This window comes from Pseudomonas mendocina (assembly GCF_900636545.1).
Classification (GTDB): Bacteria; Pseudomonadota; Gammaproteobacteria; order Pseudomonadales; family Pseudomonadaceae; genus Aquipseudomonas; species Aquipseudomonas mendocina.
This window is the reverse complement of sequence record NZ_LR134290.1, coordinates 859,798-917,468: the sequence shown is the minus strand read 5'-3', so window position 1 is coordinate 917,468 and position 57,671 is coordinate 859,798. Positions and strand designations below refer to the sequence as shown.

The 57,671-nt window shown below is 64.1% G+C and carries 51 protein-coding genes and 2 pseudogenes (2 of these 53 only partly in view); 36 read left to right on the top strand and 17 right to left on the bottom strand.

Translation table 11 applies throughout. The features are described from left to right. The 3 genes from pbpC to EL191_RS04155 form a co-directional block, all read right to left on the bottom strand. On the bottom strand, positions 1-45 hold the 5' end (the start) of the coding sequence (pbpC, locus tag EL191_RS04165; protein ID WP_041977161.1) for a peptidoglycan glycosyltransferase PbpC. It extends 2,280 nt beyond the left edge of the window; the window shows 45 of its 2,325 coding nt (coding positions 1-45); its start codon is at positions 43-45; its stop codon lies off the left edge, out of view. Between the two features lie 72 nt (positions 46-117). After that, a complete protein-coding gene (locus tag EL191_RS04160) occupies positions 118-648 on the bottom strand; it encodes an REP-associated tyrosine transposase (RefSeq protein WP_041976704.1) in 531 nt (176 codons plus the stop codon). 82 nt (positions 649-730) lie between these two features. After that, on the bottom strand, positions 731-5,629 hold the full coding sequence (locus EL191_RS04155) for an alpha-2-macroglobulin family protein (protein ID WP_041976701.1): 4,899 nt from the start codon (positions 5,627-5,629) through the stop codon (positions 731-733). Between the two features lie 163 nt (positions 5,630-5,792). On the opposite strand from EL191_RS04155, the gene EL191_RS04150 reads away from it, so the two are divergent. The 3 genes from EL191_RS04150 to EL191_RS04140 are packed head-to-tail and all read left to right on the top strand — an operon-like array spanning position 5,793 to position 8,667. Beyond that, entirely contained in the window at positions 5,793-7,139 is a 1,347-nt protein-coding gene (locus EL191_RS04150) for an MATE family efflux transporter (RefSeq protein WP_017360699.1), read from the top strand. Between the two features lie 14 nt (positions 7,140-7,153). Further along, positions 7,154-8,191: a GGDEF domain-containing protein gene (locus tag EL191_RS04145; RefSeq protein WP_017360698.1), complete on the top strand. Its 1,038-nt coding sequence runs from the start codon at positions 7,154-7,156 to the stop codon at positions 8,189-8,191. An 11-nt stretch (positions 8,192-8,202) separates the two neighbouring features. After that, a complete protein-coding gene (locus EL191_RS04140) occupies positions 8,203-8,667 on the top strand; it encodes a DUF2214 family protein (RefSeq protein ID WP_013713957.1) in 465 nt (154 codons plus the stop codon). Here the strand turns inward: EL191_RS04140 and EL191_RS04135 are convergent, their stop codons facing one another. Genes EL191_RS04135 through EL191_RS04125 form a run of 3 tightly spaced genes read right to left on the bottom strand, consistent with a single transcriptional unit; the run spans position 8,668 to position 10,155 of the window. Further along, a complete protein-coding gene (locus EL191_RS04135; RefSeq protein WP_041976698.1) occupies positions 8,668-9,099 on the bottom strand; it encodes a carboxymuconolactone decarboxylase family protein in 432 nt (143 codons plus the stop codon). Further along, the gene (locus tag EL191_RS04130) at positions 9,096-9,719 is read right to left on the bottom strand and encodes an FMN-dependent NADH-azoreductase (protein ID WP_041976695.1); all 624 of its coding nucleotides are present in this window, start codon (positions 9,717-9,719) and stop codon (positions 9,096-9,098) included. Before EL191_RS04130 ends, EL191_RS04135 begins: the two co-directional genes overlap by 4 nt. A gap of 1 nt (position 9,720) precedes the next feature. Continuing rightward, the gene (locus EL191_RS04125; protein ID WP_013713954.1) at positions 9,721-10,155 is read right to left on the bottom strand and encodes a GNAT family N-acetyltransferase; all 435 of its coding nucleotides are present in this window, start codon (positions 10,153-10,155) and stop codon (positions 9,721-9,723) included. 91 nt (positions 10,156-10,246) lie between these two features. Here EL191_RS04125 and pdxR point away from each other — a divergent pair, with 91 nt between their 5' ends. Beyond that, complete coding sequence (gene pdxR / locus EL191_RS04120) at positions 10,247-11,668, top strand: MocR-like pyridoxine biosynthesis transcription factor PdxR (RefSeq protein ID WP_041976691.1); 1,422 nt, start codon at positions 10,247-10,249, stop codon at positions 11,666-11,668. Here pdxR and speA read toward each other — a convergent pair. The 4 genes from speA to EL191_RS04100 all read right to left on the bottom strand — a co-directional run bounded on the left by speA (position 11,653) and on the right by EL191_RS04100 (position 16,013). Next, on the bottom strand, positions 11,653-13,566 hold the full coding sequence (gene speA, locus EL191_RS04115) for an arginine decarboxylase (protein WP_013713952.1): 1,914 nt from the start codon (positions 13,564-13,566) through the stop codon (positions 11,653-11,655). The genes pdxR and speA overlap by 16 nt on opposite strands. A gap of 121 nt (positions 13,567-13,687) precedes the next feature. Further along, complete coding sequence (locus EL191_RS04110; protein ID WP_024306846.1) at positions 13,688-14,059, bottom strand: translation initiation factor Sui1; 372 nt, start codon at positions 14,057-14,059, stop codon at positions 13,688-13,690. Between the two features lie 353 nt (positions 14,060-14,412). Further along, the gene (locus tag EL191_RS04105) at positions 14,413-14,961 is read right to left on the bottom strand and encodes an NUDIX hydrolase (RefSeq protein WP_013713950.1); all 549 of its coding nucleotides are present in this window, start codon (positions 14,959-14,961) and stop codon (positions 14,413-14,415) included. Then, a complete protein-coding gene (locus EL191_RS04100) occupies positions 14,961-16,013 on the bottom strand; it encodes a DUF2333 family protein (RefSeq protein ID WP_013713949.1) in 1,053 nt (350 codons plus the stop codon). Before EL191_RS04100 ends, EL191_RS04105 begins: the two co-directional genes overlap by 1 nt. A gap of 259 nt (positions 16,014-16,272) precedes the next feature. Here EL191_RS04100 and EL191_RS04095 point away from each other — a divergent pair, with 259 nt between their 5' ends. The 27 genes and pseudogenes from EL191_RS04095 (at position 16,273) to ureC (ending at position 48,353) form a co-directional block, all read left to right on the top strand. Next, positions 16,273-17,886, top strand: a complete 1,614-nt coding sequence (locus tag EL191_RS04095; RefSeq protein WP_013713948.1) for a response regulator — start codon at positions 16,273-16,275, stop codon at positions 17,884-17,886. 108 nt (positions 17,887-17,994) lie between these two features. Then, positions 17,995-19,959, top strand: a complete 1,965-nt coding sequence (locus EL191_RS04090; protein WP_041976684.1) for a methyl-accepting chemotaxis protein — start codon at positions 17,995-17,997, stop codon at positions 19,957-19,959. A 182-nt stretch (positions 19,960-20,141) separates the two neighbouring features. Continuing rightward, positions 20,142-21,926, top strand: coding sequence for a protein-disulfide reductase DsbD (gene dsbD, locus EL191_RS04085; protein ID WP_041976682.1), 1,785 nt, complete (start codon positions 20,142-20,144; stop codon positions 21,924-21,926). Between the two features lie 155 nt (positions 21,927-22,081). Then, a complete protein-coding gene (gene aroQ, locus EL191_RS04080) occupies positions 22,082-22,528 on the top strand; it encodes a type II 3-dehydroquinate dehydratase (RefSeq protein WP_013713945.1) in 447 nt (148 codons plus the stop codon). 50 nt (positions 22,529-22,578) lie between these two features. After that, complete coding sequence (gene accB, locus EL191_RS04075; protein ID WP_013713944.1) at positions 22,579-23,040, top strand: acetyl-CoA carboxylase biotin carboxyl carrier protein; 462 nt, start codon at positions 22,579-22,581, stop codon at positions 23,038-23,040. 17 nt (positions 23,041-23,057) lie between these two features. After that, entirely contained in the window at positions 23,058-24,413 is a 1,356-nt protein-coding gene (gene accC, locus EL191_RS04070) for an acetyl-CoA carboxylase biotin carboxylase subunit (protein WP_013713943.1), read from the top strand. Positions 24,414-24,488: 75 nt separating this feature from the next. Continuing rightward, a complete protein-coding gene (locus EL191_RS04065; RefSeq protein ID WP_041976680.1) occupies positions 24,489-25,160 on the top strand; it encodes a DUF4272 domain-containing protein in 672 nt (223 codons plus the stop codon). Positions 25,161-25,245: 85 nt separating this feature from the next. After that, positions 25,246-26,124, top strand: a complete 879-nt coding sequence (prmA, locus tag EL191_RS04060) for a 50S ribosomal protein L11 methyltransferase (RefSeq protein ID WP_041976677.1) — start codon at positions 25,246-25,248, stop codon at positions 26,122-26,124. A gap of 139 nt (positions 26,125-26,263) precedes the next feature. After that, positions 26,264-27,535: a DUF3426 domain-containing protein gene (locus EL191_RS04055; protein WP_041976675.1), complete on the top strand. Its 1,272-nt coding sequence runs from the start codon at positions 26,264-26,266 to the stop codon at positions 27,533-27,535. 229 nt (positions 27,536-27,764) lie between these two features. Then, a complete protein-coding gene (gene dusB, locus EL191_RS04050) occupies positions 27,765-28,763 on the top strand; it encodes a tRNA dihydrouridine synthase DusB (RefSeq protein WP_041769340.1) in 999 nt (332 codons plus the stop codon). Continuing rightward, complete coding sequence (fis, locus tag EL191_RS04045; RefSeq protein WP_003242613.1) at positions 28,760-29,080, top strand: DNA-binding transcriptional regulator Fis; 321 nt, start codon at positions 28,760-28,762, stop codon at positions 29,078-29,080. Before dusB ends, fis begins: the two co-directional genes overlap by 4 nt. Positions 29,081-29,154: 74 nt before the next feature. Then, positions 29,155-30,762 (top strand): bifunctional phosphoribosylaminoimidazolecarboxamide formyltransferase/IMP cyclohydrolase, encoded by a 1,608-nt coding sequence (gene purH / locus EL191_RS04040; RefSeq protein ID WP_041976671.1) that lies wholly within the window; start codon positions 29,155-29,157, stop codon positions 30,760-30,762. 219 nt (positions 30,763-30,981) lie between these two features. Continuing rightward, entirely contained in the window at positions 30,982-32,271 is a 1,290-nt protein-coding gene (purD, locus tag EL191_RS04035; protein ID WP_041976669.1) for a phosphoribosylamine--glycine ligase, read from the top strand. 109 nt (positions 32,272-32,380) lie between these two features. Continuing rightward, positions 32,381-35,167, top strand: coding sequence for a hybrid sensor histidine kinase/response regulator (locus tag EL191_RS04030; protein ID WP_041976667.1), 2,787 nt, complete (start codon positions 32,381-32,383; stop codon positions 35,165-35,167). Between the two features lie 42 nt (positions 35,168-35,209). After that, positions 35,210-35,806: a MarC family protein gene (locus EL191_RS04025; protein WP_041976665.1), complete on the top strand. Its 597-nt coding sequence runs from the start codon at positions 35,210-35,212 to the stop codon at positions 35,804-35,806. A 226-nt stretch (positions 35,807-36,032) separates the two neighbouring features. Next, positions 36,033-37,833, top strand: a pseudogene (atzF, locus tag EL191_RS04020) (allophanate hydrolase). An 8-nt stretch (positions 37,834-37,841) separates the two neighbouring features. Continuing rightward, positions 37,842-38,570 (top strand): GntR family transcriptional regulator, encoded by a 729-nt coding sequence (locus EL191_RS04015; protein WP_013713931.1) that lies wholly within the window; start codon positions 37,842-37,844, stop codon positions 38,568-38,570. Between the two features lie 50 nt (positions 38,571-38,620). Next, positions 38,621-39,886: an urea ABC transporter substrate-binding protein gene (gene urtA / locus EL191_RS04010; RefSeq protein ID WP_041976661.1), complete on the top strand. Its 1,266-nt coding sequence runs from the start codon at positions 38,621-38,623 to the stop codon at positions 39,884-39,886. Between the two features lie 172 nt (positions 39,887-40,058). Further along, on the top strand, positions 40,059-41,627 hold the full coding sequence (urtB, locus tag EL191_RS04005) for an urea ABC transporter permease subunit UrtB (RefSeq protein ID WP_041976659.1): 1,569 nt from the start codon (positions 40,059-40,061) through the stop codon (positions 41,625-41,627). Continuing rightward, a complete protein-coding gene (urtC, locus tag EL191_RS04000; protein WP_041976657.1) occupies positions 41,627-42,718 on the top strand; it encodes an urea ABC transporter permease subunit UrtC in 1,092 nt (363 codons plus the stop codon). Before urtB ends, urtC begins: the two co-directional genes overlap by 1 nt. Further along, positions 42,715-43,557, top strand: coding sequence for an urea ABC transporter ATP-binding protein UrtD (urtD, locus tag EL191_RS03995; protein ID WP_041976655.1), 843 nt, complete (start codon positions 42,715-42,717; stop codon positions 43,555-43,557). Before urtC ends, urtD begins: the two co-directional genes overlap by 4 nt. A 109-nt stretch (positions 43,558-43,666) precedes the next feature. Beyond that, positions 43,667-44,365: an urea ABC transporter ATP-binding subunit UrtE gene (urtE, locus tag EL191_RS03990; RefSeq protein ID WP_041976653.1), complete on the top strand. Its 699-nt coding sequence runs from the start codon at positions 43,667-43,669 to the stop codon at positions 44,363-44,365. Positions 44,366-44,518: 153 nt separating this feature from the next. Continuing rightward, positions 44,519-45,354: pseudogene (locus EL191_RS03985) on the top strand (urease accessory protein UreD). Between the two features lie 42 nt (positions 45,355-45,396). Beyond that, on the top strand, positions 45,397-45,699 hold the full coding sequence (gene ureA, locus EL191_RS03980) for an urease subunit gamma (protein WP_013713924.1): 303 nt from the start codon (positions 45,397-45,399) through the stop codon (positions 45,697-45,699). A 3-nt stretch (positions 45,700-45,702) separates the two neighbouring features. After that, positions 45,703-46,203 carry a GNAT family N-acetyltransferase gene (locus tag EL191_RS03975; RefSeq protein ID WP_041976649.1) on the top strand — a complete coding sequence of 167 codons (501 nt, stop codon included), beginning with the start codon at positions 45,703-45,705 and terminating at the stop codon, positions 46,201-46,203. 7 nt (positions 46,204-46,210) lie between these two features. Beyond that, positions 46,211-46,519: an urease subunit beta gene (locus EL191_RS03970; RefSeq protein ID WP_041976646.1), complete on the top strand. Its 309-nt coding sequence runs from the start codon at positions 46,211-46,213 to the stop codon at positions 46,517-46,519. A 133-nt stretch (positions 46,520-46,652) separates the two neighbouring features. Then, entirely contained in the window at positions 46,653-48,353 is a 1,701-nt protein-coding gene (gene ureC / locus EL191_RS03965; protein WP_041976644.1) for an urease subunit alpha, read from the top strand. 39 nt (positions 48,354-48,392) lie between these two features. On the opposite strand, the gene EL191_RS03960 is transcribed toward ureC, so the two are convergent. Further along, positions 48,393-48,836, bottom strand: a complete 444-nt coding sequence (locus tag EL191_RS03960; protein WP_017360672.1) for a hemerythrin domain-containing protein — start codon at positions 48,834-48,836, stop codon at positions 48,393-48,395. 296 nt (positions 48,837-49,132) lie between these two features. Between EL191_RS03960 and EL191_RS03955 the strand changes: the two genes are divergently transcribed. Further along, positions 49,133-49,531: a DUF3592 domain-containing protein gene (locus EL191_RS03955; RefSeq protein ID WP_041976642.1), complete on the top strand. Its 399-nt coding sequence runs from the start codon at positions 49,133-49,135 to the stop codon at positions 49,529-49,531. Positions 49,532-49,685: 154 nt separating this feature from the next. Here EL191_RS03955 and EL191_RS03950 read toward each other — a convergent pair whose 3' ends face one another. From EL191_RS03950 to EL191_RS03925, 6 genes are all read right to left on the bottom strand, one after another. Next, positions 49,686-49,952 carry a DksA/TraR family C4-type zinc finger protein gene (locus EL191_RS03950; RefSeq protein ID WP_013713918.1) on the bottom strand — a complete coding sequence of 89 codons (267 nt, stop codon included), beginning with the start codon at positions 49,950-49,952 and terminating at the stop codon, positions 49,686-49,688. 69 nt (positions 49,953-50,021) lie between these two features. Next, on the bottom strand, positions 50,022-50,885 hold the full coding sequence (locus EL191_RS03945; RefSeq protein ID WP_026041874.1) for an isocitrate lyase/PEP mutase family protein: 864 nt from the start codon (positions 50,883-50,885) through the stop codon (positions 50,022-50,024). Positions 50,886-51,022: 137 nt separating this feature from the next. Further along, a complete protein-coding gene (locus EL191_RS03940) occupies positions 51,023-52,024 on the bottom strand; it encodes a type II secretion system F family protein (protein ID WP_041976640.1) in 1,002 nt (333 codons plus the stop codon). A gap of 53 nt (positions 52,025-52,077) precedes the next feature. Further along, complete coding sequence (locus EL191_RS03935; RefSeq protein ID WP_041976638.1) at positions 52,078-52,833, bottom strand: substrate-binding periplasmic protein; 756 nt, start codon at positions 52,831-52,833, stop codon at positions 52,078-52,080. 55 nt (positions 52,834-52,888) lie between these two features. Continuing rightward, positions 52,889-53,662: a substrate-binding periplasmic protein gene (locus tag EL191_RS03930; RefSeq protein ID WP_013713914.1), complete on the bottom strand. Its 774-nt coding sequence runs from the start codon at positions 53,660-53,662 to the stop codon at positions 52,889-52,891. A 78-nt stretch (positions 53,663-53,740) separates the two neighbouring features. Then, positions 53,741-54,664 (bottom strand): substrate-binding domain-containing protein, encoded by a 924-nt coding sequence (locus EL191_RS03925; protein ID WP_041976636.1) that lies wholly within the window; start codon positions 54,662-54,664, stop codon positions 53,741-53,743. Between the two features lie 166 nt (positions 54,665-54,830). Here EL191_RS03925 and EL191_RS03920 point away from each other — a divergent pair, with 166 nt between their 5' ends. The 4 genes from EL191_RS03920 to EL191_RS03905 form a co-directional block, all read left to right on the top strand. Continuing rightward, positions 54,831-55,559: a VC0807 family protein gene (locus EL191_RS03920; RefSeq protein WP_017360666.1), complete on the top strand. Its 729-nt coding sequence runs from the start codon at positions 54,831-54,833 to the stop codon at positions 55,557-55,559. Between the two features lie 33 nt (positions 55,560-55,592). Next, positions 55,593-56,030, top strand: a complete 438-nt coding sequence (locus EL191_RS03915) for a YqaA family protein (RefSeq protein WP_013713911.1) — start codon at positions 55,593-55,595, stop codon at positions 56,028-56,030. A 210-nt stretch (positions 56,031-56,240) separates the two neighbouring features. Beyond that, complete coding sequence (locus EL191_RS03910) at positions 56,241-57,215, top strand: lysylphosphatidylglycerol synthase transmembrane domain-containing protein (protein WP_017360665.1); 975 nt, start codon at positions 56,241-56,243, stop codon at positions 57,213-57,215. 64 nt (positions 57,216-57,279) lie between these two features. Continuing rightward, a protein-coding gene (locus EL191_RS03905; protein ID WP_041976634.1) for an Hsp70 family protein crosses the window boundary here: on the top strand, positions 57,280-57,671 show its 5' portion. Its footprint extends 874 nt past the window's final position; only the first 392 of its 1,266 coding nucleotides appear in the window; the start codon lies at positions 57,280-57,282; its stop codon lies beyond the right edge, outside the window.

The following is a 57,671-nucleotide window of genomic DNA, read 5'->3' as shown; positions in this document are numbered from 1 at the left end:
TACGCAAGCGACGATAAGCCAGCGACGTAGGCGCTTGAGTCGCATGGTCAGCACAAGCTCCCGGATTGCATCCGGGCTACAGATCCCGCGTAGCCCGGATGCAATCCGGGGAACACCTCATTCACCAGCATCTTCGATCTCGACGTCTGCTCCGCCGGCCCAGTCGATGGGTAGCAAACCTTGACGCACATAATGATGAAAGCTGGAAAACGGCCAATCGCGCACGCGAGTGACCAGGCCATGCTTGAGCGGATTGATATGGATGTAGTCCACATGATGGCAGTAATCCTGCTCGTCACGAATCAGATGCTCCCAGAATCGTCGCTGCCAGATGTTGGCCTCACCTTTGGCGTTGGTACGCACTTCGCTGCCAACCTGCTGGCGTAGTGCTCCCACGAACGAGGCCTTGAGCATACGGATTCGCGCAGAGAAATCGGCGTCATCAGGTGGTAGCACCATAAGCATGTGCAGGTGATCTGGCAGCACCACCAACGCAGGTACTCGAAAGTGCAATCGAACCTGCGTGCTCTGCAAACATCGACGTAAAAGCGCCGCGCTTTTGAACAGCAGATCACTACGTCTGTCTTGCAGAGCCAGCGTCAAGAAATAACAGCCGCCGGCTACCTTGGCTCTGCGGTATCTCACCATTCGGCACCTCCTTGTGCTCGAAAATCCCCGGATTGCATCCGGGCTACGCGATCTGTAGCCCGGATGCAATCCGGGGTCGCTTTTAACGCCCCCTAACCACCAACGATGACGGCGCACTACCCAGCGCCTGCCAGCTCGGCCGGTACATGGACTCCACCTGCGGTGGCGGCACCCGGTAGCTGCCAGGCGTCACTGCGCGGGCCAGGTAGAGCAGATGGGTAGTGCCGTAATCATCCACGTCCACCGCTGCCACGTAGCGATCGCCACGGTACTCCTGGTGCTTGATCCGCGCGTTCTGCATCGACTGGCGCCACTCCTTGACGTTGCTACCGGCGTCATCGAGGCTCGCCGCGCTCTGCGCCAGATTCTGGTTCTCCAGCTCCAGGCCGGCCGGCAGCAGGTCCACCACCAGGGCATCCGGTACGCGCTGGCTGGCCCGCACGGCCAGGTGCACCAGCACCAGCTCGCCACTATCGAGGCGCTGCAGATCAAGCGGACGGCCATCCATGCCGAGATACTCGCGCTCGATGCTCAGGTTCTCGCCACCGGCGTGTGGCGCCTGGCTCGGATAACCGGACAGCGTCAGTTGCTGGTACAGCTTGGTGCTGCCGGCGTTGCTAACGCTCAACGGCTCGGCCAGTTCGGCACGCTCCAGCTTGATGCCGGGCTGCTGGTTGCTCAGTTCGAACTGGAAGGCGCCGCTGGCAAGCGCAGCGCTCCACGCCTGCTCCGGCTTGCCGAGAATGCCGCGACCGGCGAGGAACAGCGAGTTGCGCTCCTGGGTCGACAACCAGCGCTGCCCCGCCAGCTCATCAGCCAGGTTGAACAGCCGCTGCTCACGCTGGCCGGCAGCCAGGTCGTGCTCTTCCAGCAAGGCGAGAATCAGCGCCTGATCACGCAGCGGGCTGCCGTAGTCGGCCATCCAGCGCTCGCCATCACGCTGCTGGATCAGCCCCTGGTTCAGCGCCTGCTCGGCACGCGGCGCATCGCCCATCAGTTTCAGCGCGGCGGCCAGTTGCACCAGCGGCAGGCCGGAGCGCGCATCGTTGCGGCGGTCGAACAGGCTGCGCAGCGCGCCCAGCGGCGCCTGCTGGCTGCGTGCCAGAACGTAGCCGGCGTAAGCCTGTACGGCGAAGCGGGTGTGGGCGAAGTCCTGGCTGTAACTGGCCTCGATCAGGCTGCTCTGCTGCAGGTAGCGCAGCAGGCGGTCATTGGCCTTCTTCAGCGCCTCCGGTGGCACGCCGAAACCCTGCTCGCGAGCGCGCAGGAGGAAGTCGGTGACATAAGCTGTGAGCCAGTACTCCTCTTCACTCTCGGCACTCCATAGGCCGAAGCTGCCGTTATGCCGCTGCATGCCGAGCAGGCGCTCGATGCCCAACTCGATGCTCTTGCGTCGCTGCTCGTCCGGCTCACCCTCCAGGCCAAGACGCTTGAGACTCGCAGCATCGGCGTAGAGCGACGGGTACAGGCCACTGGTGGTCTGCTCCAGACAGCCGTAGGGGTACGCCTTGAGGGCACGAACCTGCTCCCCGAGGTTCAGCGGCGGCCGGCTCGACAGCGCCAGCACGGCTTCCAGCCCGGCAGGCTCGAACTGGTTCAAGGTTCCGGCCGGCAGGGTCCAGGGCTCGCCCTCCCCCAGCACTGCACGGAAGTGCTGCAGCTGCGCCGGATAGGCCGGACGGATGCCCAGCGTCCACTCGCGGCTGAAGTCACCCAGCGTCTCGTTCGGCAGCGCCAGCCCCTGCACCTCGACGTGGATACGCCCCTGCCCCAGGCCACCTTCGGCGCGCACCGGAATGCGCAGTGTGGTGCGCTGGCCGTCGTTCAGACGGATCGGCGCCTCACCCTGGTTGAGCAGACGCAGTTGGCCTTCCACACTGACCTGCACGTCGAGCTGCTGCTCGGCACCGGACAGGTTGGTCAGGTCCAGCGCCAGGGTGGTTTCGTCACCACCGGCAAGGAAACGCGGCATCGACAGTTCGGCGATCAGCGGCGCAGCGACCACCGTCTTGGCCTCGGCCATGCCGAAGCGTTCGTCGGTCCAGGCCTGGGCCATCAGTCGCAGCTCGCCGTTGAAGTCGGGAATGTCCAGGCTGACTTCGCCCTCGCCCTTGTCGTTCAGTTTCAGCGCATCGCTCTGCAGGGCGACGATCAGCACACTGGTATCCGGGCGTTTGCCACCGGCGGCAAGGCCGGCATCACCACCGAAGGCCAGGCTGGCGACACGCCCCTGGGCTTCGATCAGTTGGCCGTAGATATCCAGCTGGTCAGCGCCATAGGCCTTGCGCCCGAAGAAGTTGGCGAAAGGATCGGGCGTGGCATAACTGGTGATATTGAGGATGCCCACGTCCACCGCGGCGACCAGTACATGCACCTTGTCAGGGATGCTGCCGTCGGCATTGCGTGCGCTGACCTTGACCTTCAGCGGCTGCTTGGGCCGCATTTTCTCGGGCGCCTCCAGGCTCACCGCCAGCTTGCGCGGGGCACGTTCCAGCGGCAGGTGCAGCAGGCCGACCGCGCGTTTCGGGGTAACCTGCGCCTTGCGCTCACCGGGACGCACCACCAGGGCGCTGAGGTAGAGGTCGTGGCGTGCCCATTTCTTGTCGATGGGTAGCTCGAAGGTCTTGCCTTCGGCCGGCACGCTGATCTCCTCCCACCACAGCGGCCCGTCGCTGGACTCGACCAGCAGGTAGCCATTGCCGGCAGCCGGCGGGGTGACGGTGATCTTGGCCACGTCGCCAGCGGCATAGGCGGGTTTATCCAGCGCCAGCTTGACCTGATCCGGGCGTACTGCACCGCCATCGGCGTTGTCCTGCCAGCGGTAGCCGGCCCAGAAACGCAGGCTGCTGACCAGACCGGTCTGGTTGTCCACCACCTCGACCCGATACGGGCCCCATTCCACCGGGAAGCTGACCTTGGCGGTGCCGCCCGCGGCGACCTTCAGCGGCTCGTCGCTGAGAGTGAGGAATTTCTCGTTGTAGTTGTGACGCCAGCCTTCACCGTCGGAGAAACTCCAGAAGTAGTCGCGGCGTTCGCGCACCAGGCGCACCTTGAGGTTGTCGGCCGCCAGCTTGTTGCCGGCGGCGTCGGCCACCAGTATTTCGAACTCGGCCAGGCTATCGGCGTCGACTTCCTCGCCCTCGAATAGGCCGCGCAGCCCCGGCAAACGCTCGGCGGGCCATACCGGCTGAATGATGCGGCGGGTGATCGGGCGGCCACCGGACTCCTGCAGGCTGGCCTGGAGGATCAGACGCAGCGGCGACTTGGAGTCACCCCAGCGGTTTTCCGGGCGCAGCACGGCGCGCCCCTGGTCATCGAGATTCTGCTCGTCGAGCTCCTGATCCTGGCTCAGGTCGGCTTCGGTGACGTCGCCGAACTGATAGCCCGGCAAGCTCGCCACCGCCTCACGCAGCGGACGCACGTAGAGCTGCCCGGTCAGGCGATTACCGGCCGCTGGCGCGCCGTAGAGGTAACGCCCGGTCACCGCGAATTCGGCGCTGTCGCCCGGCGCGTAGGGCTGGTCCTGGCCTTTGAGCTCCAGGGCCATGCGCTCGGGCAGGAAGTCCTCGACGAGGAACTCATAGAGCTGCGGGCTGCCATCGCCCAGGTCCAGCAACAACTGCCAGCGGCCGGTCGGTGCCTCCTCGGCCAGCGGCAACTGGTACTGGTAGAGACCATCATCACCGGCATTCCAGACGAACTTGCGGCTGATCTGCTCGTCCGGACGGCGCACCTCGACGCTCACCGGCTGAGCCTTGACCGGACTGCCATCGGCATCGCGCAACAAGCCGTTGAGCAATACGGTCTCGCCGGGACGATACAGATCACGCGGACCGAACACGAAGAACTGCAGGGCATGCGCTGTCGGGCCGGTGATGTCGAACTCGGCAAGGTCAAGCGCAGGCGTATTCAGGCGCAGCAGGCTGGTCTGCTCGTCCTGCTTGGCCAGCAGCACCTGGGCCTTGGCCGGCAGCGGCAACTGCGCATGGCCGGCCGAGTCGGTCTTGCCCTCGGCAAGCAGCGCACCGTCGCCGTCGAGCAGTTCCAGCTGCACCCCGGACTGCGCCTTACCGCCTTCCAGCGCCTGGGTGAACACATCCAGGCGGTCACGATAGCGATGGGCGGAGAGGCCGATATCGCTCAGGGAAAACAGCGTTGCCGGCTGCGAATAGCTGTAACTGCCAGCCTCACGCATCACGGCCAGATAGACGCCAGGCTGCTTGAACGGCTCCAGGCCGGCGATGGGCAGCAGCAGGGTCTCGCGGGTGTTGCGCGCCGGGTTGAGGTCGAAGCGACCGCCATAGACCAGCTCGGCCATCGGCAGCAGCTCGCGCGCCTCCCAGGTATCCAGATTGCTGGCGCGGCCCCAGCGCGAGAGAAAGTTCGGCAGCGCCTCGGGCTTGATGCGGAAGAACTCGACGTTGACCTTGTCGACGTTCAGGGCGATCACCGGCAGGCCTTCGGCCAGACGGGTCGGCAGCAGCGAGCCACGGCTGGCGAAACCGACGCTGGCCTGCAGGTCGCGGGTCTCGAAGCGGCTGACATGCTCGGCGGCGAGCTTGCCACCATTGATCGACTTGAGGCCGGCATCGATGGTCAGCACCAGTTTGCGCTGCGGCTCGAGGTGGCGCAGGCGCAGCTCGCTGAGGTTGTCGGTCAGTTCCCAGGCGCCATCGACCTTGCCAGAGACGCTATCGACCAGATGCAGGCGTTCGGCGAAGGGCTGGTCGGGGTCCAGAGGAATGGAGAATGTCACCGACAGCGCACTGGCACCATCGAGCTGCACTTCGGAGACGTCGACCACCTCCAGCTCGCGCCCGGCGTAGCGCTCGGCCAGCGCCTCGCGGTCGACCGCGGGGGCAGGCGCCTGCGGCTGTTGCGCAGCAGGGGTAGCCGGGGTCACCGTGGCAGGGGGTTCAGAGGAATCACAGGCGCTGAGCAGGGTCAGCGCCAAGGCCAGAAGCAGTCCTTTGTTCGGCATTGCGGGCTCCAGAATCAGGGGGCGCAGAGGCCGACAACTATAGCCGAGGCGCCCTCACGGCGACGAGTCATCCCGACGAATTCGCCAAGCCACTCACACTCCAGGGGCAATGTGCGAGCACGCCGGGGCTGTGCCTATAATCGGCGTTTTGCCGGAGCCGCCCATGTCCGCCCTGCTCGATGCCTGGCGCCACACCCCGACCCAACGCAAGGTCTGGGCGCTGGCTGCACCGATGATTCTCTCCAACCTCTCGGTGCCCATGGTGGCGCTGGTCGATACCGCCGTGGTCGGTCACCTGCCGCATGCTCACCAGCTTGCTGCGGTCGCGGTCGGAGGCAGCCTCTATACCCTGCTGACCTGGGCGATGGGGTTTCTGCGCATGGGCAGCACCGGTTTCGCCGCACAGGCCGCCGGCCGCGGGGATGGCGGAGCATTGCGTCAGGTACTGGTGCAGGGGCTCGGCCTGGGCGTATTCCTGGCCTTGCTCCTCGGTTTGCTGGCGTTACCCTTCAGCAGCGCGGCGCTGAGCCTGATGCAGCCATCGGCAGAACTGGACCAATTGGCGCGCCAATACTTCCAGATTCGCCTGTTCGGCCTGCCCGCCAGCCTGGCGACCTATGCACTGATCGGCTGGCTGCTGGGCACGCAAAGCGCTCGTGGCCCTCTGGCCATTCTGCTCACTGCCAATCTGATCAACGTGTCGCTGGACCTGCTGTTCGTGCTCGGTCTGGAATGGGGCGTGGCCGGCGCGGCCTGGGCTTCGGTGATTGCCGAATGGAGCGGCGCCCTGGTCGGCGTGTGGCTGGCCCGTGGCGCGCTGCAGCACTATCCCGGCCACCTCGATCACAGCGCGCTGAAACGCTGGAGCAACTGGCGCCCGTTGCTGGCAGTCAACCGCGACATCTTCATCCGCACCCTGGCGCTGCAGCTGGTGTTCTTCCTGATCACCGTGCAAGGCACGCGCCTGGGTGATGCCACGGTGGCGGCCAATGCCCTGCTGCTCAATGGTCTGACGTTGACAGCCTATGCCCTGGACGGTCTGGCGCATGCCGTCGAAGCCCTGTGCGGCCATGCGCTGGGAGCGCGTGACCGCGATGCGCTGCGCCGCTCGTTATTGGTGGCCGGCACCTGGTCGCTGCTGGCCAGTGCAGGCTTCGCGCTGTTCTTCCTGCTCGGCGGGCACTGGTTCGTCAGCCTGCTCACGAACATTGCCGAAGTCCGCGAACTGGCCCTGAACTTCCTGCCCTACCTGGCGCTGCTGCCTCTGCTGGCAGTGTGGAGCTACCTGCTCGATGGCCTGTTCATCGGCGCAACACGTGCCCGGGAAATGCGCGACGCCATGCTCATCGCCCTGGTGGTGACGCTGCCGCTGGGCTGGTGGCTGCAAAGCCTGGGCAACCACGGGCTGTGGTTGGCATTTCTGGCATTCATGGGGCTGCGCAGCCTGGTATTGGCTGGCTATGCTTGGCAATTGAGCCGTCGCGACCTGTGGTTCCCTTCCCCACCTTAAGGAGAGATCGCCCCATGCTCAGCGTGCCAATCCCGCCGAATGAAGCCGAGCGCCAGCAAGCCCTGGATCGCCTGGAGCTGCTCGACACACCTGCCGACCCCTATCTCGATACCCTGACCCGACTGGCCCATGACCTGTTCCAGGTGAAACTGGCGCTGGTCACGCTGGTCGACCGTGACCGTCAATGGTTCAAGAGTCGCCAGGGGCTGGACGTAGCAGAGACGGCGCGCAGCCTGTCGTACTGCTCACACGTGGTTCTGCATGACGAGCCGCTGATCGTCGAAGACAGCCAGATAGACCAGCGTTTCGCCGGCACCGAGCTGGCACTCAACACCCCTGATGTACGCTTCTATGCCGGCTGGCCGCTACGCGACGTCAACGGCATGCCGCTGGGTACCCTGTGCGTGGCAGACCCGAAGCCGCGCCAGTTCGGCCACCAGGATCGCTTCAAGCTACGCGATCTGGCCTACCTCACTGAAAACTACCTGCACCTGCAGCATTGCTCGCAGCAGGCCAGTGACCTGCGTGATGCCCTCAGCCGTGAACAGCGCAAGGGCATGCTCGATGCGCTGACCCAACTCTGGAACCGCGCCGGGCTGCTGCATTTTCTGCCCCTGGAGCAAGCCGCAGCCGAGCGCCATCAACTGCGCCTGGGCCTGATCTACTGCGACCTGGATCACTTCAAGCAGGTCAACGACACCCACGGCCACGACGGTGGCGACCACGTGCTGTGGGAAAGCGCACGACGCATGAGCGCAGCGGTACGCCCTCAGGATGTGGTCACACGCAACGGCGGCGAGGAGTTCGTCATCCTCTGCCAGGTGCACGATGAGCAGGAGCTGCTGCAGATTGCCGAGCGCATCCGCCTGACCATCGCCAGCCAGCCGATGCAGCTGGAAAATGCCGAACTGCAGCAGACCACCAGCCTCGGCTGTACGCTGCTGGGCCCCGGCGAGAACGCCGTGGACGGGCTCAAACGAGCCGACCAGGCGTTGTACCGAGCCAAGCGTGGCGGTCGCAACCGCAGTGAACTCGCCCCCAGTGCTCACTGAAGGAAAATCACATGACTGCCGCATTCGTCGCTTACCTGCACTACCTGTCGATCTTCGCCCTGTTCGCCCTGCTGAGCATCGAACACGTGCTGTTCAAGGCGCCGCTGGATCTGTCCCGGGCACGCAGCCTGATGACCACCGACCTGGCCTACGGCCTCTGCGCCGGCCTGGTACTGCTCACCGGTATCGCCCGCGTGCTGTGGTTCGGCAAGGGCGCGGCCTACTACATGGGCAACAGCCTGTTCCACGCCAAGCTCGGACTGTTCGTGCTGGTGGGCCTGCTGTCGATCCTGCCCACCGTGGTGTTCATCAAATGGCGTAGCACGGTGAAAGCCGGCCGGGTGCCCGAGCCAAGCGCTCGGCAGGTACGCCTGGTGACCTGGAGCATTCGTATCGAGCTGCTGCTGTTGCTGGTAATCCCGCTGCTGGCCACGCTGATGGCGCGCGGCTACGGGGTGATCGCAGCAACTCCGTGATCAGAGGCGCATGCCGATGGCCAGACGATTGAGCCCGCTCATCAGGGCCACGGCGATGGTCAGATCGGAAATTTCCCTGGGCGAGAAATGCGCCTCCAGCGGCAGATAATCTGTATCGGCAGCGTGGCTGCTGGCGATGTCGCTCAGCGACTCGGCCCAGGCCAACGCCGCCTGCTCGCGGGCATCGAAATGCCGGCTCACTCGCCAACCAGCCAGGCTGTCCAATTTAAGCTGCGGCACGCCCTCCTCACGCAGTGACTGGCTGTGTTTCTCCAGGCAGAACGCGCAACCGTTGATCTGCGACACACGCAGATAGAGCAGCTCCAGCAGCGTCTTGCCCAAAGGGCCGCGCTCCAGCGCCACCTTGGTGGCAAGCAGACCCTGCATCGCCTCGGCGGATAATTCGTAATAGGGCTGACGTAGCGCACTCATGACAACTCTTCCTGTGCAGCGAGATGGGGATTGAAAGCCAGTTGCTCGCGGGCCTGCGCCAGCATCGACTCAGCATGTTCCTGACCGCGTACCAGGCCTTGCAGATGAATGAACTCCAGGTCATGGATACCGATGGTGCTCAGCACATGGCGCAGATAGGGCGTAAGAAAATCCGGCTGGCGTGCCTGCTCACCGCGATAGACACCGCCGGCGCTAACCACCACGAAGGTCGGACGATCCTCCAGCAGGCCCACCTTGCCCGTCTCGGTGGCGGCAAAACTACGGCCGATGCGCAGCACGTGATCGATCCACGACTTGAGCGTCGCCGGTACCGTGAAGTTGTGCATGGGCGTGGAGATTACCAGGCAATCGCTGTTCTCCAGCTCGCCAATCAGCTGCTCGGACAGGCTCAGCGCAGGGTCCTCGTTCGGCGCCCGCGCCACCAATGCCGTGGCATAGCCTGCGTCTGGCGCCGGCAGTGGCGCACGGGCCAGGTCGCGTTCGAGCAACTGTGCCCCGGGATGGCGCCGGCGCAGACGCTCGACCAGTTCCAGGGCCAGGACGCTGCCTCGACTCTGACGGCCATAAGGGCTGCAGTGCAGTAACAGGATTCGTTGCATTTCAAAGTGCCTCGCGAAAGTGCATGCCCAGACCCAGCAAGCCCTGACGGTAGTAGAAACGTTGCCCGCGCGCATTGCCCAGCGCGGTATCCAGCACCAGATTGACGCAGCCCAGGCGCCGGGCCTGGGCACGGACCTCGTGCAGCAGCCGCTCGCCGATGCCCTGGCTGCGCACATCCTCGCGCGTCACCAGATCGTCGACATAGAAGAAACGTCCATGCAGCAGGTTCTCCTGCAAGCGACAACCGGCCAGCCCCACCACCTCGCCAGCGGAACGTGCGGCCAATAGGCGATAGCCCTGCTCGGCCTGGCGCTGCAAACGCTGGACGAAGTCATCGGTATCGCTCAGTTGCGGGCGCAACACGCGCATCAGCTCGTAGCAGGTGCGCCATTGCTCCGGGGTATCGAACCATTCGTAGCGGCAGTCAGGGGTCATGGCGGTTCTCCAGCGAAGACAGCCACCACTTTAGGCAGAACATGGCATAGTCAATAGAGCCAAGAACTTACCAACTGAGTAGGACATAGGAATGCTCGTCCACCTCGCCCCCACGCGCGACCAGGCCGCGCCGATCTATCTGCAGCTTTATCAACGCTTGCGCGAAGCCATCGCCGATGGTCGCGTGCAACCTGGCGAACGCGTACCGTCGGTACGCGCCTTGGCGAGCGAGCTGAATCTGGCGCGCGGCACGGTGGAGGCGGCCTATCAGTTGCTCATCGGTGAAGGCTATCTGCTGCCCCGAGGCCCGGCTGGCACAGTGGTTTCACCGCAGCTGCCACAAACCCCGGCAGGCACCGGTGTGTCGACCAAGCCTCGAACCAGGCCTGCAGCAAGCGAGCGTTCGCCCCGCGAAGCACTGCCCTTCCAGCTCGGTTTACCCGCGCTGGACGCCTTCCCCCGAAAGCTGTGGAGCCGCCTAGGCGTCCGTCATTTGCGCCAGCTGGCATCAACTGACTTGGACTACCCAGACGCGCAGGGTCTGGCCACTCTGCGCCGCAGCCTGGTGCGCTATCTGGGCGTGTCGCGCGGTATTGCCTGCGAGCCACGCCAGGTGTTCATCACCGCCAGCTATCGCAGCAGCCTGCTGTTGATTCGCCAGGCACTACTCAAAACAGGCGATTCCTGCTGGTTCGAAGACCCGGGTTATTTCAAGGCGCGCGAGGCGCTCGAAGGTGCCGATCTACAACTGATTCCAGTGCCGGTGGATGACCAGGGCCTATGCGTGGACGAAGGACGCAGGCTTGCCGTCGATGCCCGCTGCGCACTGGTCACGCCCTCGCACCAGAGCCCGCTCGGCGTCTCCCTGAGCCTGCCGAGGCGCCTGGCGCTGCTGGAGTGGGCACAGGCCAGCCAGGCCTGGATCGTCGAGGACGATTACGACAGCGAATACCGCTACGTCGGCCGTCCGCTACCGGCACTGAAAAGCCTCGATCACCACGGTCGCGTGCTGTATTGCGGCACCTTCAGCAAGGTGCTGTTCCCCGGCCTGCGTCTCGCCTACCTGGTGGTGCCACCGGAGCAGGTGGAGCGCTTCGCGGCCTGCGCGCGCACCTTCGACCACGGCTGCCCGGCATTGCCCCAGGCGATCACCGCGGACTTTCTCGATCAGGGTCACTTCGCCCGTCACCTCAAGCGCATGCGTGCACTCTATGCCGAGCGTCGCGGTTTTCTGGCAACGGCACTGGCGCAGGTATTCGGTTCAGCTTTACGGGTGGAGTTGCAGGCAGGCGGCATTCATCTGCTGGCGCGCCTCGATGCCTCGCAGGATGACGTCGCCCTCGCCGCCCGAGCGCAAGGCGCAGGGTTGGCCGTGATGGCCTTGTCGCAATGGGCTCGGACGTATCCCTGCGGCAGCGGGTTGCTACTGGGCTTTACCAATATCGCCAGCGCCGAGCAGGCATTGCACCTGGCCCGGCGGCTGGCGACGGCGCTCGATCAGGACGCCAGGTAGGACGAGCGGGTCAGCCCCAGACGCAGGGCATCGAGGAACTGGGTGCGCTCACGGGCGCTGATCTTGGCGCTGGCCACCTTGTCGCGGTAGTGGGTCATCAGCTCTTCGGGCGACAGGTGCACGTAACGCAGCATGTCCTCGATGGTGTCATGGGTCTCGATGCCGGCGTGCACCACGCTGCCATCGGCGGCCTGGTAGATGTTCACCGAGTCGGTGTCACCGAACAGGTTGTGCATGTCGCCGAGAATCTCCTGGTACGCACCGACCAGGAAGATGCCCAGCACGTAATCCTCGCCCTCACGCAGTTCATGCACCGGCAGGCTGGTCTCGATGGACTGCTCGTCGACGTACTGACGGATCTTGCCGTCGGAGTCGCAGGTCAGGTCCTGCAATACGGCGCGGCGCAACGGCTCCTCGTCCAGGCGCGACAGCGGCAGGATCGGCAGGATCTGGCCGATGGCCCAGGTGTCCGGCAGGCTCTGGAACACCGAGAAGTTGCAGATGTACTTGTCGGCGAGCTTGTCGTTGAGTTCGTCGAGCACCGCGCGGTGCGAACGCTGACGCGCCTTGAGCTGGTTGTGCAGGCGACGGCAGATGGCGAAGTAGCACTGCTCAGCCAGCGCCTTCTGCGCCAGGCTCAGCTTGCCGGCCGAATACTGCGCGGCCACCTCCTCGATGTAGTGGGTAGCGCGCCAGTAGGTTTCGGCGACCATTTCCGGGTCGCTGTCATCGAGCAGCTCGATCAGCCACTGCAACACTTCTGGCTGCTCGAGACCCGGCTCGATCTCCGGCACCTTGTCGTTGTGTCGCTCGACGTCGGTGACCTGCACCAGCAGCACGGCGTGGTGCGCGGTCATCGCCCGGCCGCTCTCGGAAAAGATGTGCGGATGGGGGATTTCCTGGCGGTCGCAGAACTCCTTGAGCATGTCGACCACGGCATCGGCGTAGTCGCGCATGTCGTAGTTGATCGAGCTGGCGTTGCGCGAGTGGGTGCCGTCGTAGTCCACGCCGAGACCGCCGCCGACGTCGATGTGGTCGACCGGCAGCCCCATGGCGCGCAACTCGCCGTAATAGCGGATGGCCTCGCGGAAGCCCTTGCGGTAGTCGGCGATGTTGGCGATCTGCGAGCCCATATGGAAATGCAAGAGCCGAATGCCCTGATCCAGCCCGGCCGCGCGGAAGCGCTCGACCACCGAGAGAATCTGCGCGGCAGACAGGCCGAACTTGGACTTCTCACCGCCGGTGTCGGCCCACTTGGAAGATGCCAGTGAGGACAGGCGCACGCGCAGGCCGATCTGCGGCGCCACCTTGAGTTCGGCGGCCTCCTCGATCACCAGAGCGACCTCCGACTCCTTCTCGATGACGATGAACACGTTGTGGCCGAGCTTCTGCCCCATCAGCGCCAGGCGGATGAACTCACGGTCCTTGTAGCCGTTGCAGACGATGGTGCCGCCCTTCGGCGCCAGCGCCAGCACCGCCAGCAGCTCGGGCTTGGAGCCGGCCTCGAGGCCGATGGAGACGTTCTGCGTGGCGATGATGTTCTCGATCACCGCTTCCTGCTGGTTGACCTTGATCGGGTACAGCGCGGTGTAGCGGCTCTGGTATTCCAGGCGCTCGATACTGGCGTCGAAGGCGCCGGTCAGGCGGCGCACGCGATCCTGCAGGATGTCAGGGAAACGCACCAGCAAAGGCAGCGACAGGCCACTCTGACGCAGCTCGTCGACCTGCTGATAGAGGTCGATGGGCTGGCTGTCCGGCCCGTTGGGCCGCACTTCGATACGTCCGGCATCGTTGATCGAGAAGTAACCGGCGCCCCAATGGCGAATGCCATAGACACTACGGCTATCGGCTACGGTCCATTGGCTGCCGTCGTCTTTGCGGGTGCGTCGTGCGGACATCGGGTTCTCCCATGAGAAAAGCCTGACCTTGCTGGCGGCCAGTTTAGAAATGATGAAAGCAAGATGACGTTTGCTCGGCGGTTGACCGTAGTAACGTCATCGAAGTTTAGAAAAGGGGGCGTCAGCCGCCGGACTTCTTCGCGGTAAACCCGCGTTTGCTCAGCTCGGCAAGCAGCAGATCGACGTGGTCACCCTGAATCTCGATCACGCCGTCCTTGAGCGCGCCACCGGTGCCGCAGCGCTTCTTCAGCGCACTGGCCAGCTCCTTGAGCGGTTCTTCGGCCAGCGGCACGCCGCTGACGGTGGTGACGGTCTTGCCGCCTCGCCCCTTGGTTTCACGACGTACGCGGGCGATGCCATCGCCCTCGGGAATACGCGTTTGTTTGCAGATGCAGGCATCCACCGGCTGGTTGCAGTCCGGGCAATGGCGACCGCCATCGGTGGAGTAGACGAGACCGCTCAAGGCGGAGAATGAAGAGGCTTTCTTGACCACCGGCTTGTCCTCGTAGGGGTCAGGATAGCGACTGGCTGAACAGGTTCAGCCGCGAAGCCCCACTCAGGCAGGGGCAGCGCAAGCGGACAGACGTCCGCCGAAAAGGCCGCGCAGTGTAACGGCAAAGGCCGGGATTGCTAAGACCAGATTTGCGTCATTGTTCGGTACTTTGGCGACGCTGTTCACCATCGTGCACGGAGCGCTCGGAATCCGCGACGCGGGGTGCGCCGTGCGCGCCGCCTTTACATCTGAGACGGAGCATCGGTGCGCACAGCGCACCCTACGCGCAGGAGCTAACAAAACCACCCTCTCCCGCCCTTCGGGCACCCTCTCCCATCAATGGGAGAGGGTCATCAGCTAGCCGCAAGCGGCCCTTTTATGTAGCGTTCCAGCGCCGCCAACGAGTCCGGGCAGTAAGGTAGGCGGTGGGTTTCCTCCAGCGCCTGCTCGATGCTGATGAAGCGCGCCTCCAACACCTCTTCCGGCTGCAGCACCAGCGGCGCATCGGACACCGCCGAGTAAGCCATGCACCACAAGCGGCTTTCCGGGGCATCGTAGAGAAAGTGCGCATGCTCGACCAACTCGGCATCGACGATACCCAACTCCTCGGCCAGTTCGCGCTCGGCAGAAAGCCGGTAGTCCTCGCCCTCCAGCACCATACCGCCAGCTGCGACATCCCAGTAGCCGGGATACAGCGCCTTGCTCAACGTGCGCCGATGCACGCACAGCAGACCGGCCGAGTTGAACAACAGGATGTAGGTACCACGGCCAATCAGCCGGCGCTCGCGCAGTTCGGCGCGGGAAACGCCGCCCAGTGGCCGGTCGTTCTCGTCGACCCAGGCGACCCGCTCCTGATCCGAAGCGGCGCGATGCGCCGCCTCGGTCGCCGAGATCGCTTCCATCAACCCTGGCTCAGCAGCTGGCGCAGGTCGATCAGGCCAGCGTTGGCGCGGGAGATGTAGTTGGCCATCACCAGGGAGTGGTTGGCGAGAATGCCGTAGCCGCTGCCATTGAGGATCATCGGGCTCCACAGGGTCGCTTGCGCTGCCTCCAGCTCACGGATGATCTGGCGCACGCTGACGGTGGCGTTCTTCTTCGCCAGCACGTCGGCAAAATCGACCTCGATCGCGCGCAGCAGGTGAGCCAGCGCCCACGCCTGACCACGGGCCTCGTAGAACACGTTGTCGATCTGCAGCCAGGGTGTCTCGTATACGCCATCTCGCCCGACCAGGCCGGACTCTTCGGCGTCGTTGCCCACCTGCAGATTCTCGTTCAGGCGCACCTGACCGACGCTGGCCGACAGACGCTGCGACAGTGAGCCGAGACGGGTGCCGGCATCGCCCAGCCAGTTGTTGAGGTTGTCGGCACGGGCATAGAACTGCGCATTCTTCTGGCTCAGGTCGGCCAGGTAGCGGTCCAGCGACTTGATGCCTTCGCGATACTCGGACTCGGACGCCGGCAGCGCCCAGCTCTTGTTGTCGAAGTGAAAGCGCGGCTCGGCGCGGGCCAGGTCCGGGTTCTCCGTGGACTGCGACTGCGAGCGAGCGAAATCCTTGCGCAGTGCGCGGGAGAAATCACGCACCTGCACCAGCACGCCGTATTCCCAGCTCGGCATGTTGTCCAGCCACAGGCCGGGCGGAGCCAGATCGTTGGACAGGTAGCCGCCCGGCTTGTCGAGCAGTGTGGTGGCGACCTGCTTGAGGGTTTCCACCGTGGTGTAGCCGGTGACCATCTGCCGCTGTGCCTGCTGCGCCGCACTCTGCGCGTGCTGCTGTACCTGGAAGGCAGACGGCTCCTGGCTCCAGTACCAGCCAACCACCAGGGCGATCAGCAGATAGACACCGATCAGGCCGCCCAGCGCTCGGGCGATCAGGCTGCCGCCGCTGCGGCTCCCCCCTGAGGCCTTGTCGGCGCCGTCTGGCGAGTTCGTCGCACGATTCTTCCAATCCAGCATGGCAGTGTCCTTTTTCAAGCGAATTCGAGTGTTCGACCACAACCCGGCCAACGGGTTGCGACCTGCTGCGCACTATAAGACAAGCCCACAGCAAAACGCAGGGAACAGAGGCAAACTTACCGTTGGTACGGGAAAACTATATTTCTGTCGCTTATTCGACAGAAATACCGGCGTCAATTGATCGACGGCAATGTCAGCGCCGCCATCAAGTGATAGCATCAAGCCACCACTGACTTAACCACATAATAGAAGTCGGCCCATGACCGAGCACCCGGACCCCAGTCGCGATCGCCTCAAGCATCACTTCGCCCAGCGCGTGATTCACCAGGCGCGCCAGGTGCTGGAAGTCTGGCAGCGCCTGCAACGCAGCGAATGGAACGATGCCGGCATGGCCGAACTGACCGAGGCCAACCTGCGCCTGCTGCGCTATGCCGAGCGCTTCGAACAGATCGAGCACGCGCAACTGGCGCAAAACATCGGTGCCAGTCTGGATGAGGTGGTGGAAAACCGTGGCCGCCTCAACAGTAGCCTGATCGCTCGGCTCAATCAGGCCATGCAACGCCTCTCACGTACCGGCCTGCGCCACAGCGATGCCTTCGAGCAGACCTTCCTGCCACCGCTGCGCAAGCCGGTGTACATCGCCCTGCAGGATGCCCAGCGCGCCGAACGCCTGGCCCAGCAACTGGAGTTCTTCGGCCTGGCCGCGCAGGCACTGAGCGATAAGCGCGCCTTCCGCGCCGCCATCACCGAGCGCCACCCCGCCGCCATCGTCATGGATGTCGACTTCGCCGGCGCCGGGCTGGAGTTGGCAGGCTCGGTGCAGGAAGGCCTGGAGCAGAAGATTCCTCTGCTGTTCTTCAGCCACTGCGACACCGACACCCCGACACGCCTGGCCGCGGTACGCGCCGGCGGGCAGGAGTTCTTCACCGGCTCGCTGGATGCCTCGAGCCTGCTCGAACGTATCGAAGTACTGACTCACGTCTCCCAATACGATCCGTACAAGGTGCTGATCGTCGACGACTCCAAGGCCCAGGCCACGCACACCGAGCGCGTACTGAACAGCGCCGGCATCCTCACCCACACGCTCACCGAACCGATCCTGGCGATGGATGCACTGGCCGAGTTCCAGCCCGACCTGATCATCCTTGACATGTACATGCCCGAGTGCAACGGCACCGAGCTGGCCAAGGTGATTCGCCACAACGACCGCTACGTCAGCGTGCCGATCATCTACCTGTCGGCCGAGGACGACCTCGACAAGCAGCTCGACGCCATGAGTGAGGGCGGCGATGACTTCCTCACCAAACCGATCAAGCCACGCCACCTGATCGCCACCGTACGCAATCGCGCGGCGCGTGCCCGCAACCTCAAGGCACGCATGGTGCGTGACAGCCTCACCGGCCTGTACAACCACACCCACACCCTGCAACTGCTCGACGATGCCTGCTACCGCGCACGCCGCGAACAGCAGCCGCTGGCCTTCGCCATGCTCGACATCGACCACTTCAAGAAGGTCAACGACACCTATGGCCACCCCATGGGCGACCGGGTGATCAAAAGCCTGGCGCTGTTCCTCAAGCAACGCCTGCGCAAGACCGACCACATCGGCCGTTATGGCGGCGAAGAATTCGCCGTGGTGTTGCCCGATACCGACGAGCAATCGGCGCTCAAAGTGCTGGAGGAAATTCGCCAGCGCTTCGCCGAAATCCACTACCCGGCGCAACCGCAGGACCTGTCCTGCACCTTCAGTTGTGGCATCGCCATGCTGCAACCTGGCCTGGACGGCAACGCACTGTCCAAACGCGCCGACGAAGCGCTGTACAAGGCCAAGCACGGCGGGCGCAACCGGGTGGAGCTCTACAGCGGGGATTGAGGTGGCTGCGCCCGACCGCGGAAACGTGATACAGCGCACGCCGTCATGAGCCTGTAACCAAAACGCAATAACCTCGCGAGTATCGTTCAGTTGTCGATCGAGCTCGCCATGCGCCTCAAGCTGCTCACCAATCTCAATACCTTGCTGCTGGTTACCGTCTGCGTCGCCCTGGCAGCGATACTCTGGTGGTCGCAGCGCTCCTTGCAGCAGCCGGTACAGTTGATGGAGCGCTACCTGACGCTGTCCCAGCAGTTCCAGCGCGACGTGGCCGACAACATCCAGGCCTATCTCGCCAGTGGTAACGCCGTGCAACACAGCGCCGCTACCCAGGCCATCGACGCCTTCGACCAATCCTTCGAACGGCTCCCGCAACAACTGGCCAATGAGCTACGCCCAAGCCTGGAACAACTGCGTGACTACAGTGCCAACCAGTTGCTGGCGGCCGGCAAGCTCGCAGGCGACCCGCAAGGGCTGCTATTGCAGGCCGAACGCGAAATGCTCGCCACGCTGGAACAACTGAGCCAGTACGTCGACAGCGCCAACAGCCCAGGCGCCGCCAGTTATCGCAAACCGCTGCAGGAGGCAGGCTCACGCCTGCTGAAATTGGCGCACGCTCGTGAACGTTTCACCAGTCAGGGCCGCAGCGAACTGCTCGGTGACGTCGAGCGTGAACTCAAAGCCCTGGGCCAGCAGGTGGAAGCGCTCGACAGCCTGCCGCTGCTCGGCGTGCAGCAGGCCGACAGCTCCGCCAGCATCGGCTTCGCCGCACTGCTCGGGCTGGAAGACGCAGCGCAGGAGCAGCAGGCGCAGGATCGTGGCATCGACCTGAAGCGCGAACTGAGCACGCTGGTGCGCCGCTACCCCGGTGAACTGCAGCGCACCCGGGAGCTGGTCGAACAGCGCCAGCAACTGGCCGTGACCACGACAGAGCGTGTGCACAAGGTGCAGCAGGCACTGGCTGCGCTGGAACCGCTGGTAAAGGGCGAGTACGCACGCATACAAGGCGAAGTGCGTCTGATCCAGGGCTTGATGATCGGCCTGATCCTGCTGATCGCCCTGGTCATCGACCGCATCCAGCGACGCCTGTCGCAGGTGCTTGGCAACCTGGTTCCGGCCCTGTCGCAATGGGCCAGCGGCGACTTCGCCACGCCGGTCTCGATCAACTCGCACACCCGCGAACTGCGCGATATCGAGGACTCCCTCAATCATCTGCGCCGCTATCTGGTGGAGCTGGTCGCCAGCATCCGCGGGCATGCCGAGCAGGTCGCGGATTCCAGCCGCACCCTGGCCGACCTCAGCGGTGGCCTGCACGGCGGTGCCGAACGCCAGACGGGGGATACTGCGCTGATCCGCGACGCACTGAGCGAGTTGGAGGCGACCATCGGCCAGGTCGCCGAGGACGCCAGCCAGACCGCCGAGGCCAGCCGTGACGCCGACCGAGCCCTGATTCATGGCCAGCAGGTCATCGGCCAGAGCCTGGAAGGCCTGCACGCGCTGGTGAGCGAAGTGCAGGGCAATGCCCAGGCCATCGAACGCCTGGCCAACGAAACTGCGACCATTGGCAGCGTGCTGACGGTGATTCGTGGCATCGCCGAACAAACCAACCTGCTCGCCCTCAACGCTGCCATCGAGGCCGCACGCGCGGGTGAGGCGGGCCGTGGATTCGCTGTGGTCGCCGATGAAGTGCGCTCGTTATCACAACGTACCGGCGGCGCCACGGCAGAAATCCAGGAGGTGATCGGTCGCCTGCAACAGGCGGCGCACCAGTCCGTGCAGGCCATGCGTGCCCAGGTCGAACATGCCGAAGCCACTGCCGGCAAGGCCGAGGCGGCCGACGGTGCGCTGGACGAGATCGTCAGCGCCATTCGTACCATCGCCAGCATGGCCCAGCGCATCGCCGAAGCCACTGCCCAGCAGAGCGTTGCAGTCGGCGAAATTCGCGAACACGGGGAACGCATCCACCAGTTGGGTGACGAAAACCTCGGCCTGATCGCCAGCGGACGCAACGAAAGCGAGCGACTGCTGCAGCTTGGCGGCCAACTGCACAGCGCCGTGCAGGCGTTTCGCGTGTAGGTGCTGAACGAAACGGGCCTGCGACACGGCAGCGCAGGGCAATTCTCGCCAGGAACTCCCGCAGACCGCCCATCTCCAAGGTTCCGCTCATCCCCGGCATTCGACGCTCCGGCGTGGCGACAGCGATGCGGCTGAGCGCTTTCCGGTATCATGCCGCCACCTTTCGCCGAGATGTTCACCCGATGTCACTGCGTCGACTGTTGCTTCCCCTGCTTCTGCTCTGCCTCAGCCTGCCGGTCAGCGCCGGCCTGTTCGATCAGCGTCCGGCCGCCTCGCCACTTGGCGCGCCGCTGAACAACAGCAACGATTTTCTGCCCGTGCGTGAAGCCTTCAAGCTGAGCCTGGTAAGCAGTGACACACAGTCGGCGACGCTGCGCTTCGTCGCCACCGAGGGCTATTACCTCTACCGCCACCGTTTCAACTTCAGCGTCGAACCGGCCGACCTGGCGCTCGGCGAGGCGGAGCTGCCCGCCGGCCAGGCCAAGCACGACGAATTCTTCGGCGATGTCGAGGTTTACTACGGTGTGCTGGATATTCGCCTGCCACTGAACAACCCGGACAACCGACCGCTGCGCCTGCAGGTCGGCTACCAGGGCTGCGCAGACAAGGGCCTGTGCTATCCGCCGGAAAACGAGTTCATCGAGATCGGTGACATACCCGCCGCCAGCGACGATGCAGCACCTGTCGCGGGCGACTGGTACTGGAAGGAGCTGGCGCTGTTCTTCTTAGGCGGCCTGGCACTGACCTTCACCCCTTGCGTACTGCCCATGCTGCCGATCCTCTCCGGCGTAGTGCTACGCGGGCAACTGGGGGGCTTTCGCAGCCTGACGCTGTCGCTGGCGTATGTGCTGCCGATGGCGATCTGTTTCGCCATCCTCGGCACCCTGATGGGCCTGTTCGGTGCTGGCCTCAACCTGCAGGCGCGTCTGCAATCGCCCTGGGTACTGGTGCCCTTCGCTGCCTTCTTCGCGGTGTTCGCGCTGGCTATGTTCGGCCTGTTCGAGTTGCGCCTGCCACGCTTCATCAGCGAACCGCTGGATCGCCTAGCCGGCAAGACTCACGGTGGTTCGCACGTGAATGCCGCATTGCTCGGCATCCTTTCCAGCCTGTTGGTCAGCCCCTGCGTTTCCGCACCGCTGGCCGGCGCTCTGCTCTATATCAGCGCCAGTGGCGATGCGCTGGGTGGAGGCCTGAAGCTGCTGGCGCTCGGCCTTGGCATGGGCACCCCGTTGGTGCTGTTTGCCGTGGGCGGCGGCGCATTGCTGCCGAAAACCGGCACATGGATGGTCACCGTGCGCAACGCCTTCGGTGTGCTGCTGCTGGCCGTTTCGGTCTGGCTGCTCGAACGCGTGCTGCCGGGCAGCCTCAGTCTGGCGCTCTGGGGCCTGCTGGCCGGCGGCGTGGCGGTGTTCCTCGGCGCACTGGAGTTCGGGCCCAAGACGCACCGGCAGAAACTCGGCCAGGTCGCCGGGCTGGCGCTGCTGGTCTATGCCCTGGCCGCCTGGGTCGGCGCCCTGCAGGGCGCTACCGACCCGCTCAAGCCGCTCGGTCAGTTGCAGGCCGGCGCCAGCCAAAGCAGCGCCAAGAGCGGTGCCTGGCAAACCCTGAGCAGCCCAGCCGAACTGGACGCGGCCCTGGCCGAGGCCAAAGCGGGCGGCCAGCCGCTGCTGCTGGACTGGTACGCGGACTGGTGCATCAGCTGCAAGGTCATCGAGCGTGAGGTGTTCGGCAACGCCGAGGTTGGCAGCAAACTGAGCGGCTGGCGCCTGATCCGCTTCGACATCACCGACAGCAACGCCGCCCAGCGCGCCCTGCTGGACCGTTACAAGCTGTTCGGCCCACCAGCCATCCAGTTGTTCGCCGGCAATGGTGACGAATTGCTCGATCTGCGTGTCGTAGGTGAGGTCGACGCCGCCACCTTCGCCGCTCGCCTGGACCAGGCCAGTAGCCGCAAGGCCAGCCGCTGAGAAACCTCGGCGCGATCCGGGCAAGCCTGGCAACGACCAAAACCAGCGCTATAGTCATATTTTTGCCGCAAACGCCGGGCATCGTGTCGGCTATTGCCGACATCGGACCAGCTACGGCATAGTCCCGCGCAGCCCGAACAACAAGGAACGCGACCATGGCCACCCTACTGGTGCTGCACGGCCCCAATCTCAACCTGCTGGGCACCCGCGAGCCCGACAAATATGGCGCCACCACCCTCGCCCAGATCAATCAGGATCTGGAGCAGCGCGCCCGCGACGCAGGTCACCATCTGCTGTACCTGCAGAGCAATGCCGAATACGAATTGATCGACCGCATTCACGCCGCAAAGGGTGAAGGTGTCGACTTTATCCTGATCAATCCCGCCGCTTTTACCCATACAAGCGTCGCATTACGTGACGCGTTGCTGGCGGTGAGCATCCCATTCATCGAAGTGCACCTGTCCAACGTGCACAAGCGTGAACCTTTCCGCCATCACTCCTACTTTTCCGACGTTGCCGTAGGGGTGATCTGCGGGCTTGGCGCCAGCGGTTATCGACTGGCCCTGGAAGCGGCACTCGAACAACTGACCGGGCGCGCCTGACGCGTAGCCTGGTAGACAAGTCCTACCTCACCTCTGGGAGTTGACCATTCATGGATATCCGTAAAGTCAAGAAACTGATCGAGCTGCTGGAAGAGTCCGGTATCGACGAGCTGGAGATCAAAGAGGGCGAAGAGTCCGTACGTATCAGCCGTCACAGCAAACAGCCGGCCTATGCCGCCCAGCCGGTCTACGCCCCGGCACCCGCTCCGGTCGCCGCACCTGTCGCTGCTGCCGCTCCGAGCGCCGAAGCCGCTCCGGCTGCCGCGCCGAAGCTGAACGGCACCGTGGCTCGCTCGCCGATGGTCGGCACCTTCTACCGCGCTGCTTCGCCGACCTCTGCCAACTTCGTCGAAGTCGGTCAGACCGTGAAGAAAGGCGACATCCTCTGCATCGTCGAAGCGATGAAGATGATGAACCACATCGAAGCCGAAGCCAGCGGTGTGATCGAATCCATCCTGGTGGAAAACGGCCAGCCGGTTGAGTACGACCAACCCCTGTTCACCATCGTTTGATGCACGGGGAGCCTGCAATGCAGAAGCTGGAAAAAGTCCTTATCGCCAACCGTGGCGAAATCGCCCTGCGTATCCTGCGTGCCTGCAAGGAGCTGGGTATCAAGACGGTGGCCGTGCACTCCACCGCCGACCGCGAACTGATGCACCTGGGCCTGGCCGACGAGTCCGTCTGCATTGGTCCGGCACCTGGCGCACAGTCCTACCTGAACATCCCGGCGATCATCAGCGCCGCTGAGTTGACCGGCGCTACGGGCATCCACCCGGGCTACGGCTTCCTCGCCGAGAATGCCGACTTCGCCGAGCAGGTGGAAAACTCCGGTTTCGCCTTCATCGGCCCGACCGCCAGCGTGATCCGCCTGATGGGCGACAAGGTGTCGGCCAAGGACGCCATGATCAAGTCCGGCGTACCGGTGGTTCCCGGCTCCGACGGCCCGCTGCCGGAGGACGAGGAAGAAGCCCTGCGCATCGCCCGTGAAGTGGGCTACCCGGTGATCATCAAGGCCGCCGGCGGCGGCGGCGGTCGCGGCATGCGCGTGGTGCACAAGGAAGAAGACCTGATCAAATCGGCCAAGCTGACCCGCACCGAAGCCGGTGCCGCGTTCGGCAACCCGATGGTCTATCTGGAAAAATTCCTCGGCAACCCGCGCCACGTGGAAGTCCAGGTGCTGTCCGACGGACAGGGCAACGCGATTCACCTGTACGACCGAGACTGCTCGCTGCAGCGTCGCCACCAGAAGGTGATCGAAGAGGCTCCGGCCCCGCTGATCGACGAGAAGGCCCGCGCCGAAGTGCTCAAGCGCTGCGTCGATGCCTGCATCGAGATCGGCTACCGTGGCGCCGGCACCTTCGAGTTCCTCTACGAAGACGGTCGCTTCTACTTCATCGAGATGAACACCCGTGTTCAGGTGGAGCACCCGGTCACCGAGATGGTCACCGGCATCGACATCGTCAAGGAGATGCTCAGCATCGCCGCTGGCAACCCGCTGTCGATCAAGCAGGAAGACGTGAAGATCCTCGGTCACTCAGTCGAGTGCCGGATCAACGCCGAAGACCCGGACAACTTCATGCCCAGCCCCGGCAAGGTCAAGCACTTCCATGCTCCGGGCGGCAATGGCGTTCGCGTCGACTCGCACCTGTACAGCGGTTACAGCGTGCCGCCGCACTACGACTCGCTGATCGGCAAGCTCATCACCTTCGGCAAGGACCGTGACGAAGCCATGGCGCGCATGCGCAATGCCCTGGACGAGATCGTGGTCGATGGCATCAAGACCAACGTGCCGCTGCACCGCGACCTGACCCGCGACAAGGGTTTCGTCAAAGGTGGCGTGAACATCCACTACCTGGAAAAGAAACTGGGTATGGACAGGCACTGAGCCGGTTCTTGTAGCATCGAAAGGGAGCGGCCATGGCCGCTCCCTTTTTCATTCCACCCCAGAAGGATGAACCATATGAACGGACTCAGCCCCGAACAGCGCAAGGCCGCCTCCATCGCCAGACTCCAGGCAGCCGGCATTCCCCATATCGACCACCTGCCGATGATCGAACCCGCCAGCGAGGTTCGCGTGCGCAGTGCAGAGGAAATCGCCCAGCGCGCCATTGCCTGCCTGATCACCATCCAGGCCGCCTGTGACCGCAATGCCGGCAACTATTCGCCCGACACGGCCCAGTGGTGCCAGCAACTGCTGGAGCAATACGGCATCACCCAGCTGACTCCCGCCGAAGTGCGCATCCTCAACAACCAGGGCGAGCAGCAGGACGTCATCAATATGGTCTGGAAGTACGAAGCCTACTGGGTACTGCTCTGGGCCCTGGGCATTGTCGAGACGCTGGATTTTCCCGACCACACCATCGACTGCGATTTCGCCATCGAGGCCGTTTCACGGCATGAGAATTTCGCGGCGTTCCTGCAGCACGTTCGGCTACGCGACATCCACAGCATCCTCGACGAAGCCGATCTTATCTATCGCTACCACTGGGCCTGCGTCGACGCCCGCCTGAAACAGGCGCCGATGCCCGCTGGCATGAACGCAAGCGTAGTCATGGAGCGCCACGCCGCTTTAAACTGGCTAATCGATAACGATGGCCAGAACGACTGGGACAATCCCGACGTCAGTACCTGAGTCAGCCCATTGCCAACGCCCCTGGCCCCCCGAACCAAACACCCCGCGCCCGGCTTGAACGCGCGGCTCGCACAGAGAGTTTCCCATGCCCTGGTTACAAGTCCGTCTCGCCATCACTCCCGAACAGGCGGAAACCTACGAGGACGCCCTGCTGGAAGTAGGCGCCGTATCGGTGACCTTCATGGATGCCGAAGATCAGCCGATCTTCGAGCCGGACCTGGGCACCACCCCGCTGTGGTCGCACACCCATCTGCTGGCCCTGTTCGAAGCCGACACCGACGAGACCGCACTGATCGCCCACCTGCAACTGCTGTGTGGCGGCTCGCTGCCGGAGCATCATGTCGAGCGCATCGAGGATCAGGACTGGGAACGAAGCTGGATGGACAACTTCCAGCCGATGCGCTTCGGCCGGCGCCTGTGGATCGTGCCGAGCTGGCACGCTGCCCCGGAGCCGGATGCGGTCAACCTGCTGCTCGATCCGGGTCTGGCCTTCGGCACCGGCACCCACCCGACCACTGCACTGTGCCTGGAATGGCTCGACGGTCAGACGCTCGACAACTGCAGCGTGCTCGACTTTGGCTGTGGCTCGGGCATCCTCGCCATCGCAGCCCTGCTGCTCGGTGCGCCGCAGGCGGTAGGCACCGATATCGACCCACAAGCCCTGGAAGCCTCGCGCGACAATGCCTCGCGCAATGGCATCGACCCGGCACGCTTCCCGGTCTACCTGCCGGCCGATCTGCCACAGCAGCCGGCGGACGTGGTCGTCGCCAACATCCTCGCCGGCCCGCTGGTTTCCCTGGCACCTCAGATCACTGCGCTGGTCAAAGGCGGAGGACGCCTGGCGCTGTCGGGCATCCTCGCCGAGCAGGCCGATGAAGTCCGCGCCGCCTATGCCGGCGCCTTCGACCTAGACCCGACCGCCACCAAGGACGGCTGGGTGCGCATCAGCGGCGTCAAACGCTAAGCACGCGGCAAGGCTGAAGGCCGCAACATGCAGGCTAGCCCGGATGAAGGCCGGGCTGCTTTGCCCTTACTTGCAGCTTGTGGCTTGCAGCCTGAAGCCGCTCCTTTAGACTAGCTGCTTGGATTTTCCGGACCCGCGCATGAGCGAAAGCCACGTCACCCAGTGCCCCCATTGCCGCACCAGCTTCCGCGTCAGTCAGGCGCAGCTGGCTGCTGCCCATGGCGCAGTGCGCTGCGGAGCCTGCCTGCACGTGTTCAACGCAGCCGAGCAACTGTTCGGCCCGCGAGGGGCAGCCGCTGCACCAGTCACGATGACCAGCGCCCCGGTCAGCAACCTTCAGGCCGACGGCAGTACCAAGCCGCCAGCAAAGAAGCCGGCTGACGATACGCTGTGGATCCACGACGACCTCGATCTGGACAGCCTTGATCTGGACGAGGAACTGGCACGGCTGGAAGAGCAGGAGCAGCAACTGTCGCAACAGTTCCTCGCCCTGGAGCGAGCACCGCGCTACGCCGAGAACTTCAACAGCAATGCGGCGGATGAACACGAAGAAACGCATGACGAAGCCTGGGCCGAAGCCCTGCTACGTGACGAGCCGGTGAAGCGCGAGCGCGACAGCTTCGAACTGCAGCCGACCGAGCAGCAGCCCGAACCGATTGCCGCACCTAAACCCAAGGTCAACACCGCGTTCGCCCCGTCTGTCACGCCCCGCAAGCAGGCCATCGACGACGACCTCGACGAAACCGACGAGCCACGCCTGGGCAATCTCGATGACGAACCCGATGAGCGCGAGCAACAGGACGACGGACTGCACAGCGAGCGTGAAGCGCCCAAAGTGACACGCAACGAACCGGGCCTGCGCGAGGAGCGCCTGTTCGAACTGGACGACGAACCCCTGCAGCTCGACTGGCACCAACCACAAGGCATCGCCTGGGGACGCGTGCTCGGCTGGGGTCTGCTCAACCTGCTGGCAGCGGGCGGCCTGCTGCTCCAGTACGCGGCCTATAACTTCGATGAACTGGCACGCCAGGATCGCTATCGCCCCTGGTTCGAACAGCTGTGCCCGAGCATCGGCTGTTCCCTGCCGTCGAAAGTCGACATCAGCCAGATTCGCAGCAGCAACCTGGTAGTGCGCAGCCACCCGGAGTTCTCCGGAGCACTGATCGTCGACGCCATACTCTACAACCGCGCGCCCTTCGCCCAACCCTTTCCGCTGCTGGAAATGCGCTTCGCCGACCTGGGCGGGCAACTGGTCGCCAGCCGTCGCTTCAAGCCCAGCGAATACCTTGCCGGCGAGCTGGCCGGGCAGAGCGAAATGCCGCCGCAGACGCCCATTCACATCTCGCTGGACATCCTCGACCCCGGCCCTCGCGCGGTCAATTACAGCCTCAGCTTCCACTCGCCCGAGTAGCCCAAAGACGGCGCGACCCGTGGTCGCAGGCCGTCCATCTAACTACTGGCGATAAGCCCATAGCTGTTCAGAATTTGTTCAAAACGACCTTTATCCAGTCATCCAGAGCGGGTATCATGCCCACCCTTTCGCGAGCACCGACCCACCATCGTTTCCCCTGAGGACACAGTGGAGGCCAGGTGTTGATCGCTTACAGTCTCAACTGCGAACCAACAAGCAGGGACGCCCCATGTCGGCCCCACGTATTGGCCCCTACACATTGCCCAATCGGTTGATCCTGGCCCCCATGGCCGGCGTCACCGATCGCCCGTTCCGCCAGTTGTGCCGTCGCCTCGGCGCCGGCCTGGTGGTGTCGGAGATGGTCACCAGCGATGTGCGCCTGTGGAACAGCCGTAAATCCAGCCTGCGCCTGCTGCATGCCGGTGATCCCGAGCCGCGCTCGGTGCAGATCGCCGGTGGCGACCCGCAGATGATGGCTGACGCCGCGCGCAAGAACGTCGAGCTGGGCGCGCAGATCATCGACATCAACATGGGCTGCCCGGCCAAGAAAGTCTGCAACAAGGCTGCCGGTTCCGCCCTGCTGCGTGACGAACCGCTGGTACGCGAGATCCTCGATGCCGTGGTCGGTGCGGTGGACGTGCCGGTAACGCTGAAGATCCGCACCGGCTGGGATCGGCAGAACAAGAACGGCATCATCGTGGCGAAAATCGCCGAAGATGCCGGCATCAGTGCGCTGGCCGTACATGGCCGCACCCGCGCCGACCTGTACACCGGCGAAGCCGAGTACGAGACCATCGCCGCCATCAAGCAGGCGGTATCGATTCCGGTGTTCGCCAATGGCGACATCGACTCCCCAGAAAAAGCCAAGGCCGTGCTCGACGCCACCGGCGCCGACGCCTTGCTGATCGGTCGCGCCGCCCAGGGCAGGCCGTGGATTTTCCGTGAAATCGAGCACTACCTGCGTACCGGCGAAATCCTCCCGGCACCGAGCCTGCTCGAAGTGGAACGCATTCTGCTGGAACACCTTGCCGCACTGCACGCCTTCTATGGCGAATTGATGGGCGTACGCATCGCCCGCAAGCATGTCGGCTGGTATCTGGCAACCCTGCCGGGCGCCAGGGAGTTTCGCGCCCAGTTCAACCGTCTGGACAGCACGGACGCACAGTGCGCCCACGTTCGCGCGTTCTTCCGCGAACGGCACAACGATGAAAACGAGGTGGCCGCATGACGTTGATGACAGAGACCCTAGTGAGTGGAATTGCACCCGTGAGTGACAACACCAGCCTTAAACAGCACCTGAACACGCCGAGCGAAGAGGGCCAGACCTTGCGCGGCGCCGTGGAGAAGGCACTGCACAACTACTTCGCCCACCTCGAGGGCGCGGACGTCACCGACGTGTACAACCTGGTACTCACCGAAGTCGAAGCGCCGCTGCTGGAAACCGTCATGAATCATGTGAAAGGTAACCAGACCAAGGCCTCCGAACTGCTCGGCCTGAACCGCGGCACGCTGCGCAAGAAGCTCAAGCAGTACGACCTGCTGTAACCCCGAACTCCCGAAAAGGGCGGCCCGCATGAGCCGCCTTTTTTGCTGATATCCCCGCTCTGATGGATAGTGAAATGACCGACCAGACCACCCTTCTGCCCGTCCGCCGCGCGCTGATCAGCGTTTCCGACAAGACCGGCGTCCTCGAATTCGCTCGCGAACTGAGCGCCCTCGGTGTCGAGATTCTCTCCACCGGCGGCACCTACAAGCTGCTCAAGGACAACGGCGTGGCCGCAGTGGAAGTGGCTGACTACACCGGTTTCCCGGAAATGATGGACGGCCGCGTGAAGACCCTGCACCCGAAGATCCACGGCGGCATCCTCGGCCGTCGCGCCCTGGACGGCGCGGTGATGGACGAGCATGGCATCAAGCCGATCGACCTGGTGGCGGTCAACCTCTACCCCTTCGAAGCCACCGTGGCCAAGCCTGATTGCGACCTGGCCGACGCCATCGAGAACATCGACATCGGCGGCCCGACCATGGTTCGCTCGGCAGCGAAGAACCATAAAGACGTGGCCATCGTGGTCAACACCGGTGACTACGGCGGCATCGTCACCTCCCTGAAAGCCGGCGGTCTGACCTACGCCCAGCGCTTCGACCTCGCCCTGAAAGCCTTCGAGCACACCGCGGCCTACGACGGCATGATCGCCAACTACCTGGGCACCATCGACCAAGCGGCAGCCACCCTGTCCACCGAAGGCCGTGGCGCCTTCCCGCGCACCTTCAACAGCCAGTTCATCAAGGCGCAGGAAATGCGCTACGGCGAGAACCCGCACCAGAGCGCGGCCTTCTACGTCGAGGCGAAGAAGGGCGAAGCCAGCGTTTCCACCGCCGTGCAGCTGCAAGGCAAGGAACTGTCGTTCAACAACGTGGCCGACACCGACGCCGCGCTGGAATGCGTGAAGAGCTTCGTCAAGCCGGCCTGCGTGATCGTCAAGCACGCCAACCCCTGCGGCGTCGCCGTGGTGCCGGAAGACGAAGGCGGCATCCGCAAGGCCTACGACCTGGCCTACGCCACCGACACCGAATCCGCCTTCGGCGGCATCATCGCCTTCAACCGCGAACTGGACGGTGAAACCGCCCAGGCCATCGTCGAGCGTCAGTTCGTCGAAGTGATCATCGCCCCGAAAATCAGCGCTGCCGCTCGTGAAGTGGTGGCAGCCAAGGCCAACGTGCGCCTGCTCGAATGCGGCGAGTGGCCGGCCGAGCGCGCCGCGGGCTGGGACTTCAAGCGCGTCAATGGCGGTCTGCTGGTACAGAGCCGCGATATCGGCATGATCAAGGCAGAAGACCTGAAGATCGTCACCCAGCGCGCGCCGAGCGAGCAGGAAATCCACGACCTGATCTTCGCCTGGAAAGTGGCCAAGTTCGTCAAATCCAACGCCATCGTCTACGCCAAGAACCGCCAGACCGTCGGTGTCGGCGCCGGCCAGATGAGCCGCGTCAACTCCGCGCGCATCGCCGCCATCAAGGCCGAGCACGCCGGCCTGCCGGTACCGGGCGCAGTGATGGCCTCGGACGCGTTCTTCCCGTTCCGCGACGGCATCGACAACGCCGCCAAGGCCGGCATCACCGCGGTGATCCAGCCGGGTGGTTCGATGCGTGACAACGAAGTGATCGCGGCGGCCGACGAAGCAGGCATTGCCATGGTTTTCACCGGCATGCGCCACTTTAGGCACTGAGTGACAGGGACGCACTGAAGCAGGCATCTGCTGCGTTGTCCGGCCCCTCCCCAATGCTCATTGCCAGAAGGCAACTCCGCTTGGTGAGGGCCCGGACGCCTTGCATCTACCCGCTCCATCGCGCCCCCGAAGGTCTGCAGGAATAAGCTTTTGTAGAGTGGATGACGCTTTTCTCATCCACCATCGGGGCCCCTGGCCCACCTCCTCGAGGAGAACGCAATGAACGTACTGATCATCGGCAGCGGCGGCCGTGAACACGCCCTGGCCTGGAAAGTGGCGCAGGACAAGCGCGTCGAGAAAGTGTTCGTCGCCCCCGGCAACGCCGGCACTGCGGTGGAAGCCAAGTGCGAGAACGTCGCCATCGACGTGCTGAACATCGAAGCACTGGCGGACTTCGCCGAGAAGAACGTGCAACTGACCATCGTCGGCCCGGAAGCGCCGCTGGTCAAAGGCGTGGTCGACCTATTCCGCAGCCGCAAACTGGACATCTTCGGCCCTACCGCCGCCGCTGCCCAGCTGGAAGGCTCCAAGGCCTTCACCAAGGATTTTCTGGCACGCCACAAGATCCCCACCGCCGACTACCAGAACTTCACCGAGATCGAGCCGGCACTGGCCTACCTGCGCGAGAAAGGCGCTCCGATCGTGATTAAGGCCGACGGCCTGGCTGCGGGCAAGGGCGTGATCGTCGCCATGACCCTGAGTGAGGCCGAAGACGCCGTGCGCGACATGCTCGCCGGCAACGCTTTCGGTGACGCCGGCTCGCGCGTGGTGATCGAGGAATTCCTCGACGGCGAGGAGGCCAGCTTTATCGTCATGGTCGACGGCGAGAACGTGCTGCCGATGGCCACCAGCCAGGACCACAAGCGCGTTGGCGACGCCGATAGCGGCCCGAACACTGGCGGCATGGGTGCCTACTCGCCTGCTCCGGTGGTCACCGCCGAGGTGCACAAACGCGTGATGGACGAGGTGATCTACCCGACCGTGCGTGGCATGGCGGCTGAAGGCAACGTTTACACCGGCTTCCTCTACGCGGGCCTGATGATCGACAAATCCGGCGCGCCGAAAGTCATCGAGTTCAACTGCCGCTTCGGCGACCCGGAAACCCAGCCGATCATGTGCCGTCTGGAAAGCTCCCTGGTGCTGCTGGTCGAGGCTGCCCTGGCCAAGGCGCTGGACAAGGTCGAAGCGACCTGGGACCCGCGTCCGACCGTGGGCGTGGTGCTGGCCGCTGGCGGCTACCCGGGCGACTACGCCAAGGGTGACGTGATCGAAGGTCTGGATGAAGCAGCCAAGCTCGACGGCAAGGTGTTCCACGCCGGCACCGCGCTGAAGGACGGCCAGATCGTCACCGCCGGCGGCCGCGTGCTGTGCGCCACTGCCATCGGCGCCAGCGTCGCCGATGCCCAGCAGCAAGCCTACCGCCTGGCCGAGAAGATTCGCTGGAACGGTATGTTCCACCGCAACGACATCGGCTACCGCGCTATCGCCCGCGAGCGCGGCGAAGGCTGAGGCCGCTCAGGGAATACGGCGCGACAGGCATAAAAAGCCCCGCCGCGCCGTATTCCCGCGAACAAATGCCTGGCTATAATCCGGCCACTCATTTAGAAGGATTTTGCCCGTGCGTCGGCTCAGGATTGCCATCGGACTACTCGTCAGTTTGCTGTTGCTCGGCCTTGCCCTGACAGCCAGTGCGAACTCAGCCCCGACAATCGCGCATGGCTGGTCCTATCTGGTCGACGCCAGCGCCCGCCTGGGCCTCGAAGAAGTGCGCGCCCAGCGCCAGCAGTTCAAGCCGCTGAGCAAACAGTCCTTCACCTTCCCACCCAGTGACCACGCCGTCTGGCTTCGCGCCGAACTGGCGCCACAGCAGCAACCTGCCTGGCTGTGGATCTTCTCGCCACGGGTGCAGTATCTCGACTACTACCTGCTGAAAGACGGCCAACTGGAGCAGAACCTGCACACCGGCGAAGCCATGCCGCTGGACTCGCGACCGCTACCGTCGCGTTTCTACCTGATGCCCCTGCCCAATGATGGCCAGGCCCGCGTCGCCTATGTTCGCCTGACCTCCAACCATCCGCTGATGACCTGGTTCAAGGTCATGGACCAGGCCGAGCTGGTCAGCCTGGAAAAGCCCGCCTACCTCTACGGCATGCTGTTCGGCGCGCTGTTGCTGCTGACCCTGTACAACCTCATCCGCTTTATCTACAGCCGCAGCGCCAGTGGCCTGTGGCTGGCCGGGGTGAACATCGGCCTGGCCGTCTGCTCGTCGGCCAACCTCGGCATCTTCGCCCAGTGGTTGCCCAGCCTGGGTTACAACCAGTCCCTTATCGCCGACCTCTCGGCCCTGTTCGCCGCGTTCAGCGCTTTGGCCTTCGGCCTCGGCTTCATGCACGGTACGCCGGTTCAGCACAGCCGGCTCAATCGCCTGTTGCAGGGCAATGCCCTGCTGATTCTGGTCTACGCCCTGTGCATCACCGTCACCGGTCTGCTCTGGTACAGCTCGCTGGTCTACCTGCTGGTGGCCCTGAGCGCGATCAACCTGCTGCTGGTGAGCGCGCTGCACTGGCGCTCGGGCTATCAGCCGGCACGCCTGATCACCGTCGGCATGGTGGTGTTCAACCTCGGCTTCGCTTTCTTCGTACCCGTGCTGCTCGGTTTCGACCAGCTCAATCCAGGCTGGCTGGTGCTCGGTGTGTTCAGTGTCGCGACCCTGGCCGGTCTGATCCTCAGCGTGTCATTGACCGAACGCCAACGGCAGATTCAGCGCGACACCCTGCACGAGCGCACCGCCATGGCCGCCAGCAGCGCCGAGCTGCGGGCCAAGGCCGAGTTCCTGGCCAAGATTAGCCACGAGATCCGCACGCCCATGAACGGCGTGCTGGGCATGACCGAGCTGCTGCTGGGCACACCGTTGTCGGCCAAGCAACGCGACTACGTGCAGACCATCCACAGTTCGGGCAACGAGCTGCTTACCCTGATCAACGAAATTCTCGACATTTCCAAGCTGGAATCCGGGCAGATCGAGCTGGACGACGTGCAGTTCGACCTCGGCGCGCTGATCGAGGATTGCCTGGATATCTTCCGCGCCAAGGCCGAGCAGCAGAAGGTGGAGCTGATCAGCTTCATCCAGCCGCAAGTCCCGCGCGTGATAAGCGGCGACCCCACGCGCCTGCGCCAGGCCCTGTTGAGCCTGCTGGACAACGCCTTCAAGCAGACCGACGAAGGCGAGATCCTGCTGGTCGCGGCGCTGGACAGCAGCGACGGTCAGCATCGCCTGCGCGTCGCCGTGCAGGACAGTGGCCGCCCACTGCTGCCGGAGGAACGCAACGCGCTGCTCAACGCCGAACTGCAGAGCCGTGACTTCCTTGCCGCCACGCAACTGGGCGGACGCCTCGGCCTGATCATCGCGCGCCAGCTGGTGCGCCTGATGGGCGGCGAGTTCGGCATCCAGGGCAGCGGTAACCAGGGCACTACCCTGTGGCTGACCCTGCCGCTGGACGCCGCCCGCCTGGAACAGCCGGAAACCGACCTCGACAGCCCGCTACAAGGTGCGCGCCTGCTGGTGGTGGACGACAACGACACCTGCCGCAAGGTACTGATGCAGCAGTGCAACGCCTGGGGCATGCAGGTCAGTGCCGTCCCTTCCGGCAAGGAAGCTCTGGCGCTGCTGCGCACCAAGGCGCACATGCGCGAGTACTTCGATGCGGTGCTGCTCGACCAGGACATGCCCGGCATGACCGGCATGCAACTGGCGGCCAAGATCAAGGAAGACCCGAGCCTCAATCACGACATTCTGATCATCATGCTCACCGGCATCAGCAATGCGCCGAGCAAGGTGATCGCACGCAACGCCGGGATCAAGCGCATCCTGGCCAAGCCGGTGGCCGGCTACACGCTCAAGACCACCCTGGCCGACGAGCTGGCCCAACGCCCCAACGACACCCCGGCCCAGGCCGCGCCGACGCCGGTGAGTACGCCGCTGAACGTGCCGGCCGACTTCCGCATCCTGGTGGCCGAGGACAACAGCATCTCCACCAAGGTGATTCGCGGCATGCTCGGCAAGCTCAACCTCAAGCCCGACACCGCCAGCAACGGCGAGGAAGCCCTCAGCGCGATGAAAGCGCAGCCCTACGACCTGGTGCTGATGGATTGCGAAATGCCGGTGCTCGATGGTTTCTCCGCCACCGAACAGCTGCGCGCCTGGGAGAAGAGCGAGAAGCGCCCGCGTACGCCGGTGGTGGCGCTGACCGCGCATATCCTCAGCGAACACAAGGAGCGTGCCCGTGCCGTCGGCATGGATGGACACATGTCCAAGCCGGTGGAGCTGTCACAGCTGCGCGAGCTGATCGAGCACTGGATCGCCGAGCGCGAACTGCGCCGCCAGCGTGACGCCCTGCCACATTGATGGTCTTCTAGTCTTTTTCTGCCTTCCTGCGAGCCTGCCGCCATGGCGTCCGATATGTTCAGCCTCTACCTGAAGATGCTGGTGCTCTATAGCCCCTTCTTCGTCCTGTCCTGCTTTATCGGCCTCAGTCGCGGCTACACCCTCAAGGAACGCAAGCGCCTGGCCTGGAAGGTGGCGCTGGCCACGCTGATCGCCAGCGTGCTGCTGTACCTGTTCGGCAAGCACATCTTCACCCTGTTCGGCATCACCATCGACGCCTTCCGCATCGGCGCAGGCAGCGTGCTGTTCATCTCTGCCCTCGGCATGGCCCAGGGCAAGTCGGCGGTGCAGAGCGACAACGTGCAGCAGGACGTGACCATCGTGCCGCTGACCATTCCCATCACCGTCGGCCCAGGCACCATCGGTGCCCTGCTGCTGATGGGCGCCAGCCAGCCGCATTGGGACGACAAACTGGTCGCCGTGGCGGCGATCTTCCTCGCCAGCCTCACCGTGGGCGTCGTGCTGTACCTGTCCAACCAGTTCGAGCGCCTGCTCGGTGACCAGGGCCTGCAGATCGTCAGCCGCCTGATGGGCCTGTTCGTCTGCGCCCTGGCCGCGCAGATCATCTTCACCGGGGTGAAGAACTACCTGGAGCCGTAACGCCGCGACGAGCGTATGTCCTGCCCCGGATTTCATCCGGGCTACGCCGCTCCTTCTGCACCATATGCTTGCAACAACGCTCTAGCTCGGTGCATTGCAACCGACCCAGCGCTTTTCTCGCGCGCCTTATAAAACTTATAAGCAGCTGAAAAATAAGGCTTTATAAGACCTGGCATCCTCATTGCTCTAGCGATTCCAACTTGGATACAAGATGGAATCTCGAAGCATGTCCAACGCACCTATCGCTTTCACCCTCGCGCAGTGGCAACAGGCCTACCGCGACGGCCAATCCCCTGCCGAACTGCTGCACGCTCTGCGCCTGGAACTGCGCAGCGATGACAGCGCCTGGATCGCCCTGGCCAGCGAAGCTCAACTGAACGCTCAACTAGATGCCCTGACCAGCGCGCTGGGAAAACGCCGCCGGCGACCTCAGCAAGCTGCCGCTGTATGGCGTGCCTTTCGCCATCAAGGACAATATCGATGCGGCCGGCTGGCCCACCACGGCCGCCTGCCCCGAGTTCGCCTATGTGGCCAAGGCTGACGCCACAGTAGTCGCACGCCTGCGCGCCGCCGGCGCCATCCTGGTCGGCAAGACCAACCTCGATCAGTTCGCCACCGGCCTGGTCGGCACCCGCTCGCCTCACGGCGCAGTGCCCAACAGCTTCAACCCGGCTTACGTCAGCGGCGGCTCCAGCTCCGGCTCGGCCAGCGTGGTCGCCCGTGGCCTGGTGCCCTTCGCCCTGGGCACCGATACCGCCGGCTCGGGCCGTGTGCCGGCCGGTTTCAACAATATCGTCGGGCTCAAGCCGACCAAGGGTTGGCTGCCCAATACCGGCCTGGTGCCGGCCTGCCGCACCCTGGACTGCATCTCGGTATTCGCTCTGACCGTGAGCGATGCCCTGGCAGTGGCCAATATCGCCGGTGGCTATGACGCTGCCGATGCCTACAGCCGCACGAATCCGAACAGCGCCAAGGTCGCCATGCCGACCAAGCCGCGCCTGGCCGTACCGGCCAACCCCGAGTTCTTCGGCGACAGCCAGAACCAGGCCGTCTATGAGGCGGCCCTGGGCACACTGCGCGAACTGGGCGCCGAGCTGGTGGAGATCGATTTCGCCCCCTTCCAGCAACTGGCCGAGCAGCTTTACTACGGCCCCTGGGTCGCCGAACGCACCGTCGCGGTAGAAGGCGTGAACCCCGAACACATCAACCCGGTGGTGCGCGGCATAGTCGAGAACGGTCAAAAGTACAGCGCCTGCGACGCCTACAAGGCCGAGTACATCCGCGCCGAACTGAGCCGCGTCATCAACGACGCCCTGGCTGGCTTCGACGCCCTGGTGGTGCCGACCTCGCCGACCATCCGCACCCTGGCCGAAATGGAGGACGAACCGGTGCTGTTCAACAGCCAGTTCGGCACCTACACCAACTTCACCAACCTTGCCGACCTAGCCGCCCTGGCCGTGCCGGCAGGGCTGCGCGCCGATGGTCTGCCGGCCGGCATCACCCTGCTCGCCCCGGCCTGGCATGACCAGGCACTGGCCGCCTTCGGTCAGCGCTGGCAGCAGGCACTCAATCTGCCGCTGGGCGCCACCGGCAAACCGCTGCCAGCGCAAACCCTTAGCGACAAGCCGGCGCCAGGTTGCATCCGTGTTGCCGTGGTCGGCGCGCACCTGACCGGCATGCCGCTGAACTTCCAGCTCACCACGCGCGATGCGGTGCTGGTGGAGCAGACCACCAGCGCCGCGCATTACCGCCTCTACGCGCTGCCCGGCACCGTGCCGCCCAAGCCGGGCCTGGCGCGGGTCGCCGAGGACGGCGCCGAGATCATCGTCGAGCTGTGGGACGTGCCGCAAGCGCGCTTCGGCGAGTTCGTCGCCGAGATCCCACCACCGCTGGGCATCGGCAACCTGGAGCTGGCCGACGGCCGCTGGGTCAAGGGCTTCATCTGCGAGCCCTATGCGCTGGACGGCGCGCGCGATATCACCAGCTTCGGTGGCTGGCGCGCGTTCATCGCCAACACCAAGGCCTGAGCACGCTCATGCCACGTGCCACTGAGCGCCCGCAAAGCCTGGCCGAGCGCATCTACGCGCAGCTCAAGGACGATATCTTCGAGTTCCGCCTGATGCCCGGTGAACGCTTCTCCGAAGGCCAGGTCGCCGAGCGCATGGCAGCCAGCCGCACGCCAGTGCGCCAGGCGCTACATCGCCTGCAACGCGAGGGTTTTCTCGACGTGCACTTTCGCAGCGGCTGGCAGGTTCGCCCACTGGATTTCGTGCAATTCGATGAATTGTACGAGCTGCGCATCGTCCTCGAACTCGACGCCGTACGCCGACTTTGCCAGCGCCCCAAGGACGAACATCCGCCTGCACTGCAGGATCTTGCGCGCACCTGGATGGTGCGAAAGAACGAGCAACTGCAAGACGGCAGCGCTGTCTCGCAACTCGATGAAGCCTTTCATTGCCAGTTGCTGGAAGCCGCCGGCAATCGCGAAATGGCCAGAGTGCACCGCGATGTCAGCGAGAAGATCCGCATTCTAAGGCGGCTGGATTTCACTCAGGCCCGACGCATCGACCTGACCTATGCCGAACATCAGCGAATTCTCGAGGCAATCCTGACTCGTCGCTCAGAAGAGGCACAGCAATTGCTCAAGGGCCATATAGAGGTCAGCAAGGCAGAGGTGCATTCCATCACCTTGCACAGGCTGTACGGCGCTCGTCAGCGCGTAGAGCAGATGCCGGAGCAACCGGGCCATGACCTTCACGCATGACCAATAACAACGCTGTCCACTTACTCACACTTGTGAATGGAGATCGCACCATGCAACGTCGCAGCCTGATCAAGGCCTTTACCCTTTCCGCTTCCATCGCCGCCATGGGCCTGTCCTGGTCCATCCAGGCCGCCGAGACCATCAAGGTCGGCGTCCTGCACTCGCTGTCCGGCACCATGGCCATTTCCGAAACCTCGCTGAAAGACATGGCGCTGATGACCATCGACGAGATCAACGCCAAGGGCGGTGTACTCGGTAAGCAGCTCGAAGCGGTGGTGGTCGACCCGGCATCGAACTGGCCGCTGTTCGCCGAGCGTGGCCGTCAATTGCTGACCCAGGACAAGGTCGCCGTGACCTTCGGCTGCTGGACCAGCGTGTCGCGTAAATCGGTACTGCCGGTCTACGAGGAGCTCAACGGCCTGCTGTTCTACCCGGTGCAGTACGAAGGCGAAGAGATGTCGCCGAACGTCTTCTACACCGGTGCGGCGCCAAACCAGCAGGCCATCCCGGCAGTGGAATACCTGCTCAGCGAAGACGGCGGCGGCGCCAAGCGCTTCTTCCTGCTCGGCACCGATTACGTCTACCCGCGCACCACCAACAAGATCCTGCGCGCCTTCCTACACAGCAAGGGCATCGCCGACAAGGACATCGAAGAGGTCTACACGCCGTTCGGTCACAGCGACTATCAAACCATCGTCGCCAACATCAAGAAGTTCTCCGCGGGCGGCAAGACTGCCGTGGTTTCCACTGTGAACGGCGACTCCAACGTGCCGTTCTACAAGGAGCTGGCCAATCAGGGCCTGGAAGCCACCGAAGTGCCGGTGGTGGCCTTCTCCGTGGGTGAAGAAGAACTGCGCGGCATCGACACCAAGCCGCTGGTCGGCCACCTGGCGGCCTGGAACTACTTCCAGTCCGTGGAAAATCCGGTCAACGAGAAGTTCGTCGCCGACTGGAAAGCCTACGCCAAGGCCAAGAAGCTGCCGAACGCCGACACCGTGGTGACCAACGACCCGATGGAAGCCACTTACGTGGGCATCCACATGTGGGCGCAGGCCGTCGAGAAGGCCGGCACCACCGACGTCGACAAGGTGCGCGAAGCCATGGCCGGCCAGGAGTTCGCGGCGCCGAGCGGCTTCACCCTGAAGATGGACGAGAAGAACCACCACCTGCACAAGCCGGTAATGATCGGCGAGATTCAGGATGACGGTCAGTTCTCCGTGGTCTGGGAAACCGAAGGTCCGATCCGCGCCCAGCCGTGGAGCCCGTACATCGAAGGCAACAACAAGAAAGCCGATACCCCGGTTAAGTCGAACTAAGGCAAAAGCCCCTCTCCCACATGCGGTAACCACAGCTCGTCAATGAGTTGCAGTGCCGCTTGTCTCCCCCTCCCGCTTGCGGGAGAGGGGCGGGGGAGAGGGTCGCCGTAGCCCGGATGCAATCCGGGAAGCTCGCCCCGGACGTCATCCGGGCTACGCCAAGGACACCCTTATGCCCACTGCCCTTACCCGAATTCTCCTGAGCCTGCTGCTGTTGCTGCCATTGGCGACGCAGGCTGGCGAAGCCGACGATTTCGTCGCTGCCAACGCCAGCAAGCAGGCCAAACTGCTGCAGGACTGGGCCGCCGCGCCCAGCCCCGAACGCATGCCACTGCTGCAAGCCCTGCAGCAGGGCCGCGTCGGCAGCGATGCCGACAAACGTGCCTTCATCGAACAGGACGGCACCTGGCAAGCCGCTGATGGCACTGCCGAAGCCAACGGCACGCCACGCAAACTGCGCCTGAACAATCGCCTGCGCGGCTTGACCACCTTCGCCGTGGCCAGCCATCAATTGCTCGATCACGACGCCGCCGTACGCCTCGCTGCCGCCAAGCAACTGCAACGCAACACGCCGCCAGCGTTGCTGCCCTTGCTGGAAAGCCGCCTGAGCATGGAAGCCGACGAGAGCGTGCGCGACGCCATTACTCTGGCCATGGCCAATCTGCAGCTGGAGGCCAGCGACCCAGCCGTACGCCTGGCTGCCGTGGAGCGTCTGGGCAAGACCGGCGACCCGCTGGCCCGCACGCGCCTGCAAAGCCTGCTCGATGGCGAAGAAAGCGATGCCACCGTACGCGCCGCTGCCGAGCAGAGCCTGGCCCAGGTGAAGAACAAACTGCTGATCGGCGAACTGCTCGGCCAGGCCTTCAGTGGCCTGTCGCTCGGATCGATCCTGCTGCTCGCCGCCCTCGGCCTGGCCATCACCTTCGGCCTGCTCGGGGTGATCAACATGGCCCACGGCGAGATGCTGATGCTCGGCGCCTACACCACCTATGTGGTGCAGCTGGCATTCCAGAAGCTAGCGCCCGGCTATCTCGCCCTCTATCCGCTGGCCGCCCTGCCAATCGCCTTTGTGGTCACCGCCTGCATAGGCATGGCCCTGGAGCGCACGGTAATCCGCCACCTCTACGGCCGGCCGCTGGAAACCCTGCTGGCCACCTGGGGCATCAGCCTGATCCTGATTCAACTGGTACGCGTCACCTTCGGCGCACAGAACGTCGAAGTGGCCAACCCGGCCTGGTTGTCCGGCGGCATGCAGGTGCTGCCCAACCTGGTACTGCCCTACAACCGCATCGTCATCATCGGTTTCGCCTTGTTCGTCGTGCTGCTGACCTGGCTGCTGCTGAACAAGACGCGCCTGGGTCTGAACGTGCGCGCGGTGACGCAGAATCGCAACATGGCCGCCTGCTGCGGCGTGCCCACCGGGCGCGTGGACATGATGGCCTTCGGTCTCGGCTCGGGCATCGCCGGCCTCGGCGGCGTGGCCCTGAGCCAGATCGGCAACGTCGGCCCGGACCTCGGTCAGAGCTACATCATCGACTCCTTCCTGGTGGTGGTACTCGGCGGCGTCGGCCAACTGGCCGGTAGCGTGCTGGCCGCCTTCGGCCTGGGCGTGGTGAACAAATTCCTCGAGCCGCAGATCGGTGCCGTACTCGGCAAGATCCTCATCCTCGCGCTGATCATTCTGTTCATCCAGAAACGCCCGCAAGGCCTCTTCACTCTCAAAGGACGGGTGATCGACTGATGACCATGCCACTCAATCAAACGTTGCTGGCCCGCGCCAGCGCCAAGCTCGGCCCGCAGGTTTCGCTGGCCATCGGCCTGCTGGTGCTGGCCGTGCTGCTGGCCATGCCGCTGCTGCACCTGTTGCCGGCCGACCATGCTCTGCACGTCTCGGCCTATTCGCTGACCCTGGTGGGCAAGATCCTCTGCTACGCCATCGTCGCCCTGGCGCTGGATCTGGTCTGGGGCTACGCCGGCATGCTGTCGCTGGGCCACGGCCTGTTCTTCGCCCTCGGCGGCTACGCCATGGGCATGTACCTGATGCGCCAGAGCGCAGGTGACGGCCTACCGGCCTTCATGAGCTTCCTCGCCTGGAGCGAATTGCCCTGGTACTGGTACGGCACCTCCAACTTCCTCTGGGCGATGTGCCTGGTGGTGCTGGCGCCCGGCCTGTTGGCGCTGGTGTTTGGCTTCTTCGCCTTCCGCTCGCGGATCAAGGGTGTGTACTTCTCGATCATGACCCAGGCGCTGACTTTCGCCGGCATGCTCCTGTTCTTCCGCAACGAAACCGGCTTCGGCGGCAACAACGGCTTTACCGGCTTCACCCGCATCCTCGGCTTCGACATCACCGCGCAGAGCACTCGCGCGGCTCTGTTCTTCGCCACCGTGGTGCTGCTGGTGGGCAGCCTGTACCTGGGCTTTCGCCTGGCACGCAGCAAGTTCGGCCGGGTGCTCACCGCCCTGCGTGACGCCGAGAACCGCCTGATGTTCTGCGGCTACGATCCGCGCGGCTACAAGCTGTTCATCTGGGTCTTGAGCGCGGTGCTATGCGGCCTGGCCGGCGCGCTGTACGTACCGCAGGTGGGCATCATCAACCCCAGCGAAATGGCACCGACGCAGTCCATCGAAGCCGCCGTGTGGGTCGCCCTGGGCGGTCGCGGCACGCTGATCGGCCCGCTGCTTGGCGCCGGCCTGGTCAACGGCATGAAGAGCTGGTTCACCGTGGCCTTCCCGGAATACTGGCTGTTCGCCCTGGGTGCGCTATTCATCGTCGTCACCCTGTATCTACCGCGTGGCGTGGTGGGCTTGCTGCGCAAGGAGAAGGATCAATGAAAGCCACTCCGGTACCTGAAACCATGCTCGAAGCCGCTTTCGACCCCACCGGCCTGGCGCTGGACACCGGCAAGAACGTCGGCAAGGGCGTCAACGTCCGCCACGGCACCATCCTCACCCTGGAAGACATCAACGTCAGCTTCGATGGCTTCAAGGCGCTGACCAACTTGACCCTGTACATCGGCGTCGGTGAGCTGCGCTGCATCATCGGCCCGAACGGCGCCGGTAAAACCACAATGATGGACGTGATCACCGGCAAGACCCGCCCGGACAACGGCGTGGCCTACTTCGGCGAGCAGTACGACCTCACCACCATGAGCGAAGTGCAGATCGCCCAGGCCGGCATCGGCCGCAAATTCCAGAAGCCGACGGTGTTCGAAGCACTGACGGTGTTCGAAAACCTGGAACTGGCGCAGAAGACCAACAAGTCGGTATGGGCAAGCCTGCGCGCCCGGCTCAGTGGCGAGCAGAAGGATCGCATCGAGGAGGTGCTGACCACCATCCGCCTGGAAGCTTCGCGCAACCGTCCGGCTGGCCTGCTCTCCCATGGCCAGAAGCAGTTCCTCGAGATCGGCATGCTGCTGATGCAGGAGCCGCATCTGCTGCTGCTCGACGAACCGGTGGCAGGCATGACCGATGCCGAGACCGAGTTCACCGCCGAACTGTTCAAGTCGTTGGCGCGCAAGCACTCGCTGATGGTGGTCGAGCACGACATGGGCTTCGTCGGCTCCATCGCCGACCACGTCACCGTGCTGCACCAGGGCAGCGTGCTGGCCGAAGGCTCGCTGGAGCAGGTACAGAACGACGAGCGGGTGATCGAGGTTTATCTGGGTCGCTAACGCATACCTGTGGGAGGGGCTTTAGCCGCGAGCGCTTAAAGATCAAAAGCATCGCGGCTAATCGGTTCGCCGCCCGGCCCCTCCCACAAAACGAATAAAGGACATCGATATGCTCCAAGTCCAAAAACTCCACCAATATTACGGCGGCAGCCACATCCTCCGTGGCCTGTCGTTCGACGTGAAGGTCGGCGAGGTCACCTGCCTGCTCGGCCGTAACGGCGTGGGCAAGACCACCCTGCTCAAATGTCTTATGGGCCTGATTCCGGCCAAGGACGGCAGCGTGCAATGGGAAGGTAAGGCAATCACCGGCTTCAAACCACACCAGCGGGTGCACGCTGGTATCGCTTACGTGCCGCAGGGCCGCGAAATCTTCGGCCGCCTGACGGTGGAAGAGAACCTGCTGATGGGCCTGTCACGCTTCCCCGGCAGCCAGGCCAAGTCCGTGCCGGAATTCATCTACGAGCTGTTCCCGGTACTGCGCGAGATGAAGCATCGCCGTGGCGGCGACCTCTCCGGCGGCCAGCAGCAACAGTTGGCCATCGGCCGCGCGCTGGCCAGCCAGCCACGCCTGTTGATCCTCGACGAGCCCACCGAAGGCATCCAGCCCTCGGTGATCAAGGAGATCGGCGCGGTGATCAAGAAGCTCGCCGCTCAAGGCGACATGGCCATCCTGCTGGTCGAGCAGTTCTACGACTTCGCCGCCGAACTGGCCGACCAGTACTTGGTGATGAGCCGTGGCGAGATCGTCCAGCAGGGCCGTGGCGAGGACATGGAAGCCGAAGGCGTGCGCGGGCTTGTAGCCATCTGATGCGCCCCCGCCTGTGGGAGGGGCTTTAGCCGCGACGGCTCTTAGCGCCCACATGCATGGCAATTGCAGCGGGCAACCACGCACCGAATTGGTTCAGGGCACGCCTCTTGCTTGCCCACTCGGTCAACTATCCTGCGGAACCGTTGCCTCAACATGAATCTGCCTGCCGCCCTGTTCACGCCAAGCTGGCCCGCCGAGCTGGAGCTGGCCTACGCACGCCACGGCGAACGCACCACGCCGGTGCGCAGGCGCCACCTTGGCCCCTTAGAGTGCAGAAGCACCTGTATGCCGAAGGCCCGGAGGTGTGCCAGCACATCATCGTCCACCCGCCCGGCGGCATCGCCGGGGGTGACCGCCTCGACATCTCGGCCCATGCTGGCGAGAACACCTGGGTGCAACTCACCAGCCCCGGCGCGGCCAAGTGGTACCGCGCCGCGGGTGTCGCCCATCAGGATCTGCATCTGCGCGTCGACGCCGGCGCCACCCTGGAATGGCTGCCGCAGGAAACCATCATCTACGCCGGCGCCCAGGCCAAACTGCACACACAGATCGACCTGCACGGTGACGCGCGCCTGCTGTACTGGGACATCGTTGCCCTCGGCCGCCCCGCCGCCGACGAGCGCTTTGCCAGCGGCCACTTCCAGGCCGCGCTGGATATCCGCCGTGACGGCAAGCTGCTCTGGCACGAGCGCCAGCGCGTGATCGGCGGCGACGGCCTGCTCGACTCACCCATCGGCCTGGACGGCCAGCCGGTGTTCGCCACCCTGCTGGTCAGCGGTGATGTGGACAGCGACCTGCTGGAGCGCTGCCGCCAGCTGAAGATTGACGGGGTACGCGGTGACCTCAGCCAACTATCGGGCCTGCTGGTCGCGCGCTGTCTGGCCAGTGAAGCGCTCAAGGCGCGTGCCTGGCTGATCGAACTCTGGCGCCTGCTGCGTCCGGCGCTGCTGGGGCGTGAAGCGATGCCACCCCGAATCTGGAATACCTGAGGCGGAGGCTGCAGACAGCCTCCCCATGAACTGGAGCGAACGATGGATCTGAGTCCACGCGAGAAAGACAAGCTGCTGATCTTCACCGCCGGCCTGGTGGCCGAGCGCCGCCTGGCGCGCGGGGTCAAGCTGAACTACCCGGAAGCCATGGCCTATATCTCCGCAGCCCTGCTCGAAGGCGCGCGCGACGGCCAAACGGTGGCCGAGCTGATGCACTTCGGCACCACCCTGCTGAGCCGCGATCAGGTCATGGAGGGCATACCGGAAATGATCCCGGAGATCCAGATCGAAGCCACCTTCCCTGACGGCACCAAGCTGGTGACCGTCCATCAGCCGATCGCTTAAACCATGAGCTATTCGATCGTTGATGCGAGCGAAGCTGATCTGCCGGGCATCCTCGCCATCTACAACGACGCGGTGCAGCACACCACGGCGATCTGGAACGAGACCCTGGTGGATCTCGCCAACCGCCGCGCATGGCTGGCGGAGCGCACTGCAGCGGGTTTTCCCGTACTGGTCGCACATGACGCTGTCGGCGAGGTAGCCGGCTACGCCAGCTACGGCACCTGGCGCACCATCGAAGGCTTTCGTCAGACCGTCGAGCATTCGGTCTACGTACGCGCCGGCCAACGCGGCCAGGGCCTGGGTCCGGCGCTGATGCAGGCACTGATCGAGCGCGCCCGCGCCGCCAACCTGCACGTCATGGTCGCCGCCATCGAGTCAGAGAACGCCGCCTCGATCCGCCTGCACCAGCGCCTCGGCTTCGTCACCACCGGACAGATGCCTCAGGTCGGCCGCAAGTTCGGCCGCTGGCTGGATCTGACTTTCATGCAACTGATTCTGGAGTGAGCACCCCATGATTCCCGGCCAATACCAGATTGCCGACGGCGACATCGAGCTCAATGCCGGTCGCCGCACCTTGACCCTTTCCGTGGCCAACAGTGGCGACCGGCCTATCCAGGTCGGCTCGCACTTCCACTTCTTCGAAACCAATGACGCGCTGCTGTTCGACCGCGCCATTACTCGCGGTATGCGCCTGAATATCCCGGCCGGCACCGCCGTGCGCTTCGAGCCGGGACAGAGCCGTGAGGTGGAACTGGTCGATCTGGCCGGCGCACGCCGGGTGTTCGGCTTCGCCGGCCGAGTGATGGGCCACCTGGATTGAGGTGACGCATGTAGGAGCGGCTTTAGCCGCGATAACGGTTTCGCGGCTGAAGCCGCTCCTACAGAAGAACCGCAGCGCCTCATCCCCTGACAGACAAACACGCGCCAGCCTTCGCACCACAAGGGAAGCGAATATGAAAATCAGCAGACAAGCCTACGCCGACATGTTCGGCCCCACCGTCGGCGACAAGGTGCGCCTGGCCGATACCGACCTGTGGATCGAGGTGGAGAAGGACTTCACCACCTACGGCGAAGAAGTGAAATTCGGCGGCGGCAAGGTGATCCGCGACGGCATGGGCCAGGGCCAGCTGTGCGCCGCCGATGTGGTCGACACCCTGATCACCAACGCCCTGATCATCGACCACTGGGGCATCGTCAAAGCCGACGTCGGCCTCAAGGACGGGCGCATCGCCGCCATCGGCAAGGCCGGCAACCCGGATATCCAACAGGACGTGACCATCGCCATCGGCGCGGGCACCGAGGTGATCGCCGGTGAAGGCATGATCCTCACCGCGGGCGGCATCGACACCCACATCCACTTCATCTGCCCGCAGCAGATCGAAGAAGCGTTGATGAGCGGCGTCACCACCATGATCGGCGGCGGCACCGGGCCGGCCACAGGCACCAACGCCACCACCTGCACCTCCGGGCCCTGGCATATGGCGCGCATGCTGCAAGCCGCCGACGCCTTCCCGATGAATCTGGGCTTTACCGGCAAGGGCAACGCCTCGCTGCCCGAGCCTTTGATCGAGCAGGTGAAAGCCGGCGCCATTGGCCTCAAGCTGCACGAGGACTGGGGCACCACCCCGGCGGCCATCGACAACTGCCTGTCAGTCGCCGACCAGTACGACGTGCAGGTGGCGATCCACACCGACACGCTGAACGAGTCCGGCTTCGTCGAAACCACCCTTGGCGCGTTCAAGGGCCGCACCATCCACACCTATCACACCGAGGGTGCCGGCGGCGGCCACGCACCGGACATCATCAAGGCCTGCGGCTTCCCCAACGTGCTGCCGTCCTCGACCAACCCGACCCGCCCGTTCACCAAGAACACCATCGACGAGCACCTGGACATGCTCATGGTCTGCCACCACCTCGACCCAAGCATCGCCGAGGACGTGGCCTTTGCCGAAAGCCGCATCCGCCGCGAGACCATCGCCGCCGAGGACATCCTGCATGACCTGGGCGCGTTCTCCATGATCAGCTCCGACAGCCAGGCCATGGGCCGCGTCGGCGAGGTGATCACGCGCACCTGGCAGACCGCCGACAAGATGAAGAAGCAGCGCGGCCCGCTGCCCGAGGACGCCCCCGGCAACGACAACTTCCGCGCCAAGCGCTACATCGCCAAATACACCATCAACCCGGCGATCACCCACGGTATCAGCCACGAAGTGGGCTCGATCGAAGTGGGTAAGTGGGCCGATCTGGTGCTCTGGCGCCCGGCCTTCTTCGGCGTCAAGCCGACGCTGATCCTCAAGGGTGGGGCGATTGCCGCCAGCCTGATGGGCGACGCCAACGCTTCGATCCCGACGCCGCAACCGGTGCACTACCGGCCGATGTTCGCCAGCTACGCCGGCAGCCGTCATGCCACCAGCATCACCTTTATCAGCCAGGCGGCGTTCGACGCCGGGGTGCCGCAGCAGCTCGGATTGCAGAAGCAGATTGGCGTGGTCAAGGGCTGTCGCGAGGTGCAGAAAACCGACCTGATCCACAACGGCTACCTGCCGAATATCGAGGTCGATCCGCAGAACTATCAGGTCAAGGCCGACGGCCAATTGCTCTGGTGCGAGCCGGCCGACGTGCTACCGATGGCGCAGCGGTATTTCCTGTTCTGACGCAAGAGCCGGGCGTTATGCCCGGCTTTCGTGGGTCTATCAGGACGCCTGCTTCATCTCGTCGTAAGCGCTCAGGTAATCACCAGCCAGTTGCTGCTTCTCCTTGTCACGAAGCAGCTTGCCGGCCATCTGGAAGAAGGTATGTTCTTCTTCCTTGAGATGATGCTCGACCTTTTCCGCCAGCGCCTTGGCTTGCGCCAGCCAGCTCGGGCTGCTGGGGTCGGTTTCTTCCAGATCCTCGATCATTTCGTCCATCTGGTGATGCTCGGCAATCGCATGGCGCGACAGATCGACGCCCGCGTCCTGCTGCATCAGGGGAATATAGAAATGGCGCTCCTCGGCCACCGAATGCACGGCCAGCTCCTGCTTGAGCTGAGAGAACAAGGCGTGGCGCTCGGCGCTATCGCCCTGGGTGGCGATCAGTTTCTGCGCCAGTTCGCGCTGAATGTCGTGGCTGATGCGCAAGGCTTCAAAAATCGTCATGCAGGCACCTCTTCCTGAGTCACGGTCGTAGTAGCACTAGACCGGCAGGAGGCGAATAGGTGCCGTACCGCTTGCTCAACGCAACTGGCTGTCCTTGTGAACCCCGCCACGCGATGCATCACTACGAACCCTTATGATCATGCCTGGCAGCATGCCGAAATGCAGACTGGCATCGGCAAAATGCCTTCTGTCCAGGCTGTATTGCCATGGCAGGGAATCTCGAAGACGGATGCCTGTCCTAACGTCCGGCCCAGAATTCCCTGGCGATATCCATGGAAGATCAGGAACACCACAGGATGCTCACTACTCCATCTCGCCTGCTCAAGGGCGGTTTCTTCACCTTGGCAGGCCTCGCACTGATTACCGCAACGGTCGTGCAGACCTCCGCCCGCCTGGACCTTCTAGACTCCGCCCTTCAGGCCGACGGTAATGTCGTCGCCCTCAATGCAGGCAGCTCTCACCCTGAAATAGCCTTCACCGATAACAGCGGCGCCCGTATTTCTTACCCCCAGGGCGGCTGGATTTACGGCTATCAGGTTGGCATGCAGGTAAAGGTCTACTACCGGGCCGAGGCACCGGAAACCTCTGCCGTGATCGATGATTTCGGCGCGCTCTGGGGCGTCTCGGCCTTTCTCGGGCTGCTGGGTTCCATCTTCATGGTCAGCGGGTTGCTGACCCTATTCAGACGCCCATAAAGCAAGCGGATGAGCCAACGTCACCATCTCGCCGATACTGACCCGCAAGCTGATGCAATCCGCCAATGGCGCCCTGTTGATGGCAGGCGCCAATCTCGGCATTCAGGCCGGGATTGGCAGAGCAGTCTATATCGGTGCGCTGTTCTGAGTTTTTTCAGCGCAACTGGCTGTCCTTGCTGCCACGGCGGTTGTAACCGCTGAAAGCGGCGTTCTCGCGGTCGTGCTCGGCCTGGCAATTGACGCACAGGCGCACGCCGGGAATCGCCTGGCGACGGGCCTCGGGAATGGCCGCATCGCACTCTTCGCAGTGACGCAGGCTCTCACCTTTCGGCAACTGGCTACGGGCACGCGCGACGGCGTCCTCGATGCTGCTGTCGATCTGTTCCTGAACTGCGTCGTCGCTTGCCCAACCACCGGCCATGCTCATCCTCCTAGCACTCTCCAGACAGATATGCGCCCGGAGAATGCGAAGTGCAAGTGCTGCTGGTCGTTACTCGCGGACTTCCATGAACTCCTTGGCCCAAAGGATGTAGTCCTCGGGCATGGTGTATTTGTGAGTCAGCTCGGTGGCATTGAGGTCGCACGGCTGCGCACCGCGCTGTTCGCGCAGGCAGTCGTAGGTGGCCTTGATCGCGGCGAAGTAGGCAGCGTGGCCGTTGACCACGATGCGTACGCCGAGGCGCGCCAGGCGCTGGTTGTCGCGCAGCTCGGGGTTGCCGTAGGTAACCAGCATCAGCGGCACCTTGAGACCTGCGGTGATCTGCTCCAGGTGGGCGAAATCCCTGACCCCGACCAGGCAGATGCCATCGGCGCCAGCGGCCTCATAGGCGCGGGTGCGGCGGATCACTTCGTCCACCTCCAGCACCCCGGCGTGGGTCCGGGCGATGATGGAGAGTTCGGGGTCGACGCGCGCTTCCAGCGCGGCGAGGATCTTGCCGACGCCCTCCTCGATGGAGATCAGGTCGGTGGACTTGCGACCGAACTGGGCCGGCAGCAGGGTGTCTTCGATGGTCAGCGCGGCGACGCCAGCGCGTTCCAGCTCGACCACGGTGCGCATCACGTTGAGCGCGTTGCCGTAACCGTGGTCGGCATCGGCGATCACCGGCAGGCGGGCGACGCGGCCGATGCGCGCGGCCTGCTCGACGAACTCGCTGAGGGTGATCAGGGCAAAATCCGGCGCACCGAGCACCTGCAGAGAGGCGACGGAGCCACCAAGGATGCCGACCTCGAAATCGAGGTCGGCGGCGATGCGGGCGGACATGGGATCGAAGACCGACGCGGTGTGATAGCAGCGGTCGGAAGCCAGCAGAGCACGAAAGGCGCTGCGTAGCTCATGGTGGGATGCACGTTGCAGGATGGGCATGGGGCGTATTCCAAAGTCAGTTGAATCGCTTTTTTCTCTTTTTAGTAATGGCGTAGACGTGACGAATGCTAGCGCAAGGCACTTGCTGCCAGCTTTCAAACGGATCGCCGTGGCGGATGACCAGCAATTTATCGGCCAGCCAGCTCCGCTGGCAGCGCCGGGAAGAAGCCGCCGCCGGTCAACAGGCCGTACGCCATCCAGATCGCGACAGCCAGATAGAACAGCCGCGGCGCCCAGCTCGCCAACATCTGCTGGGTCGTGGCCAGTTGCTGCGCCTGCAGGCGGGCGAAGCGCAGCAGCGCCTCACCGGGCCGACCGGTGGCCTCACCGGTATTGAGCACGCCGATCAGCATCGCTTTGCCGGGAAAGCTCAGCCCATCGAAGGCGCGCACCAGTGATTGTCCGGCAGCGACTCGCGGCGCCAGATTGGCGAAATCCCGCCGCAGCCTCGCATTGCTCACCGCGCTGCTGGCACGCGGCAGGGCATCGAGTACCGGCATCCCCGCCTCCAGCAACAGCCCGAGGCTGTCGCAGAAATTTCGCATGTCCGCACGACGCTGCAAGCTACCGAGCACCGGCATGGCCAGTAGTAGATCGTCGAACGGGCCAGGCTGATCGGTTCGCCGCTGCTGCCAGCGCCGCCACAACGCGCGTGCGCCGAACAGCAATATCGATAGCCACAATACGGGTAGCAGCACGGCCGCGAGGTAGCCAGCGGCACTCAGGGTTCCAGCGACCAAGGCGGGCAAGGGTTTGACCGCCAGCGCCAGCATCAACACGCCTGCGGGCAGCAGCAAACGTGAGACGAGCTCGGCGGCGTGGCGTGCCTGCGCCTCGTAACGCTGCGCCAGTTGCTCGTAGATATGCGCCAGTGCGCCGGCTTCCTGCGCGGCACGCACCAAGGCGCTTTCCAGTGGCGTGAACACGCCACTCAACTGGCCGGAACTCGCCAGGTCGCGTCCATTGCCCACCATCTGCCGCAAGCGCTTCACAGCGGTCTCATGGCGCACGCCGAGACTCAAGCTGGCCAGCGCTCGATCGATGGGCACGCCCGCCCGCTCCATCGCCCCCAGGTGAGCGAACAACCCGGCGCGGCTGCGCAGATCAAGAGTGACATTGGGACGCGACATGATCGGGCTCGGTGGCTTGCAGTGCTCAGGTTAACCAGTCGTCTCGCGAGCCGCTACGGTTCCATCGGCGGCATCGGTGCATGCGGCAGCCAGCGCCTGAGGATGGCCTCGAGGCTGCCGTCCTCGTGCATCTGCTGCAATGCACGCTGCCAGCGCACCACACGGACTACCGAGGTCTGCGGGGAAAAGGCGATGTAATAGGCCGAGCGCATGAACGGCACGTGCGCGGTGACATCCTGCGGCTTGAGTTCGACAGCGGCCAGCTCACCAGCCAGGGTCAGGTCCTCGGTGGCGATCAGGTTGACCCGTCCGTGCTTGAGCATGGTCATCATCTGCTTCGACCTGGGTACGCCATAGAGGTTGGTGAAACCCTTGGCACTCAGGGTTTCGTAGGTGTACCACTGTTTGGGCAGCGCCAGAGGACCGCTGGCTGCGGCCTGCTGCAAGGTGTCGATGACCAGCTTGCGGGCTTTCAGCGAGTAGAAGCTGGTGGTGCCTACGACGATGGGGCCGACCCAGTGGAACTTATCCTCACGTTCGGGCGTACGCACGGTGGAGAAAAGGGCAATGTCTTCGTCCTGCTGGGCCAGATAGAGGGCACGCGTCCAGGGCATCAACTCGATCTGCCCGGTGTCGCCGGTACGCGCCAACAAGGCCCTGACTACCTCGATGGCAAAACCGCTGGGTTCGCCATCGCGTATGAAACTCATCGGCGGCGCATCCTCGGTGAGCAGGCGCAACTGTGCTTCGGCCGACGCACATAGCGCCACCAGCAAGACGCACAACCATCGATGCAAGCGCTTGCCCATCACTCCACCCCTCCCGCTTGCAGCCTAACAAGCCACGATGCGCAATGCAGCAGCGTCAATCGGCGCGCAGCAGATCGGCCAATGCTCGCTCGTCGACATGTGGAAACCAGTGCCGATAGATGCGCTCCAGGCTGCCGTCATGGCGCATGTCCTGCAGCGCGCTCTGCCAACGGGCGACGCGGGCGGCATCGGTGTGCAGGGAAAAGGCGATGTAGGAGTCGTTGGGCATCAGGTCGAATTGCGCCTGCAACTGCCCGGCATGCATGCCCTGTTCGGCGAGCATGCCATCGAGCGTAAGGGTGTTGGCCAGCAACAGCTTGACCCGGCCGTGGCGAAACATGCGCAGCATGTCCTGCGGGGTCGATACGCCATACAGGTTCTGCAGATTCTGCTCACGCAACAGCTCGTAGCTGTACCACTGTTTGGGTATGGCAAGTGTGCCGAGTTGGCGTACATCATCGAGACTGGCGACGCGCAGCCCGGCATCTTTGAACGTGTAGAAACGCGTATGGCCGCGCGCGATTGGCCCGACCCACTGAAACTCGGCCTCACGCTGCACCGTACGCACGGTAGAAAACAGCGCGCTATCGGCCTGATGGCGAACCTGATGATAGCCGCGCGTCCAGGGCACCAGCTCGATATGTGCCGTTTCGCCGGTACGGCGGATCAGCGCCTCGATCACAGCCACAGCCATGCCGCTGGGCTTGCCGTCCTGCAGATAGCTGAACGGTCGGTAGTCTTCGGTGTACAGCCGCAACTCGGCGGCCGACAGATGGGCGCTAAGGCTGCCAAGTAGCAACAGAACCGCGACCGGATACTTCAGGTTCATTACGCAATACCGTCAAGGGCACGCCCTACAGCGAATTCAGGGCGTCCGACGCAGGATCATAAACGCCAGCGCAATTCATCACCAAGCTTGTGCGGGCGCGGTCGTATCAGCCAAATCCCTGGCGGTCATTACACGAGGTTCGAGCAGCAACTGCAGACGCGAAATGGCCCGTTCACCGCTCAGGGCACGCTGCACCAGGCGCACCGCATGATCCCCCATCGCCTGCGGTTGTTGCAGCAACAGGGCCTGGATCTGTCCCTCGCGCAGCGCACTGAACAGCGGCTCGCCCCCGTCGAAGCCGACGAGGTCTACCTGCCCGGCCTTGCCCAGCTGGCGCAGGGCCGCCAAGGTTGCCCGACTGCTGGTGCCATTGGGGCTGAACAGGCCGTCGAGCCTGGGTAGTTGCTCGCTCAGGGCCTGGACGATGCGCTGGCGGTCATCGCCCAGATAGGTATCGAACACTACCTGCAGCCCTGCCGATTGGGCTGCCAGCAGAAAGCCGCGCTCGCGCTCTTCGGTCGATTGCAGGCCAGGGCGCAGGCGCAATACGCCAACCCGACCACCGCGCCCCAGACGCTCTGCCAACTGCTGCCCGGCCAACTGGCCGGCAAGGAAGTTGTCGGTCGCCACCAGCGCATAGGCGCCTTCACCGGCGACACTGCGATCAACGTAGACGGTAGGAATGCCTTCGGCGCGCAAAGCAGCGATACGTGTATCGATGGCGTCGCCGGCCGGTGCGATGATCAACGCCTTGCAGCCATGGGCGAGAACGTGGTCGATCAGTTGCAGTTGCACCTCGACGCGGCCCTCCTGTGCTGGCCCGCGGGTATAAAGTTCCAGCTGCAGGTCGGCGGCAGTACGCCTCGCTCCAGCCTCCAGCTCGGCCCAGTAGGACGAGGAGCCGGCCGGCACCAGGCCAATGCATTCACGCGCCCAGGCAGAGGGCACCGCCAGCCACGCGGCGCTCAGCAGCAGGCAAATGAAGGGGGTGATTCTCGGCATGTTCGACTCCAGAGCCTCGCCATCACTTTAGCAGCGCCATTGCGTCGCGCGCCTCCTGTCGGCAAGCTGTCGACTCATACTTTTTCACATTCAAACCCGACAGTCGGGCTAGCTCTGGCGCGCCGGGCAGGCGATCATCGGGCTTCCTACGCAGACTCCAGTTACCATGACCGCCACCACTGACAGCCGTACCCCGACACACAAGCCCCGCCCCCTGATCGATCTGGCCATCAGCATCCTGATTCCCTCGTTCATTTTGATGAAGCTCAGTGGCGAACACCGCCTCGGCGCCGACGGCGCGTTGCTGCTGGCCCTGGCCTTCCCCTTGGGCTGGGGAGCGTTCGAGCTGATCAAGTACCGCAAATTCAATTTCATCGCCCTGCTCGGCCTGATCAGTGTGGCGCTGACCGGCGGGATTGGCCTGCTGCATCTGGATACCCAATGGCTGGCGGTGAAGGAGGCCGCCATTCCCGGTCTGATCGGCATCGCCGTGCTGGTGTCCACCCGCACCCGCTATCCGCTGATCCGCACCCTGCTGTTCAACAAGACCGTACTCAACGTCGACAAGATCCATGATCGCCTGGAACAAGGCGGCCACGTCGAGCATTTCGAAACACGGCTGATGCGCGCGACCTACTGGCTCAGCGGCACCTTCTTCTTCTCCTCGTTCATGAACTACGTGCTGGCCAAGTGGATCGTGGTCAGCCCGGCCGGCACCGAGGCGTTCAACGACGAGCTGGGGCGCATGACCCTGCTCAGCTATCCGATGATCGCCATTCCCTCGATGATCATGCTGATGGCCATCTTCTACTACCTGTGGAAGACCATTCATGGCCTGACCGGGCTGAACTTGGAAGAGATCATGGCCAATAGCGGCCAGGAATCGCAGAACTGAGCCGCGCCGACCTCAGGGTCGGCAGCGCTGAACATGTTCGGTCTTTCCGCCTACCCGGCTCTGTTTCTTTCCGCCTTCGGCGCGGCAACGCTGTTACCCCTGCAGTCCGAGGCCGTACTGGTGGCGCTGTTGCTGGCCGGCCAGCATCCGCTATGGGCGCTGCTGCTTGCCGCGACCCTGGGCAACGTGCTGGGCTCATGGGTCAACTGGCTGCTGGGGCGCTCGATCGAGCATTACCGCGAGCGGCGCTGGTTTCCCGTCAGCCCGGTTCGGTTGCAACAGGCGCAGGCCTGGTATGCCCGTTATGGTCGCTGGTCGTTGCTGCTCAGTTGGATGCCGGTGATCGGCGACCCTTTGACGCTGGTTGCCGGGGTGATGCGCGAGCGCCTGTGGATATTTCTGCTCATCGTCACCCTGGCCAAAGCTGGCCGCTACGCGGTGCTGGCGGCGCTGACACTGGCCTGGATATGAACGTATCAGGACAATCGCTGACACAACTACTGAGGGGCGCCTGCATGCTTGCCAGTTGAGTACTGGCGGCGGCTCCCTGATACTGCGCAGCGCGCCGCGCGGGCACGATCCGCCTACGGCCGTTGCAAATGGCCGGTTAGCCGGTGAACAGCCGCCTCGACAGAGGCATGCGGCCCCACTACCCCGGGGCCTGGTGAACGAGGAATAGCGGTGTCTGTCGTAGAAGCCAAACCCAAACTGAAGCGCAGCGACCTGATCTGGACGCTGATCGGGCTCAGTGCCGTGGTGCTGTCTGGCTTTCTGCTCTACCGCGAGCTGCGCAATATCTCCCTCGACGAGATCAAGGGCAGCATCGAAGCGATCTCCCACATGAACTGGCTGCTTGCCGCAGCGGCTACCCTCGGCGCCTATTGGGCCCTGGCCTGGTACGACCGCATCGCCGTCGCTCATCTCGGCAAGAAGATTCCCTGGCGCTTCATCACCCTGTGCTCCTTCACCACCTACGCCCTGGCTCACAATATCGGCGCCTCGGTATTTTCCGGGGCCGTCGTGCGTTATCGCGCCTATCGCAGCAAGGGCCTGACGCCGCAAGAGATCGGCATTCTCATCGTCTTCTGCTCTTTCACCTTCGCCCTCGGCACGCTGCTCGCCAGCGGCTGCGTACTGATCGCCCAGCCCGACCTGATCCACAGGGTCGCCAACATCACCCCGTTGGTCTCGATGGTCATCGGCGGCGTGCTGCTGAGTGTGGTCGGCCTCTACGTACTGGGCTCCTGGCTGCAGTTCAAACCCTGGACTCTGGGCAAGCTGCATGTGGAATATCCACGTCTGCCGATTGTCAGCCGTCAACTGCTGGCCGGCCCGCTGGAGCTGCTCTGCGCCGCGGCGATCATCTACTTCGCCCTGCCAGCGGACAATCACCCCGGCTATCTGGTAGTGCTCGGCGTGTTTCTCGCCTCCTTCTCCCTGGCGCTGTTGTCCCATGCGCCGGGTGGCCTGGGCGTACTGGAAGTGACCTTCCTCGCCGCCCTGCCGGAAATTCCTGCCGCCGACGTACTGGCCGCGCTGATCGTGTTCCGCGTGTTCTACCTGCTGCTGCCCTTTGCCTTGTCGCTGCTGGTGGTGCTGGGCTTCGAATGGAGCCAGTGGAAGGAAAGACAGCGTGGCAGCAACCTGCCGTCCTGACGACTCGCCGTCAGCGCGACGCTGACATAGAATACGCGGCCATTTTTTGCGGCCCTGCGTTTCCATGTCCTTCTCTACGCCCGCCCGCGCCTGCGGCATCGACTTCGGCACCTCCAACTCCACCGTCGGCTGGCTGCGCCCCGGCCAGGACAGCCTGCTGCCCTTGGAAGACGGCAAGATCACACTGCCCTCGGTGATCTTCTTCAACACCGAGGAACGTCGCCCGGTCTACGGTCGCCTGGCCCTGCACGAATACCTGGAAGGCTACGAAGGCCGCCTGATGCGCTCGCTCAAGAGCCTGCTGGGCTCCAAGCTGCTGAAGAGCGAAACCACCGTGCTGGGCAGCGCCCTGCCATTCAAGGACCTGCTCGGTTTCTTCATCGGTGAGCTGAAAAAACGCGCCGAAGCCCAGGCTGAGCGACCCTTCGAAGAAGTGGTATTGGGCCGCCCGGTGTT

Coding starts and splice junctions, on each gene's coding strand:
- speA (WP_013713952.1), bottom strand. CDS start 13,566: ATGTCCGCACGACGCACCCGCAAAGACGACGGCAGCCAATGGACCGTA.
- dsbD (WP_041976682.1), top strand. CDS start 20,142: ATGTCACTGCGTCGACTGTTGCTTCCCCTGCTTCTGCTCTGCCTCAGC.
- EL191_RS04130 (WP_041976695.1), bottom strand. CDS start 9,719: ATGCAACGAATCCTGTTACTGCACTGCAGCCCTTATGGCCGTCAGAGT.
- EL191_RS03940 (WP_041976640.1), bottom strand. CDS start 52,024: ATGTCGCGTCCCAATGTCACTCTTGATCTGCGCAGCCGCGCCGGGTTG.
- accB (WP_013713944.1), top strand. CDS start 22,579: ATGGATATCCGTAAAGTCAAGAAACTGATCGAGCTGCTGGAAGAGTCC.
- EL191_RS03955 (WP_041976642.1), top strand. CDS start 49,133: ATGCTCACTACTCCATCTCGCCTGCTCAAGGGCGGTTTCTTCACCTTG.
- EL191_RS03960 (WP_017360672.1), bottom strand. CDS start 48,836: ATGACGATTTTTGAAGCCTTGCGCATCAGCCACGACATTCAGCGCGAA.
- aroQ (WP_013713945.1), top strand. CDS start 22,082: ATGGCCACCCTACTGGTGCTGCACGGCCCCAATCTCAACCTGCTGGGC.
- EL191_RS04125 (WP_013713954.1), bottom strand. CDS start 10,155: ATGACCCCTGACTGCCGCTACGAATGGTTCGATACCCCGGAGCAATGG.
- EL191_RS03975 (WP_041976649.1), top strand. CDS start 45,703: ATGAGCTATTCGATCGTTGATGCGAGCGAAGCTGATCTGCCGGGCATC.
- EL191_RS03950 (WP_013713918.1), bottom strand. CDS start 49,952: ATGGCCGGTGGTTGGGCAAGCGACGACGCAGTTCAGGAACAGATCGAC.
- ureA (WP_013713924.1), top strand. CDS start 45,397: ATGGATCTGAGTCCACGCGAGAAAGACAAGCTGCTGATCTTCACCGCC.
- ureC (WP_041976644.1), top strand. CDS start 46,653: ATGAAAATCAGCAGACAAGCCTACGCCGACATGTTCGGCCCCACCGTC.
- EL191_RS03925 (WP_041976636.1), bottom strand. CDS start 54,664: ATGCCGAGAATCACCCCCTTCATTTGCCTGCTGCTGAGCGCCGCGTGG.
- EL191_RS04015 (WP_013713931.1), top strand. CDS start 37,842: ATGCCACGTGCCACTGAGCGCCCGCAAAGCCTGGCCGAGCGCATCTAC.
- EL191_RS04105 (WP_013713950.1), bottom strand. CDS start 14,961: ATGGAAGCGATCTCGGCGACCGAGGCGGCGCATCGCGCCGCTTCGGAT.
- EL191_RS04055 (WP_041976675.1), top strand. CDS start 26,264: ATGAGCGAAAGCCACGTCACCCAGTGCCCCCATTGCCGCACCAGCTTC.
- pdxR (WP_041976691.1), top strand. CDS start 10,247: ATGCTCGTCCACCTCGCCCCCACGCGCGACCAGGCCGCGCCGATCTAT.
- EL191_RS03935 (WP_041976638.1), bottom strand. CDS start 52,833: ATGGGCAAGCGCTTGCATCGATGGTTGTGCGTCTTGCTGGTGGCGCTA.
- prmA (WP_041976677.1), top strand. CDS start 25,246: ATGCCCTGGTTACAAGTCCGTCTCGCCATCACTCCCGAACAGGCGGAA.
- EL191_RS04150 (WP_017360699.1), top strand. CDS start 5,793: ATGTCCGCCCTGCTCGATGCCTGGCGCCACACCCCGACCCAACGCAAG.
- EL191_RS04140 (WP_013713957.1), top strand. CDS start 8,203: ATGACTGCCGCATTCGTCGCTTACCTGCACTACCTGTCGATCTTCGCC.
- dusB (WP_041769340.1), top strand. CDS start 27,765: ATGTCGGCCCCACGTATTGGCCCCTACACATTGCCCAATCGGTTGATC.
- EL191_RS04095 (WP_013713948.1), top strand. CDS start 16,273: ATGACCGAGCACCCGGACCCCAGTCGCGATCGCCTCAAGCATCACTTC.
- EL191_RS04145 (WP_017360698.1), top strand. CDS start 7,154: ATGCTCAGCGTGCCAATCCCGCCGAATGAAGCCGAGCGCCAGCAAGCC.
- EL191_RS03930 (WP_013713914.1), bottom strand. CDS start 53,662: ATGAACCTGAAGTATCCGGTCGCGGTTCTGTTGCTACTTGGCAGCCTT.
- EL191_RS03915 (WP_013713911.1), top strand. CDS start 55,593: ATGTTCGGTCTTTCCGCCTACCCGGCTCTGTTTCTTTCCGCCTTCGGC.
- EL191_RS04160 (WP_041976704.1), bottom strand. CDS start 648: ATGGTGAGATACCGCAGAGCCAAGGTAGCCGGCGGCTGTTATTTCTTG.
- EL191_RS03920 (WP_017360666.1), top strand. CDS start 54,831: ATGACCGCCACCACTGACAGCCGTACCCCGACACACAAGCCCCGCCCC.
- urtD (WP_041976655.1), top strand. CDS start 42,715: ATGAAAGCCACTCCGGTACCTGAAACCATGCTCGAAGCCGCTTTCGAC.
- EL191_RS04065 (WP_041976680.1), top strand. CDS start 24,489: ATGAACGGACTCAGCCCCGAACAGCGCAAGGCCGCCTCCATCGCCAGA.
- fis (WP_003242613.1), top strand. CDS start 28,760: ATGACGTTGATGACAGAGACCCTAGTGAGTGGAATTGCACCCGTGAGT.
- purD (WP_041976669.1), top strand. CDS start 30,982: ATGAACGTACTGATCATCGGCAGCGGCGGCCGTGAACACGCCCTGGCC.
- urtA (WP_041976661.1), top strand. CDS start 38,621: ATGCAACGTCGCAGCCTGATCAAGGCCTTTACCCTTTCCGCTTCCATC.
- EL191_RS04155 (WP_041976701.1), bottom strand. CDS start 5,629: ATGCCGAACAAAGGACTGCTTCTGGCCTTGGCGCTGACCCTGCTCAGC.
- EL191_RS04090 (WP_041976684.1), top strand. CDS start 17,995: ATGCGCCTCAAGCTGCTCACCAATCTCAATACCTTGCTGCTGGTTACC.
- urtB (WP_041976659.1), top strand. CDS start 40,059: ATGCCCACTGCCCTTACCCGAATTCTCCTGAGCCTGCTGCTGTTGCTG.
- EL191_RS03970 (WP_041976646.1), top strand. CDS start 46,211: ATGATTCCCGGCCAATACCAGATTGCCGACGGCGACATCGAGCTCAAT.
- purH (WP_041976671.1), top strand. CDS start 29,155: ATGACCGACCAGACCACCCTTCTGCCCGTCCGCCGCGCGCTGATCAGC.
- EL191_RS04135 (WP_041976698.1), bottom strand. CDS start 9,099: ATGAGTGCGCTACGTCAGCCCTATTACGAATTATCCGCCGAGGCGATG.
- EL191_RS04100 (WP_013713949.1), bottom strand. CDS start 16,013: ATGCTGGATTGGAAGAATCGTGCGACGAACTCGCCAGACGGCGCCGAC.
- EL191_RS04025 (WP_041976665.1), top strand. CDS start 35,210: ATGGCGTCCGATATGTTCAGCCTCTACCTGAAGATGCTGGTGCTCTAT.
- accC (WP_013713943.1), top strand. CDS start 23,058: ATGCAGAAGCTGGAAAAAGTCCTTATCGCCAACCGTGGCGAAATCGCC.
- urtC (WP_041976657.1), top strand. CDS start 41,627: ATGACCATGCCACTCAATCAAACGTTGCTGGCCCGCGCCAGCGCCAAG.
- urtE (WP_041976653.1), top strand. CDS start 43,667: ATGCTCCAAGTCCAAAAACTCCACCAATATTACGGCGGCAGCCACATC.